The sequence below is a fragment of the Amycolatopsis sp. NPDC051372 genome (assembly GCF_040682095.1).
GTDB lineage: Bacteria > Actinomycetota > Actinomycetes > Mycobacteriales > Pseudonocardiaceae > Amycolatopsis.
Genome location: NZ_JBFBAF010000031.1, coordinates 14,578 through 71,717 on the forward strand (window position 1 = coordinate 14,578; position 57,140 = coordinate 71,717).

Consider the following 57,140-nt stretch of genomic DNA (forward strand, 5'->3'; position numbering starts at 1 on the left):
CACGCTTGGGATCGCCGCTTTTCGACAACGGCGCGAGCGACGAGTCCGGCCTCCGGTCAGGGGATCAGACCCGCGCGAATCGGATCCGGCCGGCGCGGAGGCGTCAGCGGATGTGTCGCCACGCTTGGGATCGCCGCTTTTCGACAACGGCGCGAGCGACGAGTCCGGCCTCCGGTCAGAGGATCAGACCCGCGCGAATCGGATCCGGCCGGCGCGCAGGCGTCAGCCGACGTGTCGCCACGCTTGGGATCGCCGCTTTTCGACAACGGCGCGAGCGACGAGTCCGGGCCTCCGGTCAGCGGATCAGACCCACGCGAATCGGATCCGGCCGCCGGCGAAACGTCAGCGGATCCGTCGCCCGGTTTCGGTTCGCCACTGAACGGCAACGCCGGTGACGGGCCGGCCGCGGCCGAGTCGGCAAGGCCGGAGTCGCTGCGCGAGGATTCGCCGTTGGCCGGCGACACCGGAGGCGACCCGTCGGAAGCCGCACAAAAAGACGGTGAGGAGTCCGGGCCGTCGGACGACGAGAACTTCGGAGGTGGCACCGGCAGGACCCGATCTACTCAAGGGTCCACACAACGAAGACGGCAGCCACGCGAAAGAGACGAGGGGGTGTCGTCTCCCGTAGACCGCGACGGGAGGGACGAGGGTGGTGCGAAAACCACCGCCGGTGTCGGGCTCGCCCGCGGTCTGCGAAGAACACAGACCGCGGGCCTACCGTTGCGGGTCAGCGCCGGATTTCGACCGGCTTCCGCGGCGGGGGTTCCTACAAGAACGTCAGCTGACGTTGCGCACGTTCGACGAGACGAGCGCGGCCAGCCGGTCGCCGATCGCCTGGGTGGTGCCGGGCGACGCCTGGTCGCGCGTCGCCAGGTCGAAGGCCACGGACGCCTCGATGCGGCGCGCGGCCTCCTTGTGGCCCAGGTGGTCGAGCAGCAGCGACACCGAGAGCACGGCGGCCGTCGGGTCGGCGAGACCCTGGCCGGCGATGTCGGGGGCGCTGCCGTGGACCGGCTCGAACATGCTCGGGTTGCGGCGCGTGATGTCGAGGTTGCCGCTGGCCGCGAGGCCGATGCCACCGGTGACGGCGGCCGCCAGGTCGGTGATGATGTCGCCGAAGAGGTTGTCGGTGACGATCACGTCGAAGCGCGACGGGTCCGTGACCAGGTGGATCGTGGCGGCGTCGACGTGGGAGTACGCGACCGTGACGTTGGGGTGCTCCAGCGAGACCTCCTCGACGATCCGCGACCACAGCGACCCGGCGTACTCGAGCACGTTGGTCTTGTGCACGAGCGTGAGGTGCTTGCGCGGCCGCTCTTCGGCGCGGTTGAACGCGTCGGCGACGACGCGGCGGACGCCGAACGCCGTGTTGACGCTGACCTCCGTGGCGACCTCGTGCTCGGTGTCCTTGCGCAGCAGGCCACCGTTATTGGTGTACGGGCCTTCGGTGCCTTCACGCACCACGACCATGTCGACCTCGCCGGCATCGGCCAGCGGGCCGCGCACGCCCGGGTACAGGCGCGCCGGGCGCAGGTTCACGTGGTGGTCGAGCTCGAAGCGCAGGCGCAGCAGCAGCCCGCGCTCGAGGATGCCGCTGGGCACCGTCGGGTCGCCGACCGCGCCGAGCAGGATCGCGTCGTGCTGACGCAGCTCGCCGAGCACCGACTCGGGGAGCAACTCCCCGGTCGAGTGCCACCTCGCGGCACCGAGGTCGTAGTTCGTGATCTCCGCCGTCGGTGCTACTTCACCGAGCACCTTGAGCGCCTCGGAGACCACCTCGGGCCCGATCCCGTCACCTGGGATCACCGCGAGCCGCATCCACACACCTCCGTAGACCAGGCCACCGAACGCACCGATGGCCCATCCGCAAGAAAACGCCAGCAGCGGAAGGTTACCGGCCGTAGACAAGACGCCGTAGCCGCACCACCCTTATGCCGCATCCTCCCGCAGGGTGAGACACCTGAACGGGTGAAAGGCAAAGGGGCCTCCCGGGTCACAACGACCCGGAAAGCCCCTATCGCCGCTATTCGGGGAACGTGACCAGCGAGACAGGCCTTCCCCGATCGGAGGACCCCGTCACCCTGTCTGGCCGGGTGACGGGCCTTATCTCACGGCCGCGTCACCGCCGACTCGATCCGCACGACACCCGCGCGCGAGCCGGCCGCGTTGTGGTGCTCGATCGCCAGCAGGCCCTTCGGCTTGTCACCGGCGACGGCAGCCGCGTTGCGGTTGACCACCAGCTGAGTGCCGGGCTTGGCGACGTAGCCGAGGGCCGCGTCACCGCCACCCTGCACCGAGAACGCCGGCGCCAGCGCGTCGAACGAGAGCGGCGTGCCGACGAAGTCGATCAGCCCGTCGGTGCTGCCCGGCGCGACGTAGTACCCCGCCGTGCCGACGGTGTAGCTGATCCGGTGCGACGCCTCGTTCGGGTCGATGCCCAGCGCGGCGATGCTGACCGGCAGCACGATCACGTTGGTGTCGAACACGTTGGTGTCCACGTCGCCGAGCTGACCGTTGACGGCCTGCACGTCCACCGTCGGGTTGCCCGCCTGCGTCAACGACACCGTGGCGGCCAGGAGCACGTCGGTGCCCGTCGCCTTCGTCACGAAGGTCTCGAAGTCCGGCTGGCCGTCGCCGGTCGTGTCGAAGTCGACGAACGGGATCGTGTTGCTGCCCAGGTTCGCGAAGTCGCCCCAGGTGGTGAGGCCGAACGCGAGCATGGCGTTCTCCGGTTCGCCCTGTGCCTTGGCGAGCGGGGCCGTCGACGCCGCGCCGATGTAGCGCAGGTCGCCGCCCTTCGCGGTGCCGTTGAGCGTGCAGTCGGACGAGACGCCCGCATCACACTCCGGCAGCTGCGCCGATTCGGCCTGCAGCTCCAGCACGCTGACCAGCGAGCGGTAGCGCTGCGCGCCGGTGCCCTGGTCGATGCCCTTGCCGCCGAGGTTCAGCACGGCCTGGTTCTGGCTCCCGCCGAAGCGCACGCCGGCCGGCGTCGTGATGGCCGAGACCGGTTTCGGCGCCGAGTACACGGCCACCCGCAGCGGCACCGTGGCGCCGTTCTTCGGGCTGAACGCGACGCGGCCCGAGGCGTCGGCGACGAACTGGCGGGCGAGCCCGGCCTGCGCGGGCTCCATGGTCGGGTCCATGACCTTGCGCAGCGCCTTCGGGTCGGTGATCTTCAGCGTCACCTTCACCGTCGCGATCCCGCGCGGGTTGAGCTTCACCGAGCTCTTGTCCACTGTGTACTGCACGCCGGGCAGCGAGTTCACGGCCTCGTACGCCACCGAGTACTCGACCGGCGTGGTGCCCTTGTTGACGACCTTGATCGTCTTCGAGAGCGTGACCGGTCCCGCCGCCTCGACGGTGCCGAAGGTGAGGCTAACGGCACCCGGGTCGTCCTGCACGTAGGCCAGGACCTGGTTGTCCAGCGCGGCCTTGGCGTCGATGCGGCCGGTGCCCACGCGCTGCGGCGCGTAGGTGTGGCCCGCGCCGTCGGTGATGTCGTGCACGGCCGAGCCCACGACGTCGGCCTTGACCTCCTCGACGTTCCAGTCGGGGTGCGTCTGGCGGACCAGCGCGGTGATGCCCGCGGTGTGCGGGGTGGCCATCGACGTGCCCGAGATGGAGAGCCGGCCGTTGCCGCTGCCTCGGAACGCCGACGTGATCGTGTCACCGGGCGCCGTGACGTCCGGCTTCACCGACGGCCCACGGCCACCACGCGAGGTGAACGAGCTCGGGGTGTCCACGATGGTCTTGTCCGTGGTCTGCAGGCTCGCCCGGCCGGCGCCGAAGAAGCGCACCGTCAGCGTGCCGGCGGTCAGGCCCGGACGCACGGCCGTGGTGGCGTTGCCGGTGAGCTGGAACATCGGCACGCCCGCGTTGCCCGCGATGCCGGCGGCGGGGTGTTCCAAAGTGGACGACAGCAGCACGCCCTTGGCCCCCGCGGCCTGCGCGTTGTTGGCGCGCGCCGCGGAACCACAGGCGCGTGTGGCGTCGTTGTCGTCCCACTCCAGCCACGCGATCTTGCCCGCGACCTTGGCCTTGTCCTCCGCGGAGAAGGCGTTGCAGCCCGCGTTGTTGGCGGCCGAGATCGGCACGACGGGCGCGGTGAGGTCGAGCGTGTCGTAGCCGGTGTAGTCCTGGCTGTACTGGCCCGGCTGCTGGCCCTTGATCGGAGCGGTGACCTCGAGGGCGTCCTTCAGCTCGCCGGCGTCGCGGCTGCTGGCGACGGTGAGCGCCTCGGGCGTGTTGCCCGGCGAGCCCGCGACGTCGTTGAGGTCGCCGCCGTTGCCCGCCGCGAGGACCGGCAGGACGCCGTTCTGGGCGAGCTTGCGCACGAACAGCGAGTCGGGGTCGTCCGGCGCGCCGAAGTCGCTGCCCAGCGACAGGTTGACGATGTCGAGGTGGTCGGTGAAGTCACCGTCGCCGTCGGGGTCGAGCGCCCAGTCGAGCGCCTGCGACGTGACGTTCGTCGAACCGGTGCAGCCGAACACCTTGAGCGCGTAGAGCAACGCCTTGGGCGCGGTGCCCGGGCCGATGCGCATGGCGTCGAGCTGCTTCTTGTTCAGCTTCTTGTAGTTGCCGGTGAACGTGGTGCCGTCGGCGTTCACACCGAATCCCGCGATGGTGCCGGCCACGTGCGTGCCGTGCTCGCCGCACGCGATGGGGTTGGGGTCCGGCTTCGGCGTGGGCGAGCCGGTCTTGCCCTCGGCGTCGTAGTCGTCGCCGACGAGGTCCGTGCCACCCACGACCTTGGCGCTCGGGAACAGCGGTGACGGCTTGGTCCGGTCCACCGCCTGGTAGGCCGCCGGCGTGCCGGGGCCGCCGAAGTCGGCGTGGGTGTAGTCGATGCCGTCGTCGATCACGCCGACGCGGATGCCGTCACCGAACTTGCCGGTCTGCTGCCAGCTGGCCAGCGTGTTCGTGAGCTGCTCGGCGCTGGCGTTGTTCTTGGTCTTCGGCACGACCGTGCGCACCGAAACGACGTCGGGACGCTTCGCGAGCTCACGGATCTTCGCCGCGTCGGCGGTCACCACGGCGCCCGCGACGGCGTTCGACGTCTGCGTGACGAGTTGCGTGCCCGCGTCGGCCTTCTTGAGCTGACCGACGACGGAGTTCACCGCGGCGGCGACGTCCGCCTTCGCGGCGCGCGCGGCCTGCTTGGCCTTCTCCTTGCCGGCGCCCTTGCCCTGCTCTGCATTGAACGCGTCGACAGCCGGCTTCTTCGCCAGCTCCACGAACGCGGTGATCTTGCCCCGCGCGGCGTCGAGCCGCGGCGAGATCTTGCCCTGCAACCCCGCGGCGGCGACCTTGGCCGGCGCGACCGGGTCGGCGAGCGGCGCACCCTGCGCCGACGCGCCCGACGCGGCGGAGACGGCTGCGGCCAGGACCACCGCGGACACGGCCGCCGTCGAACGCGCAGCCCACCCGGGCAACCGGGATCTGCTCATGAGTACCCAACCCCTTTACTCGAGGCCTGGATCGCGAACCTGCCTGGTGCTCCCCGATCACCACCCCCGACAGGTGAGCACCGGCGCCGCACCGTGCTCTCACGGCGCGTGGTTCTGCCTCGCGGCACAGAACCTAGCTGCCCGATACACCTACTTTCGTGGCGAAAATGCTCCGTTATGCGAATGTTGCCCGTCTGGGTGGACTCCACGCAGAAAGCCCCTTCCCCCGCCACTCGGACGGGGAAAGGGGCTTTCGGAAAAACGGGCGGAGCTAGTTGAAGTCCACCGCGCGGATCGTGTGCGCACCCACGGTGGCGCCGATCGGCTCGAGGACGTTGCTGTCCACGTGGCGGTCGACGCGCAGCAGCATCACGGCGTCGGAGCCGTCGGTGGTCTGGCTGATCTGCGCGGCTTCGATGTTGATGCCGGCCTCGCCGAGCAGCGTGCCGACGCGGCCCATCACGCCCGGGCGGTCCGGGTAGTCCAGCAGCAGCACGTTGCCCTCGGCGCGCAGGTCGAAATGGCGGCCGTTGACCTCGACGATCTTCTCGACCTCGTCCTTGCCGGTCACCGAACCGGAGACCGTGAGCACGGCGCCGTCCGCGTGCACCGCACGCACGGTGACGAGGCTGCGGAACTTCGGGCTTTCGGTCTCGGTGACGAGATCCACCTGCACGCCCAGCTCCTCGGCGAGCCGCGGCGCGTTGACGAAGGTGACCTGGTCGTCGACGACGGCGGCGAACACCCCGCGCAGCGCCGCGAGCTGCAGCACCGACGTGTCCTCGCTGGACAGCTCGCCCTTGACCTCGACGGTCACCGACGTCGGCGCCTTCGGGCTCAGCGCCGTGAGTACCGTGCCCAGCTTCTGCGTGAGCGACAGGTACGGCCGCACGTGCTCGCCGACGGCGCCGCCGCCCGAGACGTTCACCGCGTCCGGCACGAAGTCGCCGCGCAGCGCCAGCAGCACGGAACGGGCGACGTCGGTGCCCGCGCGGTCCTGCGCCTCCGAGGTGGACGCGCCCAGGTGCGGGGTGACGACCACGTTGGGCAGCTCGAACAGCGGGCTGGCGGTGGTGGGCTCGGTGACGAACACGTCGATGCCCGCGCCGCCGACGTGGCCGCTGCGGATCGAGTCGGCCAGCGCCTCTTCGACGATCAGGCCACCGCGCGCGGCGTTGACGATGATCACGCCCGGCTTGGTCTTCTTGAGCGCCTCGGCGTCGATAAGGCCCTTGGTCTCCGGCGTCTTCGGCAGGTGGATGGAGATCGCGTCGGCCCGCTCCAGCAGCTCGTCGAGCGGCACGAGCTCGATGCCGAGCTGCGCGGCGCGGGCGGCCGAGACGTAGGGGTCGTACGCGATCAGCTTCGTGCCGAACGCCGCGAGGCGCTGGCTGAACAGCTGGCCGATCTTGCCGAGGCCGACGACACCGATGGTCTTGCCGTTGAGCTCGACGCCCGAGAACGAGCTGCGCTTCCACTCGCCACCGCGCAGGCTCTGGTCGGCGGCCGGCACGCGACGGGCGACGGCCAGCAGCAGCGCCACGGCGTGCTCGGCGGCGGACACGATGTTCGACGTCGGGGCGTTGACCACCAGCACGCCGCGCTCGGTGGCGGCGGGCACCTCGACGTTGTCCAGCCCGACACCGGCGCGGGCCACGACCTTGAGCTGCGTGGTCGCGCCGAGCACCTCGGCGTCGACCTTCGTGGCGGATCGCACCAGGAGCGCGTCGGCGCTCTTCACCGCCTCGAGCAGCGCGGGACGGTCCGTGCCGTCCACATGCCGGACCTCTACCTCGTCACCGAACACACTCAGCACGGAAGGCGCGAGCTTCTCCGCGATGAGGACGACGGGTTTGCTGGGCTTGGTCACGATGCGGCTCCCACTATCTGGTCACGAAATCGAGGACGCTCTCCTACGGCGCACGCCGTTGTGCCCGGATGTGCGGGAGTTTAGCCCGGTTGGGGGTCCCGGTGCTGCCCGCGTTGTTAACTCGCTCGTAATCCGGCGAAAACTCGGTCGCGGGGCCGGTCAGGGTGGTCGGCGGTCGGGGTGGGTCGCGGGGGCGGGGATTGGGTTTGCGGCAAGGAAAACGGTGCTGGGGTGATGGCGGCCGGGGTGCGGCGGGCGGGGCGTTTTGTGCGTTCCACTTGGTGGGATGAGGTGGCGTGGTGAGGTTGGGGCGATTGGGGTGAAAGGGATTTAACGTCGTGGTGCTCGGGTGGGTGATGGGGACGTCCATTCGTTCGGGGGTCTGTGGTGCGGGCAGGGCTGGGGTGACGGGGACGTTCATCCCTTCCGCGGCGCGATCCCGGCCGACTGCGGATCAAGGGGACCTTCACCCGCGGTTCGGCACGCACAGTGACCCAGTCGTGGATGAAGGGGACCTTCATCCCTTCGCGCGCACGGCGATCCGGCGCACCAGTGCGTGAAGGTCCCCTTCACGCATTCTCGGCCGGATGACGGGGACCTTCACGCCGAGCCGAACACCCACCGCAGTCGAGGGCGGGATGAACGGACCCTTCATCGCTTCAACGGCCCACCGCTGCCCCAGCAATGGGTGAAGGGTCTCTTCACCCGCTCGCCGTCACCCATCGGTAGTCGCCGACGCGCGAAGGGGACCTTCATCCCGCCAGCGGCGCGATCTAGGACCGACTGCGCGCGAAGGGGACCTTCACCCGCAGTTCTGCACCCACAGTGACCCAGCCATGCATGAAGGGGACCTTCATCCCTTCCCGCCCCTGGCCCGAAGACGACGGCCGGCGTTGCCGTTGAGGGGCGAAACCGGGGCGAGCGGGCGGTACAGTGGCGAGGCGCGGTGAGGGCTGCGTCCCGTCCGCGGAAAGGGCTGAGCCCACCCCCGAAGTGAAGTGCGGTGCGTGCGCCTTCTTCCCTGCCCGGTGCCGGCGGACCACGGGCGAACCGAGGGAAGGAAGGACTCCCCATGGCCGCGTTGCCCGCAAAACCCGATCTCGCCCAGCTGCGCAAGCGCGCGAAAGAGCTGGCGCGGGCGGAGTCGATCAAGCTGTCCGAGGCGCAGTTCCGCGTCGCGCGCGGGCACGGGTTTCCGAGTTGGCCGAAGTTGCAGGCGTACGTCCGGCGAGTCGCCGAGGGCGGGCCGAATCTGCAGCACGCCTACCACGCCGACACCGAGTACTACAGCGAGCGCGCCCTCGGACTGCTCGCGTCCGCCGAGGACGGGACCTCCGGAGCGCGCGAGGCGTTCGAGCGCCACGACCAGCCGTTGACGCGCGAGGGCGCGCGGACGGTCGTCGCCAAGGAGCACGGGTTCGGGTCGTGGCGCGGGTTGCGCCAGCACGTCGCGGCGTTGTCGGACAGTGGCGAGCCGTTCGCGCGGGCGTTTCGCCTCCTGGAGGCGAGAGACGTCGACGGGCTGGCGGCGGCGGTCGACGAGTTCCCCGAGCTCGTCCACGCGCGCGGCACCAACGGCAACGACCTCCTCGGCATGGCCGGCGCCACCTGCGACGAACGGCTCACGCGCGTCCTCCTCGAACGCGGCGCCGATCCCGTGCGGGGCAACGCCCACGGCTGGACCCCGCTGCACCAGGCCGCGTACAGCGATCTGCCCCTGCTCGCCGATCTGCTCCTCGACGCCGGCGCACCACCGGATGTGTCGGCGCGCGGCGACGGCGGGACGCCTCTCGTCGTCGCGTTGTTCTGGGGAAACCGGACTGTGGCCGAAAAACTGGCGACGCGCGACCGGTCCCCTCGCAATCTCCGCGTCGCAGCGGGTATCGGGGACGCCGAGCTGATGGACGAGCTCGTCCGTCCGAACGGGACACTCGCGCCGGCGGCGGGTGCGCACCGTGAGTTCTACCGGCCCCACAGTGGTTTTCCGTTGTGGCGCCCCAGCGACGATCCCCGGGAGATCCGCGACGAAGCCCTCAGCTGGGCAGCGCGCAACGATCGCACCGACGCCCTGCACACCCTCGCCGAGCGCGGCGCGGACCTCGATGCCGACGTCTACCGCGGCACCGCCCTCACCTGGGCCGCCGCGCAGGGCAAAATCGCCGCCGTACGGACGTTGCTGGAGCTGGGCGCAGACGTCAACCGTGTCGGGACGTTCGGCGGCCCGAAGCACGGCGTCGGGATCACCGCCCTGCACCTCGCCGCGCAGAACAACCGGCTCGACGTCATCGAGGCCCTCGTCCGGGCCGGCGCCGACCTCGACGCGCGCGACGGCCTCTGGAACTCCACACCCGAAGGCTGGGCCGACGCGTGCGACAGCCCCGCCGCGCGCGACCTGCTGGCGAAAGCCCGGTAGACAAGCGGAGTTCGCAGTCCGTATCGTCGACCGAGCGAGACGGACTACGGACTCCGTTTCATCCACTGGGAGGACAACCATGACCACACCCCGAGAAGTCTTCGAGCGGCTTTCCGAGGGCATCACCGCGGGCCGGTTCGACGAGCTTTCCCAGCTCTACGCGGAGGACACCGTCGTCGAGCACCCCACCGCGATCCCCGTCCCCGGCCGAATCGAGGGGCGAAAAGCGGTGCACGAGCGGTTTGTGGGCGGCCTGGGGGCGACGCTGCGGCTGTCGACGAGCGACGTCGTCGTCCACGAGACGACGGACCCGAGGTGATCGTCGCCGAGTTCCGGTACACGGTGGAATCGTCGCTCAGCGGCGAAAAGACCGAAACCGAGAACATCCAGATCCTGCGGGTGCGCGGCGGGCTGATCGTCCACACCCGTGACTACCACGACTACCTGCGGATGGCGGCCGTCCAAGGCGCGGCGGCCGGGCTCGCCGAGGCGCACGCCCAGGTCCCGCCCCACGAACCCGGCCCTGTCCAGCCGCGGCCGGCACAGCTCGCCGACCGCAAGAGTCCGCTGGGTGTGTTCCAACGGCTCTGCTACGGCGTTTCCGACCAGCGCTGGTCGGAGCTGCCCGACCTCTACGCCGAGCAGACCGACGTCCGCCACCCCTTCCTGCCGGGCTCACCCGTGCTGAAATCCCGCGAAGACCTGCGCACGCACTTCGCGCTGGCCGGCGAGATCGGCGTCCGCATGCAGGCCACCGACCTCGTCACCTACCAGAGCACCGACCCCGAGGTGCTGATCGGCGAATTCGCCTACGAGGGGCAACTCGCCGGAATCACGCCGTTCCGCGTCAACAACATCTTCGCGCTGCGCGTGCGCGACGGGGAGATCGTCGCGTCGCGCGATTACGGCGACCACCCGGCGCTCGCGGCCGCGGCCGGCCGGCTCCAAGAGCTGGTCGACCGCGTAATCGCCTAGGCCTCGAGGTCCTCGGGCAAGTCGAACTCGCCGTCACGGACGCCCTTCACGAACGCGTCCCACTCCGACGGCGTGAACACGAGCACCACGCCGTCCGGTTTGGACGACTGGCGCATCGCGACATACGTGACGCCGTCGGTGTGCGGCACGAAGGCGTACTCCACGCAGTCCTCGAGCGTGACGCCTTCGGGCTCGGCCCTGATCCAAGGGGCGTCGGTGAGGTCCAGCTCGTGCCGGATGTGCGCCTTGTCGTCGACGGGCTGATCACTCATGGCACCAGCGTATCGACCCACCGCGACAGGTCTTGCCACTGAACGGCGAAACCACCGAAAAGGCCCCCTCACCAGCGGGTGAGGGGGCCTTTCGAACGATCAAGCCATCACAAGACGATCAGGCGGTCTCGGTGATCGGCCGGTCCACCCACGACATGAGGGCACGCAGCTTCTTGCCGGTCTCCTCGATCGGGTGCTGGTTGCCCTGCTCCTCGAGCTTGATGAAGTTCGGGCGCCCGGCCTCGTCCTCGGCGACCCATTCGCGCGCGAAGGTGCCGTCCTGGATCTCGCCCAGGATCTTCTGCATCTCCTGCTTCACCGCAGGCGAGATCACGCGCGGGCCGCGGGTGAGGTCGCCGTACTCGGCCGTGTCGGAGATCGAGTAACGCTGACGGGCGATGCCGCCCTCGTACATGAGGTCGACGATCAGCTTGAGCTCGTGCAGCACCTCGAAGTAGGCGATCTCCGGGGCGTAACCGGCCTCGGTCAGCACCTCGAAGCCCGTCTGCACCAGCGCCGACGCGCCACCGCAGAGCACGGCCTGCTCGCCGAAGAGGTCGGTCTCGGTCTCCTCGGTGAACGTCGTCTTGATGACGCCCGCGCGCGCACCGCCGATGGCGGCCGCGTACGACAGGGCCAGCGCCTGGGCGCCACCGGTCGCGTCCTGCTCCACCGCGATCAGGCAGGGCACGCCCTTGCCGTCCACGAACTGGCGGCGCACGAGGTGACCCGGGCCCTTCGGGGCGACCATGGCGACGTCGACGTTGCCCGGCGGCTTGATCAGGTCATAGCGGATGTTGAAGCCGTGGCCGAAGAAGATCGCGTCGCCGTCCTTGAGGTTCGGCGCGATGTCCTCGGAGTAGATGAAGCGCTGCTTCGTGTCCGGCGCGAGGATCATGATCAGGTCGGCCTCGGCCGCCGCCTCGGCGACGTTCAGCACGCGCAGACCCTGCTCCTCGGCCTTCGCCCGCGACTTCGACCCCTCCGGCAGGCCGATGCGGACGTCGACACCGGAGTCACGCAGGCTCAGCGAGTGGGCGTGGCCCTGGCTGCCGTAGCCGATCACGGCGACCTTGCGACCCTGGATGATCGAAAGGTCCGCGTCGTCGTCGTAGAAGATTTCCACTGCCATGGGGGTACTGCTTCCTTTCGGGTTACTGCTGAAGAATCGACTTCTCAAGAATCAGCGGGGCGAGGTGGCGGTGATCGAGCGGGCCCCGCGACCCACCGCGACCATGCCGGACTGCACGAGCTCACGGATGCCGTACGGCTCGAGCATGCGCAAAAGTGCGCCGATCTTGTCCGATGTCCCGGTCGCCTCGACGGTGAGCGCCTCCGGGGACACGTCCACCACCTTGGCACGGAAGAGCTGGACGGTCTCGAGGACCTGGCTGCGCACGGTCGCGTCGGCCCGGACCTTCACGAGCAGCAGTTCACGCTGCACCGCGCTGGACTGTTCCAGCTCAACGATCTTGATCACGTTGACCAGCTTGTTGAGCTGTTTGGTCACCTGTTCGAGCGGTAGCTCTTCAACGGCGACCACGATCGTCATGCGGGACACCTCGGGGTTTTCCGTAGGGCCCACGGCGAGGGACTCGATGTTGAAACCGCGGCGGGAGAACAGGCCGGACACCCGGGCGAGCACGCCGGGCTTGTTCTCGACCAGCACGCTCAACGTGTGGACGGTCATCGGTTTTCTCCTTCCGCGGCAGCTTCGGCGGCTTCGAGGGTCTCGGCGGCTTCCTGCGAAACCTCGTCGTCGTCGAACAGCGGCCGGATGCCGCGGACGGCCATGATCTCGTCGTTGCCGGTGCCCGCGGCCACCATCGGCCACACCTGGGCATCCTTCCCCACGACGAAATCGATCACGACGGGGCGGTCGTTGATCTCCATGGCGCGGCGGATCGTCGCGTCGACGTCCTCCTTGGTCTCACAGCGCAGCCCGGCGCAGCCGAGGGCCTCGGCCAGCAGCGTGAAGTCGGGGATGCGGTGCTTGTGGGTACCGAGATCGCTGTTGGAGTACCGCTCCGAGTAGAAAAGGTTCTGCCACTGCCGGATCATGCCGAGGTTGCCGTTGTTGATCACGGCGACCTTGATCGGTGCGCCCTCGATGGCGCACGTGGCGAGCTCCTGGTTGGTCATCTGGAAGCAGCCGTCGCCGTCGATCGCCCACACCTGCGTGTCGGGCAGGCCGAACTGCGCGCCCATGGCCGCCGGGACGGCGAAGCCCATGGTGCCGAGGCCGCCGGAGTTGATCCACGTACGCGGCTTCTCGTACTTCACGAACTGCGCGGCCCACATTTGGTGCTGGCCGACGCCGGCGGTGAAGACCGCGTCGGGACCGGCGAGCTCACCGATGCGCTCGATGACGTACTGCGGCGACAGCGAACCGTCGTCGGGCCACTCGTAGCCGGCCGGGTAGGTGTCGCGCCAGGAGTCGACTTGCGTCCACCAGTCGGTGAGGTCCGGCTTGTGCCCGTGCTCGAACTCGGCCTTCACGGCGGCGATCAGCTCGCCGATGATCTCGTTGCAGTCACCGACGATCGGCACGTCGGCCTTGCGGTTCTTGGAGATCTCGGCCGGGTCGATGTCGGCGTGGATCACCTTCGCGTCGGGCGCGAACGACGACGTCGCGCCGGTGACGCGGTCGTCGAAGCGAGCGCCGAGCGCGATCAGCAGGTCGGACCGCTGCATCGACGCGACCGCGGCGACGGTGCCGTGCATGCCGGGCATGCCGACGTGCTGGGGGTGCGAGTCGGGGAACGCGCCGCGCGCCATCAGCGTGGTGGCGACCGGGATGCCGGTCAGCTCGGCCAGCTCCAGCAGCTGCTGCGAGGCCTCGGCCTTGATCACGCCGCCGCCGACGTAGAGAACGGGCCGGCGAGCGTTCGCGATGAGCTTCGCGGCTTCGCGCACCTGCTTGCCGTGCGGGCGCAGCGTCGGGCGGTATCCCGGCAGGCGCATCTCGGGCGGCCAGGAGAACGAGGTCATCTCCTGCAGCACGTCCTTGGGGATGTCCACCAGCACCGGGCCGGGTCGGCCCGTGAGCGCCAGGTGGAACGCCTCGGCGATGGTCCGCGGGATCTCCGCCGGGTCGGTGACGAGGAAGTTGTGCTTGGTGATCGGCATCGTGATGCCGCAGATGTCGGCTTCCTGGAACGCGTCGGTGCCGATCAGCGCGCGCGACTGCTGCCCCGTGATGGCGACGACGGGCACGGAGTCCATGTTGGCGTCGGCCAGCGGGGTCACGAGGTTCGTGGCGCCCGGGCCCGAGGTCGCCATGCAGACGCCGACCTTGCCGGTCGCCTGGGCGTAGCCGGTGGCAGCGTGCCCGGCGCCCTGCTCGTGGCGGACGAGGACGTGGCGGACCTTCGTGGAGTCGAGCAGCGGGTCGTACGCCGGGAGGATGGTGCCCCCGGGAATGCCGAAGACGACTTCGGCGCCGACGGCCTCGAGCGAGCGGACGAGCGACTGCGCGCCCGTGACCCTTACCGGGGTTCCCGCCGGCGGCGCCGGCTTCGGACGTGCTCCGGGGACACCGGGCGCGGTCGGCCCGGGCTTCGCGTCGCTGCGCGACGTGGCACTGGTCATCGGTTCTGCCTCGTGGGTTCTCGGTGTCACTCGTTCGGGTTGTCTGGAGCCGTACAGCCGGTCGGAAACCGGTTCTACGCAACAAAAAACCCCCGCCGACCGTAAGGTCGCACGAGGGTCGCGCGTCGACGCAGCGGACTCTTCCTAAGCGTCGACGCGCTGAGGAAGTACGAGGCCGGTCTGCGTTGTCACGGCGCTGACGTTAGACCGGCGTCCGCGCGAGTGTCAACTCTGCGAGACGGCGGTTCCGCATGCTGGACCGCCAGTACTGCTCTTCGGGGGGACCCCGCGACCCGGGCGCAAGCACGCCGGAGACGCGGTGCACCATTCATTGGTGGCCGAAAAAGAGCAGGACCAGCGCGCGGACGAAGGCCGGAAGGCCGTGTTCAAGATCCCCAACACGGCGTACATGGCGATCGCGCTCCTGACCGTGTGTGTGACACCGATCGCACTCGGGGAGATCAACGGGCTGCAATGGCTGTACATCTTCCCGATCGCGCTGTTCGTCTTCGTCGTGCGCACGCGCACCGTCGCGACGCGCGAGGGCCTGGCGGTGCGGACGGTGTTCGGCAAGCGCGACCTCCCGTGGTCGGCATTGAAGGGACTCGCCATCACCGGCAGGGCTCGCGTGCGTGCCGTGCTGGGCGACGACACGCAGGTCACGTTGCCCACGGTGAGGACGCGCCACCTTCCGGTGCTCGCGCTCGTGAGCGAGGGGAAGATCAAGGACCCCTCGGGTGTGCTGAGTGACGAAGAGCTGAAGCCGGCCGCTGAAAAGGCCGCCGCGAAGCCGGCCGAGAAGGCTCCGGAGCAGGCCCCCGAGGCCACGTCCGCCGAGACCGGCGGTTCCCCGGCCGAGCCCAGTGAGTAGAATTGGTAGGACCAGTTTGCGGAGCGGTCTCGTGACTCCGCCTGGACCAGCCTTCTGACCTGGGAGAATGCCGTGCCGCACCTCCGTTCCCGGACCACCACCCACGGCCGCAACGCGGCGGGCGCGCGCTCGCTCTGGCGCGCGACCGGGATGACCGACAGCGACTTCGGCAAGCCGATCGTCGCCATCGCCAACTCCTACACCCAATTCGTGCCGGGCCACGTGCACCTCAAGGACCTCGGAGACATCGTCGCCGACGCCGTGAAGGAAGCCGGCGGCATCGCACGCGAATTCCACACCATCGCCGTCGACGACGGCATCGCGATGGGCCACTCGGGCATGCTCTATTCGCTGCCCTCACGCGAAATCATCGCGGACTCCGTGGAGTACATGGTCAACGCGCACCAAGCCGACGCCCTCGTCTGCATCTCCAACTGCGACAAAATCACCCCCGGCATGCTCAACGCCGCCATGCGCCTCAACATCCCCACCGTGTTCGTCTCCGGCGGGCCGATGGAAGCCGGCAAGGCCGTCGTCGTCGGCGGCGTCGCGCAGGCACCCACCGACCTGATCACCGCGATCGCCGCGTCGGCGAGCAGCGAGGTCGACGAGGACGGGCTGTCGATCGTCGAGCGTTCGGCGTGCCCGACCTGCGGTTCCTGCTCCGGCATGTTCACCGCGAACTCCATGAACTGCCTCACCGAGGCGCTGGGCCTGTCGCTGCCGGGCAACGGCTCCACGCTGGCCACGCACGCTGCGCGCCGCGAGCTGTTCTCCGGCGCCGGGCGCACGGTCATCGACCTGTGCAAGCGCTGGTACGGCGAGGACGACGCGTCAGCGCTGCCGCGCTCGATCGCCACCCGCGCGGCCTTCGAGAACGCGATGGCCCTCGACATGGCCATGGGCGGCTCGACCAACACCGTGCTGCACATCCTCGCCGCCGCGCAGGAAGGCGAAGTCGACTTCACGATCAGCGACATCGACGACATCGGCCGCCGCGTGCCGTGTCTGTCGAAGGTGGCCCCGAACTCCGACTACCACATGGAAGACGTCCACCGCGCCGGCGGAATCCCCGCCATCCTGGGCGAGCTCTACCGCGGTGGCCTGCTGAACACCGGCGTCCACTCGGTCCATTCCCCCGACATCGACTCCTGGCTGAACGAGTGGGACATCCGCGCGGCGTCGCCGTCGGAGAAGGCGCTGGAGCTCTTCCACGCGGCGCCGGGCGGCGTGCGCACCACCAAGGCATTCTCGACGGAGAACCGCTGGTCGTCGCTCGACACCGACGCCGCCGGCGGCTGCATTCGTGACGTCGAGCACGCGTACACGAAGGACGGCGGCCTCGCGATCCTGCGCGGCAACCTCGCCGAGAACGGCGCCGTGATCAAAGCCGCCGGCATCGACGAGGACCTGTGGCACTTCGAGGGCCCGGCGCGGGTGCTCGAGAGCCAGGAAGAGGCCGTGTCGGCGATCCTCAACAAGGAGATCCAGCCGGGTGACGTGCTCGTCATCCGCTACGAGGGTCCTGCCGGCGGGCCGGGCATGCAGGAGATGCTGCACCCGACCGCGTTCCTCAAGGGCTCGGGCCTGGGCAAGAAGTGCGCGCTGATCACGGATGGGCGCTTCTCGGGCGGCTCGTCGGGCATCTCCGTCGGCCACATCTCGCCGGAGGCAGCGGCGGGCGGCCTGATCGGCCTGGTCGAGAACGGCGACCGCATCCTGCTGGACGTCCACGAACGCCGCCTCGAGCTGCTGGTCGACGCCGAGACCCTGGCGGAGCGCCGGTCGAAGATGGAGACGGCGGAGCGGCCGTGGCAGCCGAAGGAGCGTCAGCGCCCGATCACTGCGGCGCTGCGTGCGTACGCGCGGATGGCCACCTCCGCGGACACCGGCGCTGTGCGGGACCCGAACAAGTGAGCTTGACGGTTGAATGAGACGGGCCGTCCATCCCCCGAGGGGGTGGACGGCCCTTTTCGTTCGTTGCCGCTGATTGGCGACGGCGGTCTTCGTGCTGGTCAGCGGCCCGGCGAGAGCTCCGGATCACTCCGTCCGCCGGGCGGCGGAACTGCTTTCGCCACCCCGTGGCAAACCCCAGGTCAGCGTGTCAAAACGATGACCACCACCGAAGCCGCCGCGGCCAACAGCAGCGAGACGACACCCAGGGGCAACGGCCGCTTGCGCCACGGCGTGTTCCGCTCCAGCGAGATCCGGCCGGCGCCGGTGAAAATCAGGGCGAGGGCCACCACGCCGACGAGGAGTTCGAACTCCCAGCCGCGACCGTCGCCCTCGAAGAAGCCGCCGTGGAACTTCGCGAAGACGGCGCTGGCGGCGACGCCCAGGATCCCGGCGGCCGCGAGCGGTGTGAAGAGGCCCACGAGCAGCAGCGCGCTGCCGCCGACCTCGACGATGCCGGTGACCCACGAGAGAAGCGTGGTCTGCTTGTGGAAGCCGAATGTCTCGAGCAGGTGCGCGAACCCCGTGATGCCGGGTCCCCCGAACGCACCGAACAGGTGTTGCAGGCCGTGCGCCCCCACGATCGCGGCGAGCCCCAGGCGCAGGATCAACAGGCCGAGGCCCAGGCCGCCCTGGCGTACCTCGTCGTCGTTGTCGTTCGTCGTGTCCCCGACCCCTGACAGCAGGCCGCTCTGGTAGTCGTCCCCTTGACTGGTCACGCGCGAAGGGTAGGGGATCCCGACCCCGGCCGCGAGCGAGCGCGCCGAGGTCAGGGGCCCTTCGCCTCAGTATTCGCCGTGCACGATGTTGTCGGGCAGCTCGCCGCCCGCGTAACGCGCGATCTCGGCCGCGGCGACGGCGTACGAGCGTCGCCGCACACCGGCGACGGCCCCGCCGACGTGCGGTGTGAGCAGCAGACCCGGCGCGTGCCACAGCGGGTGGTCGGCCGGCAGCGGCTCGGGGTCCGTCACGTCGAGCGCCGCGCGCAGGCGGCCGGCGGTGAGCTCGGCGAGGAGCGCGTCGGTGCGCACGACCGGTCCCCTCGCGGCGTTGACGAGGACGGCGCCGTCGGGCATCGCCGCGAGGAACTCGGCGTCGACCATCCCCCGCGTGCGCGACGTGAGGGGGACCATCAGCACCACGATGTCGTGGTGCGGCAACAGCTCGGGCAGCTCGGCGACGCCGTGGACCCCGTCGCGCGCCGACATGCCGACCATCGTGCAGCGGACGTCGAACGGTTCGAGCCGGCGCCGCAGCTGCCGCCCGAGGTCTCCGGCGCCGACGATGAGTGCGTGCTGGCCCTGCAGCGTTTCGGCCGAGCGGCGTTCCCAGTGGCGTTCGCGGTGGGCGTCGGCGAAAACGTCCAGCTTCCGGTACATCGACAGCAAGACAGCGACGACCCATTCGGCCGTGCTGCCGCCGTGGGCGCCCCGGCAGGTGGAGAGCAGGACGCCGTCGGGGAGCTTGCCGACCCAATCCTCGGCGCCGGCCGAGAGCAGCTGCACGAGCTTCAGGTTCGGCAGCTCGCGCCACAGCTCGTCGCCTGCCGGGTGACGGCCGGGGATGAGAACATCGGCCTTCGCGGCTTCCGGCGGCACGGGGTCGCCCCACTGGTAGCGCACGGCCTGCACCATCGGGAGCTCCGAGAGCGCCTCGACGCCCTCGTCGTCGGGGACCAGCACAGTCAGCGTCATGATCGCCACGTTAGCCACTTACTCCGCGCTCACGCGGGGGCACCTAGGCTGGAGCATCATGCGTACCCGGTACCGGTGGTCGGCGCCGCTGGCCCTTCTCGCCTCTGGCGGACTCCTGCTGTCGGGCTGCGCGCGGTTCGACGACACCGCGGCCGGCCAGACGTTCAGCGCCGCCCCGGTGCCCAGCCCCGAGTCGCCGCCGCAGGTGCAGGACCCGAACGACCCGTCCGGCGACGGCCAAGGCGGCGTGGGCCAGGGCGGTCAGCAGCAGTCGCCCACGCCGATCCCGCCGCCGCAGGGGTGCAAGGACTTCGACAAGGCCGTGATCGCCACGTGCCTGGACACGGTCGCGGCCGTCGCCGGCCTCCCGGGCGACGGCTCGACTCCGGCGGCTCTCGCCGGTGAACGGAAATCGGGCCGCGTGGTTCTCGCCACAGCCGGCCACGACGCGACGCCGTTCGAGCAGCTTGACGTCGTCGCGACCGGTGACGGCGGCCTGACCTCGCTTGCGCTGTCGCCGAGCTACGTCGAGGACCAGCTGGTGTTCGCGTACATCACCACGGCGACCGACAACCGCGTCGTGCGCTTCGCGAAGGGCCAGCCGCCGAAGCCGGTGCTCACGGGCATCCCGAAGGGCACGACCGGCAACCGCGGCGCCCTCGTCGGCGACGGCCGCGGCGCCCTGCTCGTCGCGACGGGCGACGCGGGCAACCCCGCGTCTGCGGCCGACCCGAAGTCGCTGGCGGGCAAGGTGCTGCGCATCGACACATCGGGCAGCCCGGCCGCCGGCAACCCGACCGCGGGCTCCGCCGTGTACGCCTCGGGCCTCCACGCCCCGGGCGGCCTCTGCACCTCCCCCGACGGCAAGCGCGTATGGGCAACCGACCAAACCGCCGGCCCCGACGCGCTGTACCGCGTCCAGGCGGGCCAGGCCCTGTCGACGCCCGCGTGGACCTGGCCGGACAAGCCGGGCGTCCGAGGCTGTGCCGACTTCTCCGACCTGGACGGCCTCCTGAGCATCGCGTCGTCAGTCGGCCTGCAGAACTTGCCGGTCAACCCGGACGGCGCTGTGACCGGCAAACCCAGCGTCAGCCTCGACGGCAAGGGTAAGCCCCCCACGACGTATGGCCGCCTCGCCGCCATGAGCATGATCAGCCCCCAGCTGGCGGTCGCCGGCACCACCAACAAGGACGGCGGCAAACCCGTCTCGAGCGACGACCGCGTCGTCCTCATCACGCTCGTCCAAACCGAAGTCGGTCCGGGGAAGGACTGAGGTCCGGCTTCGGCCTGGCCTGGGGGGTTGTGGGTGTCGCCGTTGAGCGGCGACGGGTGGTTCCGGGTGGTCTTCGCTCCCGGCTCGTTGCCTCAGCTACCCGGCCCGAGCGCGTCGCCATCCGCCGACGAATGCCCGGACCCAGCCACCTCTCGATAGCGCGAAGCCTTTCGCCGTTCGGCGGCGATTGGTCGCCGCACCTCGGCGCCGCAGCGGTCGCCACTGGGCGGTGAATTGCGGTCGCCGTTCCGAGTCGAGTCGACTGTCGCCGTTCAGCGGCGAATCCAGTTGCAGGTCCCAGGCCACGCGGCAGTCGCCACTCAGCGGCCAATCCGGCCGCCATTCCCTGGTGAAGCGGCAGTCGCCGCTCGGTGGCGAATCGCGTTGCCGTTCCCAGGCGAAGCAGCAGCAGTCGCCGCTCAGTGGCAAATCCCGGTCGCCGTTCCCAGGCGAGCCGGCGGTCGCCTTTCAGCGGCGAATCATGTTGCCGCTCACGGCGAAACGGCAGCAGTCGCCATTCAGCGGCCAATCCCGGCTGCCGTTCCTAGGCGAGCCGGCAATCGCCATTGAGACGCGAATCGCGTTGCCCCTCGGAGGCGAAGCGACCGTCGCCGTTGAGGCAACGGCGGTTTCGCCCCTCAGCGGCGAGACCGTGGGGCCCGGCTTTCCGTCCGCGCTGCCCGGATGTCCAGGATCGACGCGGCGATCGACACCAGCACGGCGAGCAGCGCGACGTACCGGCCAACCCCCGGGTTGATCATCACGCCGGCGGTTTCCAGGAACGCCCGCTGGTCGCTGTCGAAGACCCAGTCCAGCGTCGTCCAGCCGATGACCATGAGCAGCAGCGCGGCGAGGCCCGCGACGAGCCACAGGTGCGGCAGGCCGCTGACCCGGACCTTCCTGACCTGTCCGAAGAACACCACCACGAGGCCGACCAGCACCAGCACCAGCGGCGGGAACCACGAGAAGAAGTCCGAGTGCCAGGCCGAGCGCACGACGTCATCGTGGGGCAGGGAGTTGAAGGCATCACGAACGTCGGCCGTCGCCGTGTCGGCGGTGAGGACCGTCCAGGGAAGAAACACCGCCACGAGCGCGAGCAGCCCGGCCCCCAGACCGAGCCACTCACGCCACGTAACGCGTTTGACGGAGAACGCCACTCAGGAACCGACGCGCTCGATGATGAGCTCGCGCACGCGCTTGGCGTCGGCCTGGCCCTTGGTGGCCTTCATGACCGCGCCGACAATCGCGCCCACCGCGGCGACCTTGCCGCCGCGGATCTTCTCCGCGACGTCCGGTTGTGAGGCCAGCGCCTCGTCCACGGCGGCGATCAGCGCGGAGTCGTCGGAAACGACCTTCAGCCCGCGCTTGTCCACCACCTCGCGCGGCGAACCCTCGCCGGCGAGCACGCCCTGCACGACCTCCTTGGCGAGCTTGTTCGTCAGCTCACCCGAGGACACGAGCGCGATCACCTCGGCCACCTGCACCGGCGTGATCGCCAGCTCGGCGAGCTCGACCTCGCGCGTGTTCGCCTCCTGCGCCAGCGTGTTGACCCACCAGCCGCGGGCTTCGTCCGGCTTCGCGCCGGCCTCGACCGTGGCCGCAACGAGGTCGACGGCGCCGACGTTCAGCAGGTCGCGCAACGCTTCGTCCGACAGGTTCCACTCGGTCTGGATCCGCTTTCGCCGCTCGGCCGGCATCTCCGGCAGCGTCTTGCGCAGCTCCTCGACCCAGTCGCGCGCGGGCGCGATCGGGACCAGGTCGGGCTCCGGGAAGTACCGGTAGTCCTCCGCGGTCTCCTTGGTGCGCCCGCCGGACGTGGTGCCGTCGGCCTCCTGGAAGTGCCGCGTCTCCTGCTTGATCGAGCCGCCGCCCGCGAGAATCGCCGCCTGGCGCGTCATCTCGTACCGCACGGCGCGCTCGACGCTGCGCAGCGAGTTGACGTTCTTCGTCTCTGTGCGTGTGCCGAACTCGGTGGCGTCCTTGTCCATCAGCGACACGTTCGCGTCGCAGCGAAGGGACCCCTGGTCCATGCGGACGTCGGACACGTCGAGCGCCCGCAGCAGGTCACGCAGCGCCGAGACGTACGCGCGCGCCACCTCCGGCGCCCTCTCGCCGGTGCCCTCGATCGGCTTCGTGACGATCTCGATCAGCGGCACGCCCGCGCGGTTGTAGTCCAGCAGCGAATAGTCCGCGCCGTGGATCCGGCCGGTCGCGCCGCCCATGTGCAGCGACTTGCCGGTGTCCTCCTCCATGTGCGCGCGCTCGATCTCCACGCGCACGACCTCGCCGTCGTCGAGCGTGACGTCGAGGTAGCCGTTGAAGGCGATCGGCTCGTCGTACTGCGAGGTCTGGAAGTTCTTCGGCTGGTCCGGGTAGAAGTAGTTCTTCCGCGCGAAGCGGCACCACTCGGCGATCTCGCAGTTGAGCGCCAGCCCGATGCGGATCGCGCCCTCCACGGCCTTGCCGTTCACCACGGGCAGCGCGCCGGGCAGGCCCAGGCACGTGGGGCACGTCTTCGTGTTCGGCTCGCCGCCGAACTCGTTGGCGCAGCCGCAGAACATCTTCGTCTTCGTGTTGAGCTCGACGTGGACCTCGAGCCCGAGCACCGGGTCGAAGCGCTCGATGACCTCGGCGTAGTCCATCAACTCGGCCACGGCAGTCACTTCGTTCCTCCCAGCTCCGGGACCTGGTGCACGAGCGACCCGCCGGCGGCGGCGTCGCGTGCGGCCTCGTAGGCGGCGCCGACGCGGTAGAGCCGGTCGTCGGCGAGCGCCGGGGCCATGATCTGCAGGCCGACCGGCAGGCCGTCCTCGTCGGACAGTCCACTCGGGACGCTCATGGCGGCGTTGCCCGCGAGGTTCGACGGGATGGTGCAGAGGTCGGCGAGGTACATCGCCATCGGGTCGTCCACGCGTTCGCCGATCTTGAACGCCGTGGTCGGCGTGGTCGGCGACACGAGCACGTCCACCTGCTCGAACGCGGAGGTGAAGTCCTGCGTGATGAGCGTGCGCACCTTCTGGGCCGAGCCGTAGTAGGCGTCGTAGTAGCCCGACGAAAGCGCGTACGTGCCCAGCATGATGCGGCGCTTCACCTCGGCGCCGAAGCCCTTTTCGCGCGTCAGCGACATGACTTCTTCGGCGCTGTGCGTGCCGTCGTCGGCCACGCGCAGGCCGTAGCGCATCGCGTCGAACCGCGCGAGGTTCGACGACGCCTCGCTCGGCGCGATCAGGTAGTACGCGGGCAGCGCGTAGACGAAGTGCGGGCACGAGACCTCGACCACTTCGGCGCCCAGCGCGCGCAGCTGCTCGACGGCGGCGTGGAACGACCGCAGCACGCCGGCCTGGTACCCGTCGCCGGCGAACTCCTTCACCACGCCGACGCGCACGCCCTTGAGGTCGCCAGTGGCCCCTTCGCGCGCCGCGGCGACGACCGGCGGGACCGGTGCGTCGATCGACGTCGAGTCCATCGGGTCGTAGCCGGCGATGAGCTCGTGCAGCAACGCGGCGTCGAGCACCGTGCGCGCGCACGGGCCGGCCTGGTCGAGCGACGACGAGAAGGCGACGAGGCCGTAGCGCGAAACCCCGCCATACGTCGGCTTCACGCCGACCGTGCCCGTGACGGCGCCCGGCTGGCGGATCGAGCCGCCCGTGTCCGTGCCGATGGCCAGCGCGGCCTCGAATGCCGCGATCGACGCCGACGAGCCACCGCCCGAACCGCCCGGGATGCGGGCGTGGTCCCAGGGGTTGTGCGTGGGGCCGAAGGCGGAGTTCTCCGTGGACGAACCCATGGCGAACTCGTCCATGTTCGTCTTGCCGAGGATGACGACGCCGGCTTCGCGCAGCCTGCGCGTAACCGTCGCGTCGTACGGAGGGATCCACCCCTCAAGCGTGCGCGAACCGCACGTGGTGGGGATGCCCTCGGTGGTCAGCACGTCCTTCAGCGCCAGCGGCACGCCCGCCAGCGACGACGCGGGCTGCTCCCCCGCGGCCAGCTTCTCGTCGACAGACTTGGCCGCGCCGAGCGCGCCTTCCGTGTCGACGTGCAGGAACGCGTGGACGTGGGCGTCGACCTCGGCGATCCGGTCCAGGTGCGCCTGGGTGACCTCGACCGCGGAGACCTCTCGCGCATGGATCTTCGCCGCCAGCTCGGCGGCGGTCAGCTTGACGAGTTCGCTCACTGTTCTTCTCCCAGAATCCGCGGCACCCGGAACCGGCCCTCCTCGGCGGCCGGCGCGCCGGCCAGTGCCTGCTGCTGCGTCAGGCAGGGGCGGATCTCGTCCTCGCGGAAGACGTTCGTCAGCGGCACGGAGTGCGAGGTCGGCGGGACGTCTGCCGCGGCGACCTGACTCACCTTCGCCACCGAGTCCAGGATCTGGTCGAGCTGGCCCGCGAAGACGTCCAGCTCGTCATCGGTGACGGCCAGCCTGGCCAGCTTGGCGAGGTGCGCGACCTCGTCTCGGGAAATGTTGGGCACGCGGGTGACTCCCGGGGTGTGCTGTGCGGGTGCGGTCGGAAGCTGCAAGTCTATGGTGGCGGCGCCGGACGGCTCGACCGGGTTATGGCCGGACCTGCTGCGACCCGGGGTGTCCCGTTCGCCGGACAGCGGTCCCCAAGCACTACCCGGTCTGTCACAATCGGCGCCCGGTTACCGCGTTCCGCGACAAGGCGGAACGCCTGAGGCGAGAGGGGCGTGTGGTGTCGTTCCTGCTGCGGGTCCAGCTTCCGGACTCCCCCGGCACCCTCGGCGCTGTCGCGACGGCGCTCGGCACCGTCGGCGCCGACATCCTCAGCGTCGACGTCGTGGAGCGCGGCGGCGGGGTCGCCATCGACGACCTCGTGGTTGAGCTCCCGTCCGGCCGGCTGCCGGACGCCCTCATCACCGCGGCCGAGAGCATCGAAGGCGTCGAGGTCGACGCCGTCCGGCCGTACGCCGGGATTCTGGACACCCACCGCGAGCTGGAGCTGGTCGAGGAGATCGCGGCCCAGCCGAAGACCGGGCTCGACCTGCTTGCCGAAGGTGTGCCGAAAATCATCCGCGCCGGTTGGGCCGTCGTCGTGGAACACCGGGAATCGGGCACGCGGCGGCTGGCTTCGTCGAGCGCGGCGCCGGAGAACCCGTTCACGGACCTGCCCTGGCTGCCGCTGGAGCGCGCTACCGTTCTCGACGGCGAAGAGGACTGGATCCCGGAGACGTGGAAGGAGTTGGGCACGGAGCTCGCGGCGACGCCACTGGGCAAGCCGGGCAAGGCTCTTCTCGTGGCCCGGCCCGGAGGCCCCAACTTCCGCGCCGCGGAGGTCGCTCGCCTGGCGCACTTCGCCGGCATCGTCGCCGTCGTCCTGGACGGCTGACGGGTCCCGTCTCGGGCGCTGAGCTGGGATTCGCCACAGAACGGCGATGCCTTGCGTCGGCGAGCCACGGTCCCCTCAGGGCGACTCTTCGGACCGTTCGACGGGGTCTTCGCTGACGGGCAATGACACCTCAGCCGAGAAGCGCCGACCAATCCACGCGCGAGCACGCCCGCCCGTCGGCGACACCGATCCGTGGTGTTGCCGACGGGCGGCAACACTCCAAGCCGGCAAACCACGGCCTCATGGCGCTCGGGCCGCTCGCCCGCCCAGCCGTCGCCGCCACGGATCGGCGACACCGATCCGTGGCGTTGCCGATGTGCGACGACAATCTAAGCTGGCGGGCTACGGCCTCCCGGCGCTCCGGCCGCTCGCCCAGCCGTCGCCGACGCGGGTCCGCTGCCGAGCACCGCAGCACCCCGCGGGCCAATGAGATCCGCCGCCACAATCAGGCCGGCAATCAAACCCTGCCCACGTCCGTCCGGGCACCCGATTCGCGCCTGGCCCAAACCGTCGCCCCTCAGCGGCAAAAGACCCTGACCAGCCGAAACAGTCTACAAATCGTACTCATACGCGATCAAGCTGATGTTCGGAAACGGCTTCCAATCCCGCTCCGGCAACCGCCGAAACCCTATGCGCTCGTACAGCCGATGAGCCGTCCGCATCCGATCGAGACTGCTCAACACGACCTTCCCCAACCCCAGCTCCCGCGCCCGTTCCAGCACCGCCCGCGTGAGCGCCTCGCCGATCCCACGCCCACGCGCGGAACCGGCGACGGCCAGCATCCGGAACTCCAGCTCACCCTCACGCGAGATCTCCGCGTACGACGTGCCCGGTCGCACCACCGCGACCGTCCCGAGAACCGCGTCGCCATCGACAGCCACCAGCAGCTCGGCGTGCTCCGCCCGGTGCGCGACGTCGCGCAGCTCGTTCTCGTACCCGACCTCGTCGGAGAGCAGGCCGTCCAGGCGGTACGCCTCGACCGTCAGCTCCCCCACCGCCGCGAGCTCCTCGGCCCGCGGCACCCTGATCTCGACGTCACCCATCGGAGGGCTCCTCGTCCGGCACAGCGGTGCCGGTATCCAGCGCCACCTCGGCGGCCGCGTCCGGACCCCGCTCCAGCAGCACGCGGAAGCCGCCCTCGTCCAGCACCGGCACCTTGAGCTGCACGGCCTTCTCGTACTTCGACCCCGGCGCCTCGCCCGCCACGACGAACGCCGTCTTCTTCGACACCGACCCAGCCGCCTTCCCGCCGCGGGCCATGATGGCCTCCTTGGCCTCGTCGCGGGAGAACCCCTCGAGCGAGCCCGTGACCACGATCGACAGCCCCTCGAGGTGACGCGGGATCGAGTCGTCGCGTTCCTCTTCCATCCGCACGCCGGCGCGTCGCCATTTTTCGACGATCTCCCGGTGCCAGTCGACCTCGAACCACTCCTGCACGGCGTGTGCGATGGTCGGCCCGACGCCGTCGACGTCGGCGAGCTCCTCCTCGCTCGCCTCCTCGACGCGCTCGATCGAGCCGAACTCGCGCGCCAGCGCCTGCGCCGCCGTGGGTCCGACGTGGCGGATCGACAGCGCGACGATCACCTTCCACAGGGGACGGTCCTTCGCCACGTCGAGGTTCGCCAGGAGCTTGCGCGCGTTGGCTGAGAGGTCCCCTGCCTTGGTGCGAAACAACTCCACCTCGGACAGCGCGTCCTCGCTGAGGTCGAACACGTCGCCCTCGTCGGCGACCACACGCGCGTCGAGCAGCGCGACAGCCGCCTCGTACCCGAGCACCTCGATGTCGAATGCGCCGCGACCGGCCAGGTGGAACAGCCGTTCCCGCAGCTGCGCGGGGCAGAAACGGGTGTTCGGGCAGCGGATGTCCTTGTCGCCTTCCTTCTGGTAGGCGAGTTCCGTGCCGCATTCCGGGCAGTGCGTGGGCATGACGAACTCGCGCTCGTCGCCCGTGCGCGCGTCGACGACCGGTCCCATCACCTCGGGGATGACGTCGCCCGCCTTGCGGATCACGATGCGGTCGCCGATCAGCACGCCCTTGCGCTTGACCTCTTCCGCGTTGTGCAGCGTCGCGCGCGCCACCGTCGAACCTGCGACCTTCACCGGCTCCGTGACGGCGAACGGCGTGACGCGCCCCGTGCGCCCGACGCCCACCTGGATGTCGAGCAACGTCGTGATCGCCTCTTCCGGCGCGTACTTGTAGGCGATCGCCCAGCGCGGCGCACGCGAAGTGGTGCCCAGCCGGCGTTGCAGCGCGACCTGGTCGACCTTGATCACGACGCCGTCGATCTCGTGCTCGGCGTCGTGCCGGTGCTCGCCCCAATACGCGATGTGGTCGGTGAGCTCCTTCGCCGTGTGCAGCACGCGAGTGTGCGGCGAAACCGGCAGTCCCCACGCCACGAGCGCGTCGTACGCGTGCGACTGTGTGACCGGCTCGAAGCCCTCGCGCTTGCCCAGGCCGTGGCAGATCAGCCGCAGCCGGCGTTCCTTGGTGATGCGCGGGTCCTTCTGCCGCAACGACCCCGCGGCTGTGTTGCGCGGGTTCGCGTACGGCGGCTTGCCCGCTTCGACCATCTTCGCGTTGAGCTCCAGAAAGTCCTCGACGCGGAAGAAGACCTCGCCGCGCACCTCGATGAGCTTCGGCACGGGGAACTCGTCGGTGCCGGTCAGCTCGTCGGGGACCTGCTCCAGCGTGCGGATGTTGAGCGTGACGTCTTCGCCCGTGCGGCCGTCGCCGCGGGTCAGGCCGCGCGTGAGCTTGCCGTCCTCGTAGAGGAGGTTGATGGCCAGGCCGTCGATCTTCAGCTCGGCCAGGTACTCCGTGGAGCCGATTTCCTTCTCGACGCGCTCCACCCAGGTGAGGAACTCGTCGGTGTCGAAGACGTTGTCCAGGCTCAGCATGCGTTCGAGGTGGTCGTACGCGGTGAACCCGGTGGAGAACGTGCCGCCGACGTTCTGCGTCGGCGAATCCGGCGTGACCAGCGCCGGGTACTCGTCCTCGAGCGCCTGCAGCTCGCCGAGGAGCGCGTCGAACTGCCCGTCGGAGACGATGGGCGAGTCCAGCACGTAGTAGCGGAACTGATGCCCGCGGACGTCCTCGGCGAGGGCGCCGTGGCGTTCGCGCACGTCGGCGGGCACGTCGGTGACGTCCTGGGCCGCCACTGCCGGTTCGGCGGGGGCGGCCACCTGGTCGTGGGGAAGGTCGCTGCTCACGGGTGGTAACCCTAGCCGGAGGTGCCGACAGTTTCGTCCTCTCGCCCGTTCAGACCCCGGACCAGGTCACGGAGCTCCAGGAGGCTGATCGTGCCCGCCGGTTCTGTCTCCGCTGTCTCGACGCGGCGTAGCCGTTCGGCGGCGACGCGCTCACCGAGGGTGGCGTCCAGAGGGAGGAAGGTCATGGTGGTGCGCGCAGCCGGCTCGAGGTCGGCCAGCGCGGGGTGGTAGACGGCCACATCGACCACGTCCTCGTCCACCTGCGCGACGACACGCACGTCGGCCAGCGAGATGCGGTGGTCGCCGAGGTTCACCGTGACCTCGGTCGGGTCAGGGACCGGCGGCACGGAGTCGTCGTGCTCCCAGATGGCGTCGTTCGGCGGGGCGGCGGCCTTCCAGGCGTCGGTGAACGGCCGCAGCTCCGGGTCCTCCTGGCCGGTGACCACGAGAGCGTAGATGGCCTGACGGCCGCGTTCGAGCGAGAAGTGCAGCCGCGGGTGCAGGGCCTCGACCAGCAAGCAGAGGTCGTGCTCGACGCGGTGCGGTTCGCGGTCGCCCAAGGCCGCGTTGACCACGGGGAGGAGCTCGAACCAGCCTTCCCAGAACTTCGCCGCGGCCGCCTCGACGTCGGACGGCACGAGCTGGGCCGGCCACGGCGTGCGCGGGTCGGGCGGCGCGGCTTTGGCGTCGGTGTCGGCGCGGGCAGCGCGGCGGCGGAACAGGCCCATGGAACATCCCCCGTTGTCGATCGTTGCCCGACACGCTACCGCGCGCTCACCACGCTTCGGGCGGCTCCACGAAGGCCTTGCCGAGTTCGCGGGTGAGGGCGAGCGCGCGGCGCATCCACTCGTTCGTCGCGCCGGCCATGCCGCAGGTCGGCGTCGGGACGGCGCGTTCGGCCAAGATCGACCGGTTGAAGCCGAGGCGGTCCACGAGCCTGAACGCGGGGTCGGCGACGTCCTTCAGCGTCGGGCGCGTACCGGGGTCCGTCGCCGGGACGAGGCCGAGGAACAGCGACGTGCCGCTGTCCCACGTTTCGCCGATCGCGTCCAGCATCTCCGCCGACGCCTTGCCGAGCAGCGTGACGTCGAACGCGATGGCGTCCGCGCCGGCGGCCCTGAGCAGCGCGAGCGGCGGCTTCGGCGCGCAACAGTGCACGACGACGGGCTGGTCCGTGATCGCCCGCACGCCCTCGATCATGGTCGACAGGAGCTCCCGCGCTTCCGGCTCGGGGACTGCTGCCACGTTGCCGTAGCCCGACGGCGTCGACAGGCTCCCGGCAAGCACCGCCGGCAACGACGGCTCGTCGATCTGCACGACGATCGGCGCCCCGATGCGCGCCTTCAGCTCGGCGACGTGCTGGGCGAGCCCGTCCAGCAGCGAGGAGGTGAAGTCCCGCAACGCACCGCGGTCGGTGAGCACCCGATGCCCGCGCGGCAGCTCGATGCCGGCACCGAGCGTCCACGGCCCGGCCACCTGTGTCTTGAACACCGGCGGCACGACGCCGGCTTTTTCACGCGCTTCCTGCACGGCGTCGAGGTCCCATTGCAGGAGGTCGCGCCCCCGCCGGTGATCGTGCCCGGGCCTCCCCGCGACGCGGTACCCGCTCGGCACCACCTCGACGGCCAGGTCCACGAGCAGCGCCGCGGTTCGACCGAGGATGTCGGCCCCCACCCCACGCCCCGGCAACTCGGGCAGGTGCGGGAAGTCGGGCAGCTCGCCGAAAACGACGGCGGCCGCCTCGGCCGGGTCCGCCCCGGGCATCGAGCCGATCGCGGTGGCCGCGCCGTCGGGCCAAGCTAGTTCAGTCACGGGCGAATTCTCGCTGAACCCACCCGCATGCCTCCCACCGCCCTCGCCGGGGTCACCCGAGTGAGCCGGACATTCGCCGCATATCCCTTTGCCAGCACCGAATTCGCGGAGACAGCGATACTCTGGATGGCCATGACGAGCTCCTCGCCACCACCGCCGGGCCGGCATCCCGACGAGGTGAGTCCCACCCGGCCGCGCCGGTGGGACGACGAGCCGCGCATCCCTGAACGCCGCTACCCGGGCCGCTCCTTCGGCGGGACCCTGTTCACCGAAGCTGTCCTCATCGTCAGCCGCCGCGCCGAGGTCGTCGAGACCACCGAGGAGTTCAGCGTCTTCGACCGCGACGGCACTCGCGTCGGCGGCGTGGCCGACGTCAGCCAAGGCTTCCTGCACAAGGCCGCGCGCCTGTTGCCGAAGTACGACCAGTACGTCAACCACAAGTTCGAAGTCCGCGACGCCAACCACAGCACCGTGCTGAAAGTGGCGAGACCGGCCAAGGACCTGCGCACGCGCTTCGTCGTCACCCGCGCCGACGAAACCCCGATCGGCGAAATCGTCCCCACCCGCACCCCGGGCGAGACCCGCTTCACCTTCGTCGTCGACGGCCGCACAGTGGGCCGCGTCGCCGCTTCCGGCCGGCAAGCGTGGGACGTAACCATCAAGAACCACGCCGACACCGACGTCGCCCGCGTCAGCCGCCCGCCATCCGGGCCCTCGCCGGTCGCCGGCGACACCTACCTCGTCGAAATCCCGCACCAACTGCCCGAACCCCTGGCCAGCATGGTCGTCGCCACGACGCTCACGATCGACACCGCCCTCACCCGCCAGACCTCCTGAGCACGTGACCGTTGTCTCAGGCCGCCCAGGTGGACACCACGCCGGTGACGGCCCAATGTGAGGCGAAAGGCCGGGACGTCGGAGTCCTGCCTGGACGGAGGTCGCCGTGGAGCCGTTGCCCGAAGACAGCAACCGGAACTGGACAGAACCCGGGGTCTACGAAGTGGCCGCCGGCGTCTACCGGATCCCGTTGCCGTTGCCGAACGACGCCCTCCGCGCGGTGAACGTCTACGCCGTCACCGACGGCACGACCCTCGCCCTCGTCGACTCCGGCTGGGCCCTCACCGAAGCGCGCCAGCTCCTGGCCGAGGCGCTGAAGGGCATCGGCGCCGAACTCGGTGATGTGCGTGAGTTCCTCGTCACTCACGTGCACCGCGACCACTACACCCAAGCCGTCGCCCTTCGGCGCGAATTCGGCAACAAGATCTCCTTGGGCCAGTTGGAGGAACCTTCACTGAAGGTCACCGCCGACCCGGACCAGCTCCCGATGCACGCCCAGATCGAGCTCCTCCGCCACTCCGGCGCCGACGAAGTCATCGCCGCTCTGGGGCGAATGTTCGCCGACGTCCCCCGCCGCACCGACCTCGACCTGTGGGAGGACCCGGACGAGTGGCTCACTCCTGGCCGCCGCCGGGTCCTGCCGAACCGCGAGCTCGAAGTGGTACACACCCCTGGCCACACCACCGGCCACGTCGTCTTCCTCGACGATGCCGCAGGCCTGTTGTTCTCAGGCGACCACGTCCTCCCCCACATCACGCCGTCGATCGGCTTCCAGCCGGTGCCGGCCGCGTTGCCGCTCAACGACTACCTCGACTCACTACGCCTGGTCCGCGCCCTGCCCGATCAGCGCATGCTGCCGGCGCACGGCCCGGTAGCGGACAGCGTGCACAAACGCATCGACGAGCTGCTCGAACACCACCGACAGCGCCTCGAGAAGATGGCCGCCCAGGTCGACGCCGGAGCCAGCACCGCGTTCGAGACCGCCAGCAGGCTGGGCTGGACCCGCCGTGGCCGCAAACTGCCCGAAATGGACGCGTTCAACCAGATGCTCGCCGTCCTCGAAACGGGTGCCCACCTCGACCTCCTGGTGTCGCAGAACAAGCTGACGGTCCAGCAGATCGACGGAGTTCGCCACTACCGGACGAACTGATCGGCAACCAGCGGCGACAGCTCAAACCACAACGGCCACGCTGGAATACTGATCACCATGCCCGGTATCACTGTGAGAAAAGCCCGCCGCGATGACGTCGAGGCCATCGTGCGCATGCTCGTCGACGACCAACTCGGCGCGACCAGGGACTCAGCCGACGACCTCGAGCCCTACCTTCGCGCGTTCGAAGCCATCGACGCCGACCCGCATCAGCTTCTGGTCGTGGCAACGTCGAACGACGAACCCGTGGCGACGCTGCAACTGACGATCATCCCCGGCCTCGCGCGTCAGGGCGCCCTGCGCGGGCAGATAGAAGCGGTGCGGGTTCGGAGCGACCATCGAGGCGCCGGGCTCGGTGCAGACCTCATCCAATGGGCGATCGACGAGGCCCGCCGGCGCGGATGCGCCTTGGTGCAACTCACCTCCGACACCTCCCGGACCGCAGCGCATCGGTTCTACGAACGACTCGGTTTCGCGGCCAGCCACACCGGTTTCAAGCTGCACCTCTGACCCCTTCCTCCTGCTGTCCATTCAGCACAGGTTGCCCTGGCCGCCGCAGCACCCGACGACTGCACGTTGCCACGAATTCCCTGTGACGCCAAGAAAAGTGCGCGAACGGCCCGTTCGTGCCGTTTTGATGACCACGCACCAGCCGATGCGTATCGTCGCCGCCATGACCAAATCGAAGTCGGCGAACGCAGCCGCCGGCGATTCCAACAACACCCCCGAAACCGCCGACCTCGACTTCCTTCTCCGTGCCATGCAAGCAAATCTCGAGATTTTCGAGCGCTTGCAGACAGGGCAGCTCATGCAGGTGGCCAAGGACGCGGGTCACCAGATCGCCCGACTTCAAGCGCTTCAACTCCACTGTCTCGCCGGACTGCGCACACGAAGATCGGACGCCCGAGAACTGGCCTCTGAAGTGGCGTTGACTTTGCACCTCACAGACAACCGGGCCGGCGCCATGGTTTCCGCGGCCGAGGCCCTGACGAACCGACTCCCTCGGACCTTTCGTCTGATGGACAGCGGGTTCGTCGACCTGTATCGCGCCATGAAGGTCACCGAGGGCACCGTGTGGCTGTCCGATCACCACGCCCGGATCGTCGACACCCTGCTCGAAGACCGCCTGTCCGACAAGAACCCCACGCAGATCCGCAAAGCCACCGCATACGCCGCGATGAAGACCGACCCCGAAGGAGCGGCGAACCGCGTCACGCAACGGCGCGCTGAACGCCGGACCGTCCTGCACCACCAGTGCGAGGGCATCTCGCAGCTCTCCATCGACAACGCACCCACGGAGAAGGCTACTGCCGCTTATCTCCGTATCGACAAAATCGCCCGGGCTCTCAAGACAAGCGACGAGAAGCGGACGCTCGACCAGCTGCGCGCGGACGTCGCGCTCGACCTCCTGCTGACAGACAAGGGTGGCGTCGCCGAACAGGCCGAGGTCTACCTGTACGTCGACCTCCAGACCTACCTGGGGCTTAACGACGACCCAGCTGAGCTCGCCGGGCACGGCCACGTTCCGGCCGAGGTCGCCCGGCATATCGCGACCGGTCCCGACACGACCCTGCGGCGGATCATCACCGACCCGCTCACCGGGCAGGTGATCGAAGTCGGCAAGTTCCGTTACCGGCCGAGCCTCGACGTCGAGGAGTTCGTGCGGGTCCGGGACCGCGAGTGCCGTCAGCCCGGTTGCCCGCGCCCCGCGCACAACTGCCTGACCGAACCGACACCGACGAAGGCCGGGTCGGCAACCGACGCTGACGGAACGCTGAGCTACTGCATCCGCCACAGGCGCCTCAAGAATCGCGCCGATTGGAAATATCAGGTCCTCGACGACGGAAAGCTCGTCATCACGACGCCGACCGGCCAAAAGGTCGAGAGCGTCCCGCCGCCGCTGCATGAACCGGACCGCCAAGTCGAGCACCCTGTGGAGACGCGCAAGGGAGCCTAAGCGACGAGGTCAGCGCGTACTGGAAATCTTCGCGCTGCCGAGGACGAGATCGCCGGCACCGGCGTCCGGCCGGTACAAGACCACGACCTGCCCCGGAGCAACTCCCCGAAGCGACTCGCGTAGCTGGACGCTGACGCGTTCGCCGTCGGCCTCGGCCACGGCTTCGGCGATGCCACCGTGCGCACGAACCTGCACGACGCATTCGGTCGGACCGTCGAGCGCGCGACCACTCGGCCAGATCGCCCGGTCGGCCTCGATCACGTCAACGCCAAGGCCGGTCGACGACCCGACCTTCACCGTGCCCGAAATAGGCTCGAGCGAAAGCACGTACCGGGGTCGCCCGTCAGTGGCCGGCGCGTCGATGCCGAGGCCCTTGCGCTGGCCGACGGTGAACCCGTGCACGCCCGTGTGCTGTCCGAGAACGGCTCCCGTCTCCGCATCGACCAGCTGCCCCGGTCGCTGCCCCAGCCGGTTCTCGAGGAACTGCTTGGTGTCACCGTCGGGGATGAAGCAGATGTCGTGGCTGTCCGGCTTGTGAGCCACTGAAAGGCCACGCTGCTCCGCCTCGGCGCGGACGTCCGACTTCCACGAGTCGCCCAGCGGGAACATCGCGTGACTGAGCTGTTCGGGCGTAAGGGAAGCCAGCACGTATGACTGGTCCTTGCCCTCGTCGGCGCTCCGGCGAAGCTCGAGCTCGCCATCAACCGTCGCGAGGCGCGCATAGTGGCCGGTGGCCACGGCATCGAAGCCGAGCGCCATTGCCTTGTCCAGCAACGCCTCGAACTTGATCTTCTCGTTGCAAGTCACGCACGGGTTGGGAGTTCGGCCGGCCGCGTACTCGCCGACGAACGTCTCGACGACCTCTTCGGTGAAGCGCTCGGCGAAATCCCAGATGTAGAAGGGAATCCCGAGGATGTCGGCTGCGCGGCGGGCGTCGTGCGAGTCCTCGATGGTGCAGCAGCCGCGCGAACCCGTCCGCAGCGTGCCTGGTTTCGCGGACAGCGCCAGGTGCACGCCGACGACATCGTGACCGGCGTCAACCGCCCGCGCCGCGGCGACGGCCGAGTCGACTCCTCCGCTCATTGCAGCCAGTACCCGCATCGCTTACACCTCTTGCTTCTGGGTCTGCTTGCGCATGCCGACGAGTCCCGCCTGCCGCGCCCGGGCGACGACCCCGCCGATCTCCCGCGCGAGCGCGGTCACGTCATCCAGTGTCGACGTGTGGCCCAGCGAAAAGCGCAGCGAGCCGCGGGCGGCCGCGGCGTCAGCGCCCATCGCCAGCAACACGTGGCTCGGCTGGGCGACACCCGCGGTGCAGGCCGAGCCGGTGGAGCATTCGATTCCCTTGGCGTCCAGCAGCATCAGCAGGCTGTCGCCGGCACAGCCGGGGAAGGTGAAGTGGGCGTGGCCCGGCAGGCGCTCGCCGCGTCCGCCGTTGAGGATCGCGTCGGGGATCTCGCGCTGGACGGCCGCGATGAGTTCGTCACGGAGCTTCTCGACGCGCGCCGCGTATTCGGCGCGGCTCTCCGCTGCCACGCGAACCGCGGTGGCGAAGCTGACGATGGCCGGGACATCGAGGGTCCCGGAGCGAACACTGCGTTCCTGGCCGCCACCGTGGAGAACCGGGGTGCACTCGGTGTCGCGGCCGAGGAGGAGAGCGCCTACGCCGTATGGGCCACCGAGCTTGTGGCCCGTCAAGGTGAGGGCGGAGGCGCCGCTGGCGGCGAAGTCGACCGGGACGGCGCCGACGGCCTGAACGGCGTCGGTGTGCAGCGGGATGTCGTGCTCGGCGCAAATGGCGGCGAGCTCGGCGATCGGGTTGATGCTGCCGACCTCGTTGTTGGCCCACATCACCGTTGCGAGCGCGACGGTCTCCGGCGACGACTCGATAGCGGCGCGCAAGGTGGCCGGCGAGACGCGGCCCTGGTCGTCGACCTCAAGCCAGGTTATTTCGGCGCCGCACTGGGACTCGAGCCATTCGACGGTGTCGAGGACGGCGTGGTGCTCCACGACGCTGCACAGGATGCGGCGGCGACCGGGGTCAGCGCTCTGGCGAGCCCAGTAGATGCCCTTGACAGCGAGGTTGTCACTCTCCGTGCCGCCGCCGGTGAAGATCACCTCGGAAGGCCGGGCGCCCAGGGCTTCGGCGATGATCTCGCGGGATTCCTCCACGACGCGGCGTGCACGGCGTCCCGAAGAGTGCAGCGCGGAGGCGTTGCCCACGGTGGACAAAGCCTCAGTCATCGCCGCTACGGCTTCGGGCAGCATCGGGGTGGTCGCCGCATGGTCGAGATAGGTCATCGCCACATCAGGGTAGTCCGCTTCAGCCCGTGACGAAGTCCACCCTGGGCGCGAAAGTGGCCTGTCACACCTTCTGCGGCCATCGACTGGTCACACGAACCCCCAGCAAAGCGAGCAGAACGAGGGCCGCGACCAGGATCGCCATCGCCGGAGACGGGTGGACGGCCGAGGCTACGACGGCCAGCAGGACGCCGCCGAGGCCGATGAGCAGAGCCGAGCCGACCCAGTCCGCCAACTGCATGGCGGAGGTGTTGAAGCCGCGTTCGCCCTCCGGGGAGTAGCGGAGCAGGAGGACGGAGATCGCGGGCATGGCGACGCCCATGCCCGCGCCGCCGACGGCGCAGATCACGAAGGCCAGCCATGCGGGGCACCAGGGCTGCGCGACGAAACCGAAGCCCACCAAAGCCACGGCGACCAGGGCGAAGCCGATGCGGAGCGTCGCCTCGCGGGACCAGTCGAGGAACCTTCCCTGCAGTCCGGAGGCGGCCGACCAGCCGAGGGCGGTGATCGTCAACGGCAGGCCGGCCAGGGCGGGGCCGTAGCCGTGGACGGCGCTCATCATGAGGGGCAGGTAGGCCTCCATTCCGGCGTAGGCGCCGGAAAGCAGGGCGCGGGAGGCGACGACGGTGGGCAGGCCGGGGCGGAACGTCAGAGTGCCCGTGGGGAGCAGCTTGCGAAGTGCCAAACCGAGAGCCACGAGGCCGATGGCGCCATAGCCGAGGGCGAGAGGCGACGGGTGCTGACCCGCCCACGTCAAGGCGGCGACCCCGAGCGCGGCGACGACCGCCGGGACGACGCCGGCGCGGCGGGCCTCCGCGGCCGGGACGTGGTCGGGCAAGCCTCGGACGACGACGACCAGCAGCGCGACACCGATCGCGACCAGCGGCACCAGGCCGAGGAACACCCAGCGCCACCCGATGCTGACGGTGATCAGGCCGGCGACCGAAGGGCCGACCACCGCGGGCAGAACCCACGCGGCGGCGTTCGCGGCGTAGATGACGGGGCGTTCGCGGTCGGTGAACGTCAGCGCGATGAGAAGGGACACCGCGACCAGTAGGAATCCCGACCCGAGACCCTGGAGGGCGCGGCCGGCCAAGAGCACCGGCATGGACCTCGCGGTGCCGGCCACCACCAGGCCCACGGCGAACAGCGCCGGCCCGGCCAGGAGTGCGGGCGCCGGGCCGCGGCGGTCGCCCATGCGGCCGGACAGCACGGTCGCGCCGACGCTGGCGATCAGGAACGTCGTGAACGGCCACGAGTACAGCGCGAGGCCGTGCAGCTCGGCGACGAGCGTGGGCATGGCCGTGGCGACGCCCATGCTTTCGAAGGCCACCAACGTGACCACGAGCAACAAGCCGATCGTCGTGAGCCGGTGCTCGCGGCTCCACAGCACGCTTCTTCGGGGCTGGGGCTGGGCGTCGAGGATCCGGCTCATGATCGCCAGACTGCAACCTCCAGCCGTGTGGAGGTCAAGTCGATTTCACGCGGTCCGGTGCACCGCGACCGGATCGAGCCTCAGGTCACGAGCGAGCGCGGCGGCCTCGCCGCGGGAGCTGACCTCGAGCTTCTCGAGGAGGTTGCGCACGTGGAACTTCACTGTGTGCTCGCTGAGCTGCAGCTGCGCGGCGATCTGACGGTTGCGCAGCCCCTGCGAAATGCCCGACAGGACTTCGACCTCCCGCGCGTTGAGCCTGTCGAGCGGGCGCAGCTCGGGCGTTTCGACGGTGTCCAGCGGGAGCGCGGCGGTGATCGTCGCGCCCCAGCCGGGGACGGCGTCGACCTCCCAGCTGCCGCCGAGGGGCGTGATGCGTTCGGTCAAGCCGGGGTCGAGGACGACGTCGGGGATGTCGGGGGCGTCGTCGCGGACGGTGATGCGGAGGGCGGCGCCGTCGAGGCGCCAGGAAGCGCGGATGCGGGTCGTGCCCGGGCGGTCGAGGGCGGCGATGACGAGGCCACGCGTGACGGTGCGCGCCGTGTGGGCGATGTCCTGCCGCAGCTGGCGGTCGTCGGTGGGGGCCACGAGGTCGACGGCGACGTCGGCGTGGCCGACCACCGGCGAAAGCTGGTCGGCGAGCACGCCGAACGCGGCGCGAGCGGACTCCGCGGACAGCGCCTGGTCACGGTCTGCCACAGCTCGCAGTTCGAGGAGCGCGCGTGCGGCCAAGTCGGTCGCCGTCTGGCGCGCGGCGGCGTCGCCGAGCCGGCCCGAGCGCAGGACGGCCAGGAGCGCGACGAGCGTGGCTGCGTGCGTCTGGCCCAGGTCGGTGACGGTCTGGGCGCGCGCGCCCAGACCGTCACCGAGGTTGCTGGCGAGAACGTCGGGACCGGGGTCGACGGCGCGTTGACCGGCGTCGGTGCTGGTCAGGTGCCAGAGGCGGGCCGCGAGTCCCAACGCCTCGACGGACGGCTCGGCGTCGGAAGGCACCAGGGCGATCACCGCGCCGTTGCCGATGGCGGGGCGAGAGGTGAGCAGGATCAGGCGACGTTCGGTGCCGGCGAGCACACCGTCCAGGACCACGGCCTCGCCCGGGATGGCCCGCTCGGCGAGGTGGTCCAGTTCCGCGCTGGTCACGGCGCCGGTGATGGACGTGTCGCCGGTGACCTTGAACGGGCTGCGCGGGCAGTCGCCCGTCTGCATCGCGGCCGCGCGGTGCGGCAGCACGGCGCCGAGCTCCTGCGAGAAGCGCGGCAGCATCTCGGGCCGCGGCGCGGAGATGACGCGCACGGCGACGTCGAGCACGTGGGCCGGGTTCGTCCAGGAGGCGTCCATGTGTCCACGGTAGGCGTATACGAAGGGACCGGTCCTGCTCTTCCGGATAGTGAACGCTGCTCGTCCGAGCGGTTCGGATCGCGACGCGGGACAGTTGACTCGAAGCAGGACGAACGACCGTCCTGAATCGAAGGAGAGTACGAGGAACCATGCGAGCCATCACCTTCGCCGCGTACGGCGGCCCGGACGTCCTGCAGCTCAGCGACGTCCCGCTGCCCGAACCCGGCCCCGGACAGGTCCGTGTCGCCGTGCGGCGCGCGGGTGTGAACCCCATCGACTGGAAGATTCGCAGCGGCGCCATGTCCGAGGCCGCGGCACCGAAGGGCCCGCAGATCCCGGGCGCCGAGCTGGCCGGCGTCGTGGACGCGGTGGGCGACGGCGCGGCCTTCGCTGTCGGCGACGAGGTCTTCGGCTGGGCCGTGACCGGCTCATACGCCGAGTACGCGCTGGCGACGACCGTTGCGCACAAGCCGGCGAGCCTGTCGTGGGACGACGCCGTGGCGTTGCCCGTGGCCGGCGAAACGGCGCTACGGGTGTTGCGTTTGCTGGCCGTGAAGGCCGGTGACCTGCTGCTGATCCACGGTGCGAGTGGCACCGTCGGGCGCTTCGCGACGCAGGCGGCCGTCGCGCTCGGTGCCACCGTGATCGGCACGGCGGGGCAACGCAGCTTCGACGACGTGAAGTCACTGGGCGCCATCCCCGTCCTCTACGGCGACGGCTGGCCCGAGCGCGTCCGCGCGGCGGCGGACCGGCCGGTGGACGCGGTGCTCGACGCGTCGGGTCATGGCGTGCTGCCGGATTCCGTCGAGTTGCTCGGGTCGAAGGAGCGGGTGGTGACCATCGCGGACGGGGCGGCGTTCGAGCTGGGGCTGCCGTTCTCGGCCGGCACCGCGGACGACGCGACTCCCGAGGTGCTGGCGGAGATCCTCGAGTTCGTGGAACGCGGGCTGCAGATCGCGCAGGGGAGGAGCTACCCGTTGGAGGAGGCCGCGGCTGCGCAGCAGGAGAGCCAGGAGGGGCATCCGGGAGGGAAGATCACGATCGCCGTGTCGTGACGGTTCGACGGGGTTCGGCCTTTCTCGGCCGGCCCCGTCGAATTTTGGGCGGGACGAGGTCGGCCCGATCGTGTGGTGCTGTCGATCGTCGGGCCGTGGCCGTGGGAAGATTGGCTGGTCAGAGAGTTTTGCCTCTGAGTGGCAACGGGTGTGGACGCCGACTTGGAATGTCGTGCCGAGTCTTGTCTGTCGAGGGCGAAGCGCTGCGCCCGGGGGCGTCGGGCCCAGAGCAGTTTGTGGCATTGCCGATGAGTGGCCACGGCGGTTCACGGATATCGCCGGTCAGCGGCGACAGCCGATTCGCGGACATCGCCGTCGACTGGTGACAGCTGTTGGCGAACGTCGCCGCTGAGTGGCGACAGCAGTTCGCAGTCGTTGCCATTCGGTGGCGACGGCAGTTCGCGGCGTCGCCGTTCAGTGGCAACGACACGTTCGCGGGTGTCGCCGTTCGGTGGCAACAACAGGTTCGCGGGCGTCGCCGTTCAGTGGCGACACCCGCGAACCTGCAGTTCAGCTAGGAGATCAGTGAACTGGGTGCGCCTTCGCGGGCTGGGCCGAAGGCTTGCCAGCGAAGACAGCGGCGGGAGCCGAGGAAACCCGCCGGCGACCCTGGGCCGGGATCCGGACCGTCCCCAGCGCCGAGTGCACCGAGGCCTCCGCGAGGGCGGCCAGCGAGCGACGGTCCTCCGCACGACCGGGGGCGATCTCCGGGCAGACGTGCGCTTCGAGGACCAGGCCGCGCAGGGAGGCCACTCGCCGCAGGGAGGCGATGAGGGACTCCGGTCCGATGAACGCGGGCATGCTGGTCTCGCGGCCGTCGGCGAGGCGGTAGCGCAGGGCGATGGGGCGGACGGGCACGCCACCGTCGATGGCGGCCTGGAAGGTGGCCGTGGTGAAGCGGCCGGAGGCGAGGCCGCACCACGTGGTGCCTTCGGGGGTGACGTTGACGAGCGAGCCGGAGCGCAGAGCGTCGGCGAGCTCGGTCATGGTGTGGGGCAGCGTGCGGAGTCGTTCGCGGTCCAGGAAGATGCTGCCGCCGCGGCGGACGAGGGTGCCGAGGACGGGCCAGGAGCCGATCTCGACCTTCGCGAGGGCGCGCATGGGGCGCAGGGCGTTGATGGCGACGATGTCCAGCCACGAGATGTGGTTGTTCACCACCAGCGCGCCACGGCCGGCGGGGGCGGCGAGGAAGTCGGCGCCGCCCCGGACGACCAGCTTCACGCCGAACGCGCGCAGCACCGAGCGGAAAATGGTCCGGACCAGGCGTTCCCGGCCCCGGCCGCGCAGCACAAGCAGCAGCGGCGCCGTCAGCAGGGCCGCCAGGACCACCCCGATGGCCGACGCGAAGCGCAGCACGCGACGCGGGAACGAGACCGTGGCGGCACCTTCGGTGAGGCAGCCGTCGCCGCAGGGGGACGTCGGCATCCAGGCGTGGCTCATACCTGCACTCCGAGGAAGAACTTGAGGTAGCGTTCGTCGATCTTGTGCAAGTCGAGCAGGACGAAGAAGTCGGCGACGCCGAAGTCCTCGTCGAGCGCCGGCGGGCCGCAGACCTCGGCGCCGAGCCGCACGTAGCCCTTGATCAGCGGCGGCAGCACGGCGCGGTCGGGACGGACGACCGAGTCGGAATCCCACGGGTGCAGCGGCGAAACGCGGCGCGACTCGTCGGCGTAGTGCTTGGCGCGCAACACATCCCAGACGCCCGCGGCGTAGCTGCCGCCGTCACTCAGCGGCACGGACGCGCAGCCGGCGAGGTAGCGGTGGCCGGAAAGCAGCATGTACCGCGCGATCCCCGCCCACACCAGGCTCACGACGGCGCCGCTGCGGTGGTCCGGGTGCACGCAGGAGCGGCCGGTCTCCACGAGCGTCGAGCGCAGGCCGGAGAGGGCCGTCAGGTCGAATTCACTGTCGGAGTACAGGCTGCCGGCCTGGGAGGCGCGCTCCGGCGGAAGCATGCGGTAGCAGCCGACGATGTCGCCGGTCTTGTCGTCGCGCACCACGAGGTGGTCGCAGAACTCGTCGAAGTAGTCGACGTCGAGACCGGGCTTCAGGGAATTGAGGTGGGCCCCCATCTCCTCGGCGAAAACCTGGTGCCGCAGCTTCTGCGCGGCGAGCACTTCTTCGTTCGCGTGGGCCACGAGCAGGGAGTACCTCGGCGCATCGGCCGGGAGCTCGACACCCGCCTGATCAGTGCTGACGAGGAGCTGAGACGACGTCATGAACACTGTGTACCTGCGAACTGGAAACCGCGGAGAGTGCCAATCGATGACCGATTAGTGCACGTTGAGTTAATTGCAGGTTCTCAGGCTTTTCTCAGGGTCCGACAAACGCCGAAGGCCGCTGAGCGGTACATCGCCCAGCGGCCTTCGGAGCGGGAAAACATCAGCCCTTGCGCTTGTCGACGGCCTCCGTCAGCTGCGGCGCGACGTTGAACAGGTCGCCCACGATGCCGAAGTCGGCGATCTCGAAGATGGGAGCCTCGGCGTCCTTGTTGACAGCAATGATCGTCTTCGACGTCTGCATGCCGGCGCGGTGCTGGATCGCGCCGGAGATGCCGAGCGCGATGTACAGCTGCGGCGACACCGTCTTGCCGGTCTGGCCCACCTGGAACTGCGCCGGGTAGTAGCCGGAGTCGACGGCCGCACGCGAAGCGCCGACGGCCGCGCCGAGCGAGTCGGCCAGCTTCTCGACGACGTCAAACTTCTCCGCCGAACCGACACCACGGCCACCCGAGACGACGATCGACGCCTCGGTGAGCTCCGGACGGTCGCCACCGACGATCGGCTCGATGCCGGTGATCTTCGCGGACTTCGCCGCGTCCTGCGCCGGGATCTCGACGGTCTCCTCGGCGGCAGCACCGTCGGCGGCCTCGGCCTCGACGGCACCCGGACGCACCGAGATCACCGGCGCGCCCTTGGCAGCCCTGGACTTCACGGAGAACGCGCCACCGAAGATGGACTGGTCCACCGAACCGTCGGCGTTCACGCCCACCGCGTCGTAGAGCAGACCGGAGCCCAGCCGCACTGCGACGCGCGCGGCCACCTCCTTGCCCTCGGCGCTGGCGGCGACGAGCACGGCGGCCGGCGAAGCCTGCTCCGCGAGCTTCGTCAGCACGTCGACCTTCGGGGTCACCAGGTAGCTCGTGGCGTCGTCGCCCTCGGCGACGTAGACCTTCGCGGCACCGTGGCCGGCGAGCGCTTCCTTGGCCTTGGCCGCGGTGCCCGTGGGGCCCACGACGACGGCCGAGGGCTCACCCAGCGCGCGGGCGGCGGTCAGCAGCTCGAGCGTGACCTTCTTGACATCACCGTCGACGTGGTCGACGAGGACGAGTACTTCAGCCATTTTTCGTGATCCTCCTCGAAACCGTGTCTCAGATGAGCTTCTGCGCGACCAGGTACTCGGCGACCTTGGTGCCGCCGTCGCCCTCGTCCTCCACCTTCTCGCCCGCGGTGCGCGGCGGCTTCGGGGACGACTCGAGCACGGTGGACCACGCGTTGGCGAGACCGACCTCGCCCGCGTCGATGCCGAGGTCGGCGACGGTGAACGTCTCGACCGGCTTCTTCTTCGCGGCCATGATGCCCTTGAACGACGGGTAGCGCGGCTCGTTGATCTTCTCGCCGACGCTCACGAGCGCGGGCAGGTTCGCCTCGAGGTGGGTGATGCCGTCCTCGGTCTCGCGGTCGGCCTTCACGCTGGAGCCCTCGACGGTCAGCTGGCGCACGTAGGTCAGCTGCGGCAGGCCGAGCAGCTCGGCGACGATCGCCGGCACGGCGGCGCCGCGGCCGTCGGACGCCTCGTTGCCGGCGATGACCAGGTCGTAGCCCTCGACCTTGCCGATCGCGGCGGCCAGCACCTTGGCGGTGGCGATGGCGTCGGAGCCGTGCAGCGCCTCGTCGGAGACGTGGATGGCCTTGTCGGCGCCCATGGACAGCGCCTTGCGGATGGCGTCGGTGGCGCGGTCGGGGCCGACGGAGATCACGGTGACCTCGCCCTCGCCCGCCTCCTTGATCTTCAGCGCCTCTTCGACGGCCTTCTCGTTGATCTCGTCGAGCACGGCGTCTGCGGATTCGCGGTCAAGCGTGTTGTCGGCACCGGAGAGCTTCCGCTCCGAGTAGGTGTCCGGTACCTGCTTGACCAGGACAACGATATTCGTCATGGGTCTTCTTCGACCTCCCGGTTGGGGCCGGCTCTCGGCCGCGGGACAGTGCTCTACTGGCCGGTAGATTAGGGCCATTCAGGCGGGGAGACCCGCCGAGGTGACGGCATTCACCTGGATGAGCAATCTTTTGAGACCATCGTCCCGGTAGTCCGCCGGTTAACCCGTCCAGCACACCGCTCGCCCGATCGGACCAACGGTGGGCTACTGGCAGTAGGCCGACAGGGGTTAACCTCCCGCACCATGCCCGCGCACATCGCCGTAGTCACGGACTCGACCTCGTGCCTGCCCGACAAACTCGCCGCCCGTTGGGGCATCGGCGTGGTGCAGGTCCAGCTGCACGTCGGGGATCAGACGGACGACGAACACCGGTTCGACCGCAACGAGCTCATCTCCGCCATGAAGTCCGGCCACAGCGTCACCACTTCGCCGCCCGACCCGGGTGCGTTCTTCTGGACGTACCAGGACGCCGCCGCCCGCGGCGCGTCCGCCATCGTCAGCCTGCACATCTCCGGTCGCCTTTCGGAGACCGTTCAGGCGGCCCGCGAGGCGGCGCAACAGGTCCGGATCCCCGTGCACATCATCGACAGTGGAACGGCCAGCATGAGCCTCGGTTACGCAGCGGTGTCGGCCGCGCGCGTCGCCGGCGCCGGGGGTCAGCTCGCGCGCGTGCTCGAAGCCGCCGAGCGCCGCGTGCGCGCCGCGACCGAGCTGATCTACGTGGACACGCTCGAGTACCTCCGGCGCACCGGACGCGTCGGAGCCGCCCAGTCGCTGGTGGGTACGGCGTTCTCGATCAAGCCGTTGCTCACCGTGCGTAACGGTGAGGTCTCGCCGCTGGCCCGCGTTCCCGGCACGAAGCGCGCGATGAACCGGCTCGTCGACCTCGCGGTGAAGGCCGCGGGCGACCAGCGCGTGGACGTCGCCGTGACTCGCTTCGGCTCGGACGAGACCGAGGTCGTGCGACGCCTGCGGGACCGGATTCCCGGGATCACGGACGTCGTGATCGGCGACGCGAGCACGGTGATCGGCGCGCACGTCGGCCCGGGCGCGCTGAGCATCACGGTGTCGCCGACCTGACCGGCTTTCGTCCCGGCACGAACAGCACGACAAGCGGCACCAGCACGCCCAGCGCGAGCGTTGACAGGATCATTACTTGGTCGACGGTCGCGAAGTGGCCGACGTGCCCGAGGTGGTAGACGAAGTGCGGCACAGCGAACAGCAGCGCCGCCACGGCCGCCAGCCGCGCGACGGCTGTGGTGCCGATCACGGCAGCGCCGATCAGCGTCGCCGCCAGCGCGAGGTTGAGGGCGCCGAAGTCGCGGATGAGGTGTTCGTCGAACGCTCCGTCCATGCTGACCCAGCCGTGGCGGAAGCCGGGAAAGTCCTGGTAGAAGCCCAGGGGCGACAGGAGTGGCCACACTCCCGTCGCCGCCGTGACGACGCCGAGCAGCACCAGCAGTACACGCGTGAGGGTCCGTTGCATGGGGCTGGAACGAGACGGCGGTCGGGAACGTGACACGCGCTAGGGTCGCGCAGGTGACCAACGCAGCCACCCGGGCCGAGGCACTGCACCTCACCGGCGAACGGACCGTCCCCGGCATCCCCGAGGAGAATTACTGGTTCCGTCGCCACGAAGCCGCCTACGTCGCCCTGCTCCCCCACTGCGCCGGCGCGACGGTGCTGGAGGCGGGCTGCGGCGAGGGTTACGGCGCGGGGCTGATCGCGAAAACGGCGCGGCGCGTGCTGGCGCTGGACTATGACGTGCCCACCACGGAGCACGTCGCCCGTCGCTACCCGGATGTTGCGGTGGCGCGGGCGAACCTCGCGTTTTTGCCGTTGAGTGGCGAATCCGTGGAGGTAGTCGCGAACTTCCAGGTGATCGAGCACCTGTGGGACCAGGACGGGTTCCTCGCCGAGTGTTTCCGCGTGCTGCGGCCGGGCGGGAAACTGCTGGTCACGACCCCGAACCGGCTCACGTTCACGCCGGGTTCCGACACACCGCTGAACCCGTACCACACACGGGAGCTCGCACCGTCCGAATTGGACGGTCTGCTGCGTGCGGCCGGGTTCGTCGTCCAATCGCTACACGGGTTGCATCACGGGGCACGCCTGCGGGAGCTCGAACGCGCGTACGGCGGCTCGATCATCGACGCGCAGCTCGAGGTGGTGATGGGCTCGTTGCCCGGGCAGGCCGTGTGGCCGGCGGGGTTGCTCGCCGACGTCGCGGCGGTCGGGGCGGAGGACTTCTCCGTCCGCGGTGACGACCTGGACGCGAGCCTCGATCTGGTCGCGGTGGCGGTGCGCCCGTGACTCCGCCCGCCTCGGAAGGCACTTTTTGCCTCGTCCTGCACAGCCATCTCCCCTGGTTGCCGCACCACGGCAGCTGGCCCGTCGGCGAGGAGTGGCTCTACCAGGCGTGGGCACATTCGTACCTGCCGGTCGTCGACCTTCTGCAGCGTTTCGCCGCTGAGGGGCGACGCGACGTCCTGACGCTCGGCATGACACCCGTGCTCGCGGCGCAGCTCGACGACCCGTACGCGATCCGAGCGTGCCACGACTGGCTCGGCCACTGGCAGCTGCGCGCGCAGCACGCGTCGACGCTGTGGGGCGGCGACCCGCTGCTGCGCGACCTGGCCGCGGCGGAGCACAAGACGGCCGTGCGCGCGACAGAGGAGCTGGAGACGCGCTGGCGCCACGGGTTCTCGCCGATCCTGCGGTCACTTGTGGACAGTGACACGATCGAACTGCTGGGGGGACCGCTCGCGCACCCGTTCCAGCCGTTGCTGGACGAGGACGTTCGCGCGTTCGCCCTGCGCGAAGGCCTGGCCGACACGCAGCTGCGCGTCGGGCGGCGGCCGGAGGGCATCTGGGCGCCGGAATGCGGCTACGAGCCCGGGATGGAGCGTGGTTACGCGGCCGCGGGCGTGCAGCGGTTCCTGGTCGACGGACCGTCGCTGCACGGCGACACGTCGGCGGCGCGGACGGTCGGCTCCTCGGACGTGGTGTGTTTCGGGCGTGACCTCGAGGTGACGTACCGCGTCTGGTCGCCGAAAGCCGGCTACCCCGGGCACGCGGCGTACCGCGACTTCCACACGTGGGCGCATGAAGTGGGGTTGAAGGCGTCGCGCGTCACCGGGAAGCAGGTGCCGCCGCACGAGAAGGCGCCGTACGACCCCGCGCTCGCCGCAGACGTACTCGGTACGCACGTGAAGGACTTCGTCGACACGGTCGTCGCGCGGCTGCGTTCGCTGCGGGCGCAGCACGGGCGTGAGTCTCTCGTGGTGGCGGCGTATGACACGGAACTGTTCGGGCACTGGTGGCACGAGGGTCCCGCGTGGCTCGAGGGGGTTCTGCGCGCGCTGCCGGAGGCGGGCGTTCGCGTGACGACACTGAAGGGCGCACTGGAGGCCGGCCACGTGGGGGCGCCGATCGACCTGCCCGCGTCGTCGTGGGGTTCGGGCAAGGACTGGCGCGTGTGGGACGGCGAGCAGGTGGCCGACATGGTGCAGGACAACACAGCGTTGCAGAAACGCTTGCTGGACCTCGTTTCCGGGCATTTCGGGGAGCACGGGGGAACCGCTCACGACACCGTGGCCGACCAGGCCGTCGCGGAGGCGATGCTGGCGTTGTCGAGCGACTGGGCGTTCATGGTCACCAAGGACTCCGCCGCGGACTACGCGCGCCGGCGCGCCCATGTGCACACCTCGCGTTTCGACGAGCTCGCCGGGCTGCTGCGCACCGGCGACCGCGCTCGCGCGCAGGAGCTCGCGGCGGAGTACCGCCGCGCCGATGGACCGTTCGGACAGCTGGACGCACGACAGCTGCTGCCACACAAGTGAAAGGGACACCGAGGAATGAGCATTCGCGACATCCCGCTGAAGACGCTCTCGGGTGAGGACACCACCCTGGGCGCGCTCGGCGGCAAGGCGCTGCTGGTGGTCAACGTCGCCTCGAAGTGCGGCCTGACCCCGCAGTACACCGGCCTGGAGAAGCTGCAGGAACGCTACGGCGACAAGGGTTTCTCCGTCGTCGGGTTCCCGTGCAACCAGTTCGCCGGCCAGGAGCCCGGGACGGCCGACGAGATCCAGACGTTCTGCTCCACCACCTACGGCGTCACCTTCCCGCTGTTCGAGAAGCTCGAGGTGAACGGCGACGACCGTCACCCGCTGTACTCCACGCTCACCCAGACCGCCGACGCCGAGGGTGACGCCGGCGACGTGCAGTGGAACTTCGAGAAGTTCCTGATCAACTCCGACGGTGAGGTCGTGGGCCGGTTCCGTCCGCGGACCGAGCCCGAGGACGAGACCGTGGTGAAGGCGATCGAGGCAGTGCTGCCTGCCTGATTTTCACGGCCGGCGAAGGGCGGGGACTCCTTGGAGCTCCCGCCCTTTTCTTGTCGCCGTTCAGTGGCGAAACGTCTCTAACTGGGGTTTTGTGGCTCCTGGACGGCTTCGACGGCCGGGGAGGAGCCGCGGGCGATGACCGCGCGGTTGCGGGCCGCCGCGACGTCCGCGTCCAGTTTGGTCACGCGGCGGTCGTAGGTGAGGAGGCCGTTGACCTCGTTTTCCACGTCCGTGGTCTGGGTGTAGATCGCCCCTGAGAGGCCCAGTTCGCCGACCAGGGACTCCAGCCGGGTGCTGAGCTCCGTATAACGGCGGGCGAGGTGATCGGCGTCAGCGGTCATCTCGTACGCGTTGGGCGGGCCGGGCCAGCGGTGGTCGTCGAGGACGAGCCCGAGGCCGCCGTACTCGCCGTCAACGAGCGCGCGGTGGTCCTGCACGCGCGGCTCGCCGGGCCCGACGTACGTGTGGTCGTCGTAGACGTGGCCGGCGCCGGTGTCTGTGCGGGAGAAGCAGCAGTTGACGCCGCTGTTGGCCACGACGAGGCGAGTCGGGTCGAGCTCCTTCACGAGCTCGGCGATCCGCGCCGTGTCGAACTCGCCCCAGCCCTCGTTGAACGGCACCCACGCGACGATCGACGGCACGTTCCGCAGCTGCCGCACCATTTCCCGCAGCTCGGCCTCGAAGCGGTCCTTGCCCTCGGGCACCGGGTCCGGCGCCGGCCCGGGCGGCCCGTCGAACGACACCACCAGCGACGGCATGTCCTGCCAGACGAGCAGCCCCAGCCGGTCGGTCCAGTGATACCAGCGCGCGGGCTCGATCTTCACGTGCTTGCGGACGAAGTTGAAGCCGAGCTCTTTCGTCTTCTCGAGGTCGAAACGCAGGGCGTCGTCGGTGGGCGCGGTGTAGCCGCCGTCGGGCCAATAGCCCTGGTCGAGCGGGCCGTGGAGGAAGGTGATCCGGCCGTTGAGGGCGACGTGAGGGCGTCCGGCGGAGTCGGGGACGAGCTCAACGGTGCGCAGTCCGCCGTAGCTGGTGACCGCGTCGAGCACGTCGCCGTGGTGGTCGAGCAGCCGCACGGTGAGGTCGTAGAGATACGGATCATCGGGAGTCCACCAGTGGGGCTCCGGGACGTCCGCCCGCAACCTCGTGCCGGCGGCCCCACGAACGCTGACGATCTCGTCGCCGCTGGGTGGCGAAACGCTCAGCTCGACTTGAATACCACCATTGACCTGGGGAAATACCGCGAAGCCCGCCAGGTCCGGAGTGATCTCCAGGTTCTCAACGCGCTCAACGGGCACCGGCTCGAGCCACACCGTCTGCCAGATCCCGGACGTCGACGTGTAGCAGATGCCGCCCAGTGCGTTGCGCTGCTTGCCGAGCGGGAACGGCGAGATGTCGGTGCGATCCTCGGCGCGAACGGTCAGCTCCTGCGGCCCGGACGCACGCAACGCATCGGTGACGTCCGCCTTGAACGCGGCGTAGCCACCCTCGTGGGTGACCACGAGCTGGTTGTTCACCCAGACCTTCGCCGTCTGGTCGACCGCGCCGAAGTGCAGCAGCACGCGATCGCCGCGCCAGTCCTCCGGGACCTCGAACAGCCGCCGATACCACAGGACCTCGTCGCGCCGGTTGATTCCGGAGAGTGCCGATTCCGGTGCGAAGGGGACCAAGATGCGCTCGCCGTAGCCGACAGGCCGCGGTTCCCCGGGCGACGACAGCCACCCCGCGTAGTCCCAGACGCCGTTGAGGTTCAGCCACCGCGGCCGCTTCAGCTGCGGTCTGGGGTACTCGGGGAGCACGTCGGAGGGGCTGACGAGGTCGGTCCACGGCGTCGTCAGGGGCGGGTCCGCGCGCTGCCACTCGGGCTGGCTGGAAGTCATCACCTTCGATGGTGACAGAGATCGAAGGCGGCGACAGCCGGGCCGCCCGGCGGAAGCGACTGGCGAGTAACCTCTGCCCATGCGCGTGCTGATGCTGTCGTGGGAGTACCCGCCCGTGGTCATCGGCGGGCTCGCCCGGCACGTGCACGCGCTGGCCCGGCACCTCGCCCAGCAGGGCCACGACGTGGTGGTTCTCTGCCGCCACCAGGCCGGCACCGACGCCTCCACGCACCCGCGCAGCGACCGCGACGTCGAGGGCGTGCGCCTGATCCGCGTGGCCGAGGACCCGATGCACTTGACGTTCGAACGCGACCTCGTCGCCTGGACGCTCGCCATGGGCCACGCCATGATCCGCGCCGCGCAGGACCTGCTGCGCACGTGGCATCCCAACGTCGTCCACGCGCACGACTGGCTCGTGACGCACCCGGCGATCGCCATCGCCGAGGCCGCGCGCGTACCGCTCGTCGGCACCGTCCACGCGACCGAAGCGGGCCGGCACTCGGGCTGGCTTTCGCACCCGCTCAACCAGCAGGTGCATTCCGTCGAGTGGTGGCTGGCCAACCGAGCCGACGCCGTGATCACCTGCTCGCAGGCAATGCGCAAGGAAGTGGCGCACCTGTTCGAGATCGAGGCCGCCGACGTCACCGTGATCCACAACGGCATCGAAGAACGCAGCTGGCGCGTCTCGGCCGCCGAGGTGGCGAAGATGCGCGAACGGCACAGCGCCGACGGCGCACCGTTCCTGCTGTTCTTCGGCCGGCTGGAGTGGGAAAAGGGCGTGCAGGACCTGCTGGCCGCGCTCCCCCGCATCCGCCGCCAGTTCCCGGGCACGCGAGTGGTCGTCGCCGGTAAGGGGCGACACCACGACGAGCTGGTCTCCCAGGCGCGCAAGCTGCGGATTCGCCGCGCGGTGGACTTCGTCGGCCACCTGCCCGACCGTGACCTGCGCGCGCTGCTGGCCGCGGCCGACGCCGTGGTGCTGCCGAGCCGGTACGAACCGTTCGGGATCGTCGCCCTGGAGGCCGCGGCCGCGAAGGCACCGCTCGTCGCGTCGACGGCGGGCGGCCTCGGCGAGGTGGTCGTCGACGGGGAAACGGGCCTGGCGTTCGAACCGGGCGACGTCGCGGGTCTGGCCACGGCGGTCACGACTGTCCTGAGCGACGCCGCCGCCGCGACCCGGCGCGCACGAACGGCCCAGTCACGCCTCGCGGCGGACTTCGACTGGGGACGCATCGCCGAGGCGACCGCGGAGGTCTACCGGCGCGCGCGCATGGGAGAGCCGATCGAGCTGGGACGCCCGAAGATCGCGACGGGCAACGCGTTCGAACTCTGAGCGGGCCCGCCGTCAGAAGTGGCAGGGCCGGACACAGGCGGCGTGCGCCTGAGCGGGCGCCGAAACCGCCGGCGCTGCGGTGAGAGCAACGGCGAAAACAGCGAGCAAGGCAGCGACGACGGCTCTGGATCTGCTGGTCATGACGCTCCCTGGATATTTCGGTGGGGTGTTCGAAGCATCCGTCCGGCGCCGCGCGCGAAACAATAGGGGAAGCAGTAGGTAGGCCGACCTGAACGCGGCGAGTGACCGGTTCGTCCGGCTTCGTCGCGGGAATCTGGAACGCATGATGTTGCCGTTCGTCGACCACGCGGCCGGACTCGTGCCGGCTGTCGTCGGGATGCGCTGGGCGGCAGGCTTTGGCCGTTTTTCGGCCAAAGCATTGTTCAACAATCCACGTGCCGCGAGCATCGCGTCTTGGCTGGTGGCGCGACGGTGGTGAGGACGTTGTTCTTCGATCGAATCGACGCCGGGCGGCAACTCGGGCGGATCCTGGCCAGGCAGCCGTGGGTCGAGCCCGTCGTGCTCGGGTTGCCGCGCGGGGGCGTGCCGGTGGCGGCCGAGGTCGCCCAGGCACTCGGGGCTCCGCTGGACGTCGTGGTCGCTCGGAAGATCGGGGCGCCTGGGCGGCGAGAGTTCGGCGTCGGCGCGGTGACTGCGGAGGGGCCGCCTTACTACTCGATGCCGGCGTTGCGCGCGTTCGGGCTCACGCCGAAAGCGATGGAGCCGGCGTGTGCGCGCGAGCGGGCCGAGGCGCGTCGCCGTTTGGCGGCCTATCGCGACGGGCGCCCGGAAGTCGCGGTGGCCGGCCACGACGTGCTCGTGATCGACGACGGACTGGCAACCGGAGTGACCGCGATGGCCGCCGTCCGCGACCTCCGCGACGCGCGGCGCGTGGTGCTGGCCGTGCCGGTGTGCGCGCCGGACGCCATCGCCGAGTTCGAGGGCGAGGTGGACCAGTTCATCGCCGTCGCCGCGCCGAGGCGATTCAGCGCCGTGGGCCGCTGGTACGCCGACTTCACCCAGGTGTCGGACGCGACCGTGATGCGGCTCCTCGGGAAGGGGTGAAGGGGACCTTCATCCCACTATCCACAACGGACAGTGACGAGCCCCGCCGAATGGCGAAAATCCCTGGCGCAAGGGGAGGTTCAGGGCGCAAGGTATGCCTGCGTCGCCTCCCCGGCGATGGGCCGACGTCGACAACGAGGAGAAGCCCGATCATGGACGTCTGGTTCACCGCCGACACCCACTTCGACCACCAGCTCGTGGCCGGCCTGCGCGGCTTCGAGACGCCGCCCGAGCACGACGCGTTCGTGGTCGAGCGGTGGAACGCCGCCGTCCGGCCGGGCGACCAGGTGTGGCACCTGGGTGACGTCGGCATGGGCCGGCTGGCACGGTTCGCCGACACGCTCCGGCAGCTGAACGGCGAGATCCACCTCATCACCGGCAACCACGACGAGCCGTGGCCCGGACTGCGCCAGGCGCATCGGCACCAACGCGCATGGCTGGAGCACTTCGCCACGGTGCAAGCGTTTGCCCGGCGCCGGATCGCCGGGACAAACGTGTTGCTCAGCCATTTCCCGTACGAAGGTGACCACATCGGCGAGGACCGCGGGTCGCAGTACCGCCTGCCCGACGAGGGACTGTGGCTGCTGCACGGTCACGTCCACAGCGCGTGGCGCAAGCGGGGCCGGCAGTTGAACGTCGGGATGGACGTCAACGACCTTCGCCCTCTCCACCTCGACGCCGTCACCACCGAGTTGACCGAGCTCGGAAGTCCGGCCGAAACCAGCGCCTGAACAGCCAAACCCTGCCGCCGACCTCTTGTTGCCACTCAGTGGCGACGAAACTCAGGCCACGCGACCGGTCAGGATCGTCACGCGAACCGGTTCACGGAACGGCGCGTGGGGCTCGATCGCCGAACGGATGCGGTTCTCGAAGGCCGGCCGTTCGCCGCTGGGCGGCAACTCGTCCTCGCCCATGGCCGAGTAGACGCCGCCGATGATCTCGTCCGCGGTGAGGTCGCCGGTGTAGTCGATGGTGCGGAGGCCGACGTCGTAACCGGCGCCGACCAGCGCGGCGCGGTAGCGGTCCTGGCTGGCGTCGTCCGTTCCGCAGGACGCGGTGAGGGGCCGGCCGAACCAGTCGGACAGCACGCCGAGCAGTGCTCGCGACCAGTCGCTGTCCTGGAGCCACAGCGGTGAACCGTTGGTGACCACCGCGATGCCGCCGCCCGGCCGGAGCATCGGCTTCACAGCGGCGAACAGCGTCGCGTAGTCCATCCAGTGCAACGCCTGCCCGATGGTGACGGCGCCGAGCCCGTCGAGCAGGGAATTCAGCGCTGTGACGTCGGTGTCGCCACCCAGGAGCCACGACGCGTTGGTCACGCCGGCGTCGGCCGCGGCGCGGCGGGCGCGCGAAAGCATGTCGGACGAGGGGTCCATGCCCGCGACCGCGCGGACCCGCGCGGCCATCGGCACGGCGAGCTGTCCCGTGCCACACCCGAGGTCGAGGACCACGTCGTCCCCGGCCAGGGCGAACTCGGCGGCGATCGCATCGAACACCGCCGTCGGGTAACCGCGGCGGTAGCGGTGGTAGAACTCCGTGACTTCTCCGCTGAATCCCAGGCTCATAACTGGATCCTGGCTGCACTTCAGCGAGAAATCACGCGCGTTCGCTCACGGCCGAGGATCAGAAGATGGGGAACTCCTTGCCGTGCTCGGCTTCCGGGCGCTTGCCGAAAATCCAGCGTTCGCTTTCCGCGATCGGGCGGTCGTTGATGCTCGCCTCGCGGCGACGCATGAGGCCTTCGTCGCTGAACTCCCAGAGCTCGTTGCCGTAGCTGCGGAACCACTGGCCCTCGGCGTTGTGCGACTCGTACTGGAACCGCACGCCGATGCGGTTGCCGCGGAAGCCCCACAGTTCCTTGCGCAGCGCGTAGTCGAGCTCGCGCTCCCACTTCTGTGTCAGGAACTTGACGATCTCCGCACGGCCGACGACGTACTGGTCGCGGTTTCGCCACACGGAGTCCTCGGTATAGGCGAGGGAGACCTTCTCGGGGTCGCGCGTGTTCCAGGCGTCCTCGGCGGCCTGGACTTTCTGGCGGGCGGTGTTCTCGTCGAACGGCGGGAACGGCGGGCGCGGTGTCATGGCGGGCTCCTGCGCGGATCGCGGGAGAACGTGCGTTCTCCCTGGTTCGGCTAGCATAGAGAACGTTGATTCTCCACACCAGAGGGACATGACGTGAACACCGCGGAAGCCACCGAACGGCTACTCGATGCAGCCGAAGACCTGTTCTACGCCCAGGGCGTGCAGTCCGTGGGCATGGACGCCGTGCGCAGCCGCTCCGGCGTCTCGCTCAAGCGGCTATACCAGGTGTTCCCGTCAAAGGACGACCTCGTGGCCGCCTACCTGAACACGCGCGACGAACGCTGGCGCCGGTCGCTGCGCGAGTTCGTCGCCGCGCGGGGCGACGACCCGCTGGCCGTCTTCGACTGGCTGCACAACTGGTTCAGCGAGCCCGACTTCCGGGGCTGCGCGTTCGTGAACTCGTTCGGCGAGTTCGGGACGCTCGCGCCCGGCGTGGCCACGGCCATCCACAACCACAAGGACGAAGTGCGCGCGTACCTGCGGCGGCTCGTCGCCGACGACGACCTCGCCGACCAGCTTTTCTCCCTCATGGAGGGGGCCACGGTGCTCGCCGCGATCAAGGGTGACCCCGGCGAGGCCGGCACGGCTCGCGCAGCCGCGGCGACGCTGTTGGCCGCGCGGCGCTGATCCCGCGGCCTTGGAGTCGCCGATGAGCGGCCGGCCAGGTCGTCGCCGCTGAACGGCGATCGACGCGTTCGTCGACAAATCGCCAGTCAACGGCGAGCCGTAGCTGTACCGCACGGCCGATGGATGACCCCCGGCGATCGCCGCCGGCACGTCGAAAAGGGCAGCTCCGGAGCCTGTCGCCGATCAGCGGCAACAGAGCCATGGCCGGCCGACAGACCAAAAAGCGCCGCCCACCAGCGCCTAGCCACTGGACGGCAACAGACGAAAACCCGGGTCCGGTGGCGGGGAGCCTCCGCCACCGGACCCGTCTCGCCGCACCGTCCCAAAGCGGTGCGGGAAACCGGCCGTCCCCGGTCAGGTCAGGGGCGGCCGGAGCGTGGTCACCGCGCGTCGCACAGGTGGCGGGCGTAGGCGCTCGTCGTGAGGAAGCCCGAGAGCTTCTCGCCCAAGGCGGTCTCGGTGAAGATGGCGCGGGCGTCGTCGAGGCGGTGGCCGGCGGGCAGATCGGCGCGAATCGACTCGAACTCGTCGTCCAGGAACTCCACCGCGAGCTCACGCGTCAACGCCGTGCCGTCCGCGAACTTCGTGCCGTTGCGGATCCACTGCCAGACCTGGCACCGCGCGATCTCGGCGGTCGCGGCGTCTTCCATGAGGTTGTGGATCGCCGCGGCTCCCGTGCCGCGCAGCCAGGAGTCGATGTAGCGCAGGGCGACGTTGATATTGGCGCGAACGCCGGCCTCGGTCACCTCGCCGCCGGCGGAGGCAACGTCGAGCAGGTCGGCGGCGGTGACGTCGACGTCCTCACGCAGCCGGCCCAGTTGGTTGGGCCAGCCGCCCAGCACGCTGTCG

51 protein-coding genes and 1 riboswitch (1 of these 52 running past the window's edge) are annotated in these 57,140 nt (G+C 69.9%); of the genes, 21 read left to right on the forward strand and 30 right to left on the reverse strand.

Annotated elements, in window-relative coordinates; translation table 11 throughout:
- Positions 1–647: 647 nt before the first annotated feature.
- Positions 648–805: riboswitch (cobalamin riboswitch) on the reverse strand.
- From AB0M56_RS37260 to serA, 3 genes are all read right to left on the reverse strand, one after another.
- Positions 778–1,818, reverse strand: a complete 1,041-nt coding sequence (locus tag AB0M56_RS37260; protein WP_364185133.1) for a 3-isopropylmalate dehydrogenase — start codon at positions 1,816–1,818, stop codon at positions 778–780. Its footprint overlaps the riboswitch before it by 28 nt.
- 290 nt (positions 1,819–2,108) lie before the next feature.
- Positions 2,109–5,450: a S8 family serine peptidase gene (locus tag AB0M56_RS37265; protein ID WP_364185135.1), complete on the reverse strand. Its 3,342-nt coding sequence runs from the start codon at positions 5,448–5,450 to the stop codon at positions 2,109–2,111.
- A 271-nt stretch (positions 5,451–5,721) separates the two neighbouring features.
- Entirely contained in the window at positions 5,722–7,320 is a 1,599-nt protein-coding gene (gene serA, locus AB0M56_RS37270; RefSeq protein ID WP_364185137.1) for a phosphoglycerate dehydrogenase, read from the reverse strand.
- Between the two features lie 1,072 nt (positions 7,321–8,392).
- Here serA and AB0M56_RS37275 point away from each other — a divergent pair.
- The 3 genes from AB0M56_RS37275 to AB0M56_RS37285 all read left to right on the forward strand — a co-directional run bounded on the left by AB0M56_RS37275 (position 8,393) and on the right by AB0M56_RS37285 (position 10,708).
- Positions 8,393–9,733: an ankyrin repeat domain-containing protein gene (locus AB0M56_RS37275; protein WP_364185139.1), complete on the forward strand. Its 1,341-nt coding sequence runs from the start codon at positions 8,393–8,395 to the stop codon at positions 9,731–9,733.
- A 79-nt stretch (positions 9,734–9,812) separates the two neighbouring features.
- Positions 9,813–10,052: a nuclear transport factor 2 family protein gene (locus tag AB0M56_RS37280; protein ID WP_364185141.1), complete on the forward strand. Its 240-nt coding sequence runs from the start codon at positions 9,813–9,815 to the stop codon at positions 10,050–10,052.
- On the forward strand, positions 10,049–10,708 hold the full coding sequence (locus AB0M56_RS37285; RefSeq protein WP_364185143.1) for a nuclear transport factor 2 family protein: 660 nt from the start codon (positions 10,049–10,051) through the stop codon (positions 10,706–10,708). The genes AB0M56_RS37280 and AB0M56_RS37285 overlap by 4 nt, the downstream gene beginning before the upstream one ends.
- On the opposite strand, the gene AB0M56_RS37290 is transcribed toward AB0M56_RS37285, so the two are convergent.
- The 4 genes from AB0M56_RS37290 to AB0M56_RS37305 form a co-directional block, all read right to left on the reverse strand.
- Positions 10,705–10,980, reverse strand: coding sequence for a DUF397 domain-containing protein (locus tag AB0M56_RS37290; RefSeq protein WP_220237610.1), 276 nt, complete (start codon positions 10,978–10,980; stop codon positions 10,705–10,707). The two genes, AB0M56_RS37285 and AB0M56_RS37290, sit on opposite strands and share 4 nt — an antisense overlap.
- Before the next feature lie 118 nt (positions 10,981–11,098).
- Entirely contained in the window at positions 11,099–12,112 is a 1,014-nt protein-coding gene (ilvC, locus tag AB0M56_RS37295) for a ketol-acid reductoisomerase (RefSeq protein ID WP_220237609.1), read from the reverse strand.
- 51 nt (positions 12,113–12,163) lie between these two features.
- Positions 12,164–12,670: an acetolactate synthase small subunit gene (gene ilvN / locus AB0M56_RS37300; protein WP_220237608.1), complete on the reverse strand. Its 507-nt coding sequence runs from the start codon at positions 12,668–12,670 to the stop codon at positions 12,164–12,166.
- Positions 12,667–14,571: an acetolactate synthase large subunit gene (locus tag AB0M56_RS37305; RefSeq protein ID WP_364185146.1), complete on the reverse strand. Its 1,905-nt coding sequence runs from the start codon at positions 14,569–14,571 to the stop codon at positions 12,667–12,669. The genes ilvN and AB0M56_RS37305 overlap by 4 nt, the downstream gene beginning before the upstream one ends.
- Positions 14,572–14,905: 334 nt before the next feature.
- Between AB0M56_RS37305 and AB0M56_RS37310 the strand changes: the two genes are divergently transcribed.
- Complete coding sequence (locus AB0M56_RS37310) at positions 14,906–15,442, forward strand: PH domain-containing protein (RefSeq protein ID WP_364185148.1); 537 nt, start codon at positions 14,906–14,908, stop codon at positions 15,440–15,442.
- 72 nt (positions 15,443–15,514) lie between these two features.
- A complete protein-coding gene (ilvD, locus tag AB0M56_RS37315) occupies positions 15,515–17,359 on the forward strand; it encodes a dihydroxy-acid dehydratase (RefSeq protein ID WP_364185150.1) in 1,845 nt (614 codons plus the stop codon).
- A 179-nt stretch (positions 17,360–17,538) separates the two neighbouring features.
- Here ilvD and AB0M56_RS37320 read toward each other — a convergent pair whose 3' ends face one another.
- Entirely contained in the window at positions 17,539–18,114 is a 576-nt protein-coding gene (locus AB0M56_RS37320; RefSeq protein WP_364185152.1) for a DoxX family protein, read from the reverse strand.
- A 66-nt stretch (positions 18,115–18,180) separates the two neighbouring features.
- Complete coding sequence (locus AB0M56_RS37325) at positions 18,181–19,089, reverse strand: 2-hydroxyacid dehydrogenase (RefSeq protein WP_364185154.1); 909 nt, start codon at positions 19,087–19,089, stop codon at positions 18,181–18,183.
- A gap of 58 nt (positions 19,090–19,147) precedes the next feature.
- Between AB0M56_RS37325 and AB0M56_RS37330 the strand changes: the two genes are divergently transcribed.
- On the forward strand, positions 19,148–20,362 hold the full coding sequence (locus AB0M56_RS37330) for a PQQ-dependent sugar dehydrogenase (RefSeq protein WP_364185156.1): 1,215 nt from the start codon (positions 19,148–19,150) through the stop codon (positions 20,360–20,362).
- A gap of 638 nt (positions 20,363–21,000) precedes the next feature.
- On the opposite strand, the gene AB0M56_RS37335 is transcribed toward AB0M56_RS37330, so the two are convergent.
- Genes AB0M56_RS37335 through gatC form a run of 4 tightly spaced genes read right to left on the reverse strand, consistent with a single transcriptional unit; the run spans position 21,001 to position 24,835 of the window.
- Positions 21,001–21,519, reverse strand: a complete 519-nt coding sequence (locus AB0M56_RS37335) for a hypothetical protein (protein WP_364185158.1) — start codon at positions 21,517–21,519, stop codon at positions 21,001–21,003.
- A complete protein-coding gene (gene gatB / locus AB0M56_RS37340) occupies positions 21,520–23,025 on the reverse strand; it encodes an Asp-tRNA(Asn)/Glu-tRNA(Gln) amidotransferase subunit GatB (RefSeq protein ID WP_364185160.1) in 1,506 nt (501 codons plus the stop codon). It abuts the gene before it with no gap.
- The gene (gene gatA / locus AB0M56_RS37345) at positions 23,022–24,539 is read right to left on the reverse strand and encodes an Asp-tRNA(Asn)/Glu-tRNA(Gln) amidotransferase subunit GatA (protein ID WP_364185162.1); all 1,518 of its coding nucleotides are present in this window, start codon (positions 24,537–24,539) and stop codon (positions 23,022–23,024) included. The genes gatB and gatA overlap by 4 nt, the downstream gene beginning before the upstream one ends.
- Positions 24,536–24,835 (reverse strand): Asp-tRNA(Asn)/Glu-tRNA(Gln) amidotransferase subunit GatC, encoded by a 300-nt coding sequence (gene gatC / locus AB0M56_RS37350; RefSeq protein ID WP_220237599.1) that lies wholly within the window; start codon positions 24,833–24,835, stop codon positions 24,536–24,538. The genes gatA and gatC overlap by 4 nt, the downstream gene beginning before the upstream one ends.
- A 221-nt stretch (positions 24,836–25,056) precedes the next feature.
- Between gatC and AB0M56_RS37355 the strand changes: the two genes are divergently transcribed.
- Entirely contained in the window at positions 25,057–25,710 is a 654-nt protein-coding gene (locus tag AB0M56_RS37355; protein WP_220237598.1) for an amino acid-binding protein, read from the forward strand.
- 551 nt (positions 25,711–26,261) lie between these two features.
- Here AB0M56_RS37355 and AB0M56_RS37360 read toward each other — a convergent pair.
- Genes AB0M56_RS37360 through AB0M56_RS37375 form a run of 4 tightly spaced genes read right to left on the reverse strand, consistent with a single transcriptional unit; the run spans position 26,262 to position 30,732 of the window.
- Positions 26,262–26,753, reverse strand: a complete 492-nt coding sequence (locus AB0M56_RS37360) for a GNAT family N-acetyltransferase (protein ID WP_364185164.1) — start codon at positions 26,751–26,753, stop codon at positions 26,262–26,264.
- A complete protein-coding gene (gene ligA, locus AB0M56_RS37365) occupies positions 26,746–28,920 on the reverse strand; it encodes an NAD-dependent DNA ligase LigA (protein ID WP_364185166.1) in 2,175 nt (724 codons plus the stop codon). Before ligA ends, AB0M56_RS37360 begins: the two co-directional genes overlap by 8 nt.
- Positions 28,921–28,931: 11 nt before the next feature.
- A complete protein-coding gene (locus AB0M56_RS37370) occupies positions 28,932–29,648 on the reverse strand; it encodes a hypothetical protein (RefSeq protein WP_364185168.1) in 717 nt (238 codons plus the stop codon).
- 46 nt (positions 29,649–29,694) lie between these two features.
- Positions 29,695–30,732, reverse strand: a complete 1,038-nt coding sequence (locus AB0M56_RS37375) for a methionine synthase (RefSeq protein WP_364185170.1) — start codon at positions 30,730–30,732, stop codon at positions 29,695–29,697.
- Between the two features lie 132 nt (positions 30,733–30,864).
- On the opposite strand from AB0M56_RS37375, the gene AB0M56_RS37380 reads away from it, so the two are divergent.
- The 4 genes from AB0M56_RS37380 (at position 30,865) to AB0M56_RS37395 (ending at position 34,676) form a co-directional block, all read left to right on the forward strand.
- Complete coding sequence (locus AB0M56_RS37380) at positions 30,865–31,569, forward strand: scramblase (RefSeq protein WP_364185172.1); 705 nt, start codon at positions 30,865–30,867, stop codon at positions 31,567–31,569.
- A 106-nt stretch (positions 31,570–31,675) separates the two neighbouring features.
- Complete coding sequence (locus tag AB0M56_RS37385; protein WP_364185174.1) at positions 31,676–32,719, forward strand: MBL fold metallo-hydrolase; 1,044 nt, start codon at positions 31,676–31,678, stop codon at positions 32,717–32,719.
- Between the two features lie 57 nt (positions 32,720–32,776).
- Positions 32,777–33,229: a GNAT family N-acetyltransferase gene (locus AB0M56_RS37390; RefSeq protein WP_364185176.1), complete on the forward strand. Its 453-nt coding sequence runs from the start codon at positions 32,777–32,779 to the stop codon at positions 33,227–33,229.
- A gap of 163 nt (positions 33,230–33,392) precedes the next feature.
- On the forward strand, positions 33,393–34,676 hold the full coding sequence (locus AB0M56_RS37395; protein WP_364185178.1) for a DUF222 domain-containing protein: 1,284 nt from the start codon (positions 33,393–33,395) through the stop codon (positions 34,674–34,676).
- Between the two features lie 9 nt (positions 34,677–34,685).
- Here AB0M56_RS37395 and mnmA read toward each other — a convergent pair whose 3' ends face one another.
- The 4 genes from mnmA to AB0M56_RS37415 form a co-directional block, all read right to left on the reverse strand.
- On the reverse strand, positions 34,686–35,777 hold the full coding sequence (gene mnmA, locus AB0M56_RS37400; protein WP_364185180.1) for a tRNA 2-thiouridine(34) synthase MnmA: 1,092 nt from the start codon (positions 35,775–35,777) through the stop codon (positions 34,686–34,688).
- A gap of 3 nt (positions 35,778–35,780) precedes the next feature.
- Positions 35,781–36,977 carry a cysteine desulfurase family protein gene (locus AB0M56_RS37405; RefSeq protein WP_364185182.1) on the reverse strand — a complete coding sequence of 399 codons (1,197 nt, stop codon included), beginning with the start codon at positions 36,975–36,977 and terminating at the stop codon, positions 35,781–35,783.
- 64 nt (positions 36,978–37,041) lie between these two features.
- A complete protein-coding gene (locus AB0M56_RS37410; protein ID WP_364185184.1) occupies positions 37,042–38,412 on the reverse strand; it encodes an MFS transporter in 1,371 nt (456 codons plus the stop codon).
- Positions 38,413–38,457: 45 nt separating this feature from the next.
- Positions 38,458–39,747: a LuxR C-terminal-related transcriptional regulator gene (locus tag AB0M56_RS37415; RefSeq protein WP_364185186.1), complete on the reverse strand. Its 1,290-nt coding sequence runs from the start codon at positions 39,745–39,747 to the stop codon at positions 38,458–38,460.
- 149 nt (positions 39,748–39,896) lie between these two features.
- Here AB0M56_RS37415 and AB0M56_RS37420 point away from each other — a divergent pair, with 149 nt between their 5' ends.
- Positions 39,897–40,802, forward strand: a complete 906-nt coding sequence (locus AB0M56_RS37420; RefSeq protein WP_364185188.1) for an NADP-dependent oxidoreductase — start codon at positions 39,897–39,899, stop codon at positions 40,800–40,802.
- A 522-nt stretch (positions 40,803–41,324) separates the two neighbouring features.
- Here AB0M56_RS37420 and AB0M56_RS37425 read toward each other — a convergent pair.
- From AB0M56_RS37425 to AB0M56_RS37440, 4 genes are all read right to left on the reverse strand, one after another.
- Complete coding sequence (locus AB0M56_RS37425; RefSeq protein ID WP_364185190.1) at positions 41,325–42,242, reverse strand: lysophospholipid acyltransferase family protein; 918 nt, start codon at positions 42,240–42,242, stop codon at positions 41,325–41,327.
- On the reverse strand, positions 42,239–43,021 hold the full coding sequence (locus AB0M56_RS37430; RefSeq protein ID WP_364185192.1) for a GNAT family N-acyltransferase: 783 nt from the start codon (positions 43,019–43,021) through the stop codon (positions 42,239–42,241). The genes AB0M56_RS37425 and AB0M56_RS37430 overlap by 4 nt, the downstream gene beginning before the upstream one ends.
- A gap of 163 nt (positions 43,022–43,184) precedes the next feature.
- Positions 43,185–44,144 carry an electron transfer flavoprotein subunit alpha/FixB family protein gene (locus AB0M56_RS37435; RefSeq protein WP_364185194.1) on the reverse strand — a complete coding sequence of 320 codons (960 nt, stop codon included), beginning with the start codon at positions 44,142–44,144 and terminating at the stop codon, positions 43,185–43,187.
- 28 nt (positions 44,145–44,172) lie between these two features.
- Positions 44,173–44,958 (reverse strand): electron transfer flavoprotein subunit beta/FixA family protein, encoded by a 786-nt coding sequence (locus tag AB0M56_RS37440; protein ID WP_364185195.1) that lies wholly within the window; start codon positions 44,956–44,958, stop codon positions 44,173–44,175.
- Between the two features lie 243 nt (positions 44,959–45,201).
- On the opposite strand from AB0M56_RS37440, the gene AB0M56_RS37445 reads away from it, so the two are divergent.
- Positions 45,202–46,038 carry a DegV family protein gene (locus tag AB0M56_RS37445; protein WP_364185197.1) on the forward strand — a complete coding sequence of 279 codons (837 nt, stop codon included), beginning with the start codon at positions 45,202–45,204 and terminating at the stop codon, positions 46,036–46,038.
- On the opposite strand, the gene AB0M56_RS37450 is transcribed toward AB0M56_RS37445, so the two are convergent.
- Positions 46,019–46,444, reverse strand: a complete 426-nt coding sequence (locus tag AB0M56_RS37450) for a hypothetical protein (RefSeq protein ID WP_364185199.1) — start codon at positions 46,442–46,444, stop codon at positions 46,019–46,021. The genes AB0M56_RS37445 and AB0M56_RS37450 overlap by 20 nt on opposite strands.
- Before the next feature lie 53 nt (positions 46,445–46,497).
- Between AB0M56_RS37450 and AB0M56_RS37455 the strand changes: the two genes are divergently transcribed.
- The 3 genes from AB0M56_RS37455 to AB0M56_RS37465 are packed head-to-tail and all read left to right on the forward strand — an operon-like array spanning position 46,498 to position 49,304.
- A complete protein-coding gene (locus tag AB0M56_RS37455) occupies positions 46,498–47,271 on the forward strand; it encodes a class I SAM-dependent methyltransferase (protein WP_364185201.1) in 774 nt (257 codons plus the stop codon).
- Positions 47,268–48,800, forward strand: a complete 1,533-nt coding sequence (locus AB0M56_RS37460; RefSeq protein WP_364185203.1) for a glycoside hydrolase family 57 protein — start codon at positions 47,268–47,270, stop codon at positions 48,798–48,800. The genes AB0M56_RS37455 and AB0M56_RS37460 overlap by 4 nt, the downstream gene beginning before the upstream one ends.
- Positions 48,801–48,815: 15 nt before the next feature.
- Complete coding sequence (locus AB0M56_RS37465; protein WP_364185205.1) at positions 48,816–49,304, forward strand: glutathione peroxidase; 489 nt, start codon at positions 48,816–48,818, stop codon at positions 49,302–49,304.
- A 77-nt stretch (positions 49,305–49,381) separates the two neighbouring features.
- On the opposite strand, the gene AB0M56_RS37470 is transcribed toward AB0M56_RS37465, so the two are convergent.
- Complete coding sequence (locus tag AB0M56_RS37470; protein WP_364185206.1) at positions 49,382–51,184, reverse strand: sugar-binding domain-containing protein; 1,803 nt, start codon at positions 51,182–51,184, stop codon at positions 49,382–49,384.
- Positions 51,185–51,263: 79 nt separating this feature from the next.
- Between AB0M56_RS37470 and AB0M56_RS37475 the strand changes: the two genes are divergently transcribed.
- The 4 genes from AB0M56_RS37475 to AB0M56_RS37490 all read left to right on the forward strand — a co-directional run bounded on the left by AB0M56_RS37475 (position 51,264) and on the right by AB0M56_RS37490 (position 54,313).
- Positions 51,264–52,517: a glycosyltransferase family 4 protein gene (locus tag AB0M56_RS37475; protein ID WP_364185208.1), complete on the forward strand. Its 1,254-nt coding sequence runs from the start codon at positions 51,264–51,266 to the stop codon at positions 52,515–52,517.
- Positions 52,518–52,800: 283 nt separating this feature from the next.
- A complete protein-coding gene (locus AB0M56_RS37480; protein ID WP_364185210.1) occupies positions 52,801–52,956 on the forward strand; it encodes a hypothetical protein in 156 nt (51 codons plus the stop codon).
- A 5-nt stretch (positions 52,957–52,961) separates the two neighbouring features.
- Entirely contained in the window at positions 52,962–53,582 is a 621-nt protein-coding gene (locus AB0M56_RS37485; protein WP_364185212.1) for a phosphoribosyltransferase family protein, read from the forward strand.
- Between the two features lie 152 nt (positions 53,583–53,734).
- Positions 53,735–54,313, forward strand: a complete 579-nt coding sequence (locus AB0M56_RS37490) for a metallophosphoesterase family protein (RefSeq protein ID WP_364185214.1) — start codon at positions 53,735–53,737, stop codon at positions 54,311–54,313.
- Positions 54,314–54,364: 51 nt separating this feature from the next.
- Here the strand turns inward: AB0M56_RS37490 and AB0M56_RS37495 are convergent, their stop codons facing one another.
- A complete protein-coding gene (locus tag AB0M56_RS37495; protein WP_364185216.1) occupies positions 54,365–55,147 on the reverse strand; it encodes a class I SAM-dependent methyltransferase in 783 nt (260 codons plus the stop codon).
- A 58-nt stretch (positions 55,148–55,205) separates the two neighbouring features.
- On the reverse strand, positions 55,206–55,664 hold the full coding sequence (locus AB0M56_RS37500) for a nuclear transport factor 2 family protein (RefSeq protein WP_285969729.1): 459 nt from the start codon (positions 55,662–55,664) through the stop codon (positions 55,206–55,208).
- A gap of 93 nt (positions 55,665–55,757) precedes the next feature.
- Between AB0M56_RS37500 and AB0M56_RS37505 the strand changes: the two genes are divergently transcribed.
- Positions 55,758–56,291, forward strand: a complete 534-nt coding sequence (locus AB0M56_RS37505; protein WP_364185218.1) for a TetR/AcrR family transcriptional regulator — start codon at positions 55,758–55,760, stop codon at positions 56,289–56,291.
- A 380-nt stretch (positions 56,292–56,671) separates the two neighbouring features.
- On the opposite strand, the gene aceB is transcribed toward AB0M56_RS37505, so the two are convergent.
- A protein-coding gene (gene aceB / locus AB0M56_RS37510; protein WP_364185220.1) for a malate synthase A crosses the window boundary here: on the reverse strand, positions 56,672–57,140 show its 3' end. The gene runs 1,139 nt beyond the window's last position; the window shows 469 of its 1,608 coding nt (coding positions 1,140–1,608); its start codon lies off the right edge, out of view; its stop codon occupies positions 56,672–56,674.

Coding starts and splice junctions, on each gene's coding strand:
- AB0M56_RS37370 (WP_364185168.1), bottom strand. CDS start 29,648: ATGGGCCTGTTCCGCCGCCGCGCTGCCCGCGCCGACACCGACGCCAAA.
- AB0M56_RS37440 (WP_364185195.1), bottom strand. CDS start 44,958: ATGACGAATATCGTTGTCCTGGTCAAGCAGGTACCGGACACCTACTCG.
- AB0M56_RS37470 (WP_364185206.1), bottom strand. CDS start 51,184: ATGACTTCCAGCCAGCCCGAGTGGCAGCGCGCGGACCCGCCCCTGACG.
- AB0M56_RS37450 (WP_364185199.1), bottom strand. CDS start 46,444: ATGCAACGGACCCTCACGCGTGTACTGCTGGTGCTGCTCGGCGTCGTC.
- AB0M56_RS37465 (WP_364185205.1), top strand. CDS start 48,816: ATGAGCATTCGCGACATCCCGCTGAAGACGCTCTCGGGTGAGGACACC.
- mnmA (WP_364185180.1), bottom strand. CDS start 35,777: ATGCGGGTACTGGCTGCAATGAGCGGAGGAGTCGACTCGGCCGTCGCC.
- AB0M56_RS37405 (WP_364185182.1), bottom strand. CDS start 36,977: ATGACCTATCTCGACCATGCGGCGACCACCCCGATGCTGCCCGAAGCC.
- AB0M56_RS37445 (WP_364185197.1), top strand. CDS start 45,202: ATGCCCGCGCACATCGCCGTAGTCACGGACTCGACCTCGTGCCTGCCC.
- AB0M56_RS37325 (WP_364185154.1), bottom strand. CDS start 19,089: ATGACGCTGACTGTGCTGGTCCCCGACGACGAGGGCGTCGAGGCGCTC.
- ilvN (WP_220237608.1), bottom strand. CDS start 12,670: ATGACCGTCCACACGTTGAGCGTGCTGGTCGAGAACAAGCCCGGCGTG.
- AB0M56_RS37395 (WP_364185178.1), top strand. CDS start 33,393: ATGACCAAATCGAAGTCGGCGAACGCAGCCGCCGGCGATTCCAACAAC.
- AB0M56_RS37420 (WP_364185188.1), top strand. CDS start 39,897: ATGCGAGCCATCACCTTCGCCGCGTACGGCGGCCCGGACGTCCTGCAG.
- AB0M56_RS37305 (WP_364185146.1), bottom strand. CDS start 14,571: ATGACCAGTGCCACGTCGCGCAGCGACGCGAAGCCCGGGCCGACCGCG.
- AB0M56_RS37265 (WP_364185135.1), bottom strand. CDS start 5,450: ATGAGCAGATCCCGGTTGCCCGGGTGGGCTGCGCGTTCGACGGCGGCC.
- AB0M56_RS37275 (WP_364185139.1), top strand. CDS start 8,393: ATGGCCGCGTTGCCCGCAAAACCCGATCTCGCCCAGCTGCGCAAGCGC.
- AB0M56_RS37290 (WP_220237610.1), bottom strand. CDS start 10,980: ATGAGTGATCAGCCCGTCGACGACAAGGCGCACATCCGGCACGAGCTG.
- AB0M56_RS37500 (WP_285969729.1), bottom strand. CDS start 55,664: ATGACACCGCGCCCGCCGTTCCCGCCGTTCGACGAGAACACCGCCCGC.
- AB0M56_RS37260 (WP_364185133.1), bottom strand. CDS start 1,818: ATGCGGCTCGCGGTGATCCCAGGTGACGGGATCGGGCCCGAGGTGGTC.
- AB0M56_RS37330 (WP_364185156.1), top strand. CDS start 19,148: ATGCGTACCCGGTACCGGTGGTCGGCGCCGCTGGCCCTTCTCGCCTCT.
- AB0M56_RS37380 (WP_364185172.1), top strand. CDS start 30,865: ATGACGAGCTCCTCGCCACCACCGCCGGGCCGGCATCCCGACGAGGTG.
- ilvC (WP_220237609.1), bottom strand. CDS start 12,112: ATGGCAGTGGAAATCTTCTACGACGACGACGCGGACCTTTCGATCATC.
- AB0M56_RS37480 (WP_364185210.1), top strand. CDS start 52,801: ATGATGTTGCCGTTCGTCGACCACGCGGCCGGACTCGTGCCGGCTGTC.
- AB0M56_RS37490 (WP_364185214.1), top strand. CDS start 53,735: ATGGACGTCTGGTTCACCGCCGACACCCACTTCGACCACCAGCTCGTG.
- AB0M56_RS37360 (WP_364185164.1), bottom strand. CDS start 26,753: ATGGGTGACGTCGAGATCAGGGTGCCGCGGGCCGAGGAGCTCGCGGCG.
- AB0M56_RS37495 (WP_364185216.1), bottom strand. CDS start 55,147: ATGAGCCTGGGATTCAGCGGAGAAGTCACGGAGTTCTACCACCGCTAC.
- AB0M56_RS37425 (WP_364185190.1), bottom strand. CDS start 42,242: ATGAGCCACGCCTGGATGCCGACGTCCCCCTGCGGCGACGGCTGCCTC.
- AB0M56_RS37390 (WP_364185176.1), top strand. CDS start 32,777: ATGCCCGGTATCACTGTGAGAAAAGCCCGCCGCGATGACGTCGAGGCC.
- AB0M56_RS37475 (WP_364185208.1), top strand. CDS start 51,264: ATGCGCGTGCTGATGCTGTCGTGGGAGTACCCGCCCGTGGTCATCGGC.
- AB0M56_RS37430 (WP_364185192.1), bottom strand. CDS start 43,021: ATGACGTCGTCTCAGCTCCTCGTCAGCACTGATCAGGCGGGTGTCGAG.
- AB0M56_RS37410 (WP_364185184.1), bottom strand. CDS start 38,412: ATGAGCCGGATCCTCGACGCCCAGCCCCAGCCCCGAAGAAGCGTGCTG.
- AB0M56_RS37280 (WP_364185141.1), top strand. CDS start 9,813: ATGACCACACCCCGAGAAGTCTTCGAGCGGCTTTCCGAGGGCATCACC.
- AB0M56_RS37415 (WP_364185186.1), bottom strand. CDS start 39,747: ATGGACGCCTCCTGGACGAACCCGGCCCACGTGCTCGACGTCGCCGTG.
- AB0M56_RS37435 (WP_364185194.1), bottom strand. CDS start 44,144: ATGGCTGAAGTACTCGTCCTCGTCGACCACGTCGACGGTGATGTCAAG.